Here is a 48,686-nt window from a genome sequence, read left to right on the forward strand (position 1 = left end):
CCCAACCCCTCCCCGCTTGCGGGGAGGGGAGACAAAGCATAGCTTTAGCGGGGTGGGGTTCTTTTCTTATGGGTAATTTGGCGGACTATTACACACAAGTTACGCAAAAACGAACTACAGAGGCGCAGAGAAGCCAGTGCGCCCTTGTGGTTCCCCGACTTGTTCGCGCAGCGTCTCCGACAGGAGAAGCAACTGGCGCGACACGGAGAAATCCGGGTTTGAGAGATATTTTGCGTAAGTCCTATCTAATTTTGTGTCAGTAAGCTTTCAAATACAAAGTCAGCCAATTTTGTGCCAGACGTATAAGCTGCATCTGCATCCCATTGAAAATGGACACCCAGATAAATACGACTGCGCCCATTCTCTAAAGCTGCGGAAGAGAAGCTATTAAATGTCCGTGTGATTCTAATGCCATTATTGCCTCTCGCACTTGGATCTTCAGATGTTGCAGTAAAAGTCACATTATCCGTGCCAAAGAAGTTCCGCAAAATGCCGGCATGGACTGCTCCGAAAGTGGCATGACCAGAGATATAGGCTGGAAATGAAGGAGAAAATCGGGTGCCATCAGCATTGGGTGATAGAGGTCTCCAAGTGGGATCGGCAATTGTTGCACGGTTGTTGTCTTCAAATGCCCTTTGAATTGCCGTTTCTGGTCTCCACAAATCCAAATCGGTGTCGTACTTTGCATCCCACGCTAAGATTGCCGCATCGCCTAAAGCTAAACCTACTAGAGCAAACAACCGTGCATTGTCGGAAAAGCTTAAATTTCTCAATTTAGAGACAATCTGAGTAATACTATATAGTTGTCCAGGTGGCTTATATGTTCCATCAAGATCGTTTGCCCAGAAAAGAGCAATATCGGTTTGTTCTTGAGTCCGTTCAGTAGAATTAGCAGCACCAAGCCGCTTGACTTCATTTACTTCGGCAGCGTATTCAACACTAGCGAGTAGATCCTGTTTACTGCTGAAGCCTGCTGGTCTAGTGGGGCGAAACTTTTTAATTAGGGTTGGCGAAAAAGGTTTTACTTTACCCCAATTTGGGGTAGTTGCAGGTGTGGAATCTGTCGGTCGCCAATCACCAGGTTGATCTCCAGAAGTATATTTGGTGTCATCGTTAAACCCGTCCCCTTCTCGATTTTTGAGGATTGCTTTAGCTGCGGCGATTCCAAGTTCTTTACCATCATTGATGCTCTGTTGCGACACACTACTACTTTTAATTTCGTCGATGGCTTTGTTTAGTTCATCGTCAAAAAAGCTCTGGTTTTTCTTTTTGGATTTGGGGAAATTGGCGTTAGGGTAAACATTGTCGCTGCTCAATACAGTATATGCAGCGTGAACTGCTGCTGCTTCTTTAGACGCTCCTACTTTTACCGAGAGAATTTCTAAATACGGTTTATAGTCTCGATCGATGGAATTGACGGCATCGTATATTGCAGCATGTAATATAGCACCAGTACGGGAGATTGGTCCAGGGGGGCCACCATTGAGACGAATTGCTTGTAAATATACATTGTTCCAATTAATAACTTGGTCTTTCATAAGATATTCCTTTTTTTTTTAACTATTGTGTTGACTCTGGTTACAGTTCTAATTTTCCAGACAGAAGTAGACTAATACCACTTCCATAATTAGTAATTAGTAATTTGTAGGGATTTTTAGATATTTCAAATAGGCGGCTTATTTACGCTAACCTGTACAAGGGCAGTGTGGCGGAAATAACTATCCAGCTTGGAAAGTCTCAAAAGTTTTTTACAAGCTTTTTATCTTCTACCTACTCTTTTCTCGACTCTATATAGCTTGATGTTTTCCGTCGGCATACGGATGATGCTCAATAGCTTAACTTTTGACTTTCTGTATTAGATTCCACCAGGGTTTATCTTCTAAATATAGAAAGATTGCTGAATGCTTGATAGTACCCCAGAGGGTACTATTTGCAATACTTGTATAAGCTGCCCTCACTTTTACTCCGATCGCCTCTATTTGCTTTCTTAGAAACTGAAGTGCTTTGGTAGCAAGGCAATGAAAGAGTGTGTGCTACAATTGGACAATCACGCAGGTTGTCGTGTTTTGTATGAAAAAAGTCGTCGTTGGTCTTTCTGGTGGCGTTGACAGTTCCACCGCCGCAGCTATCCTGCACCATCAGGGCTATGAAGTGATTGGTTTGACTCTTTGGCTAATGAAAGGCAAAGGTCAATGTTGCTCTGAAGGTATGATCGACGCGGCTGAACTCTGCGAACAACTGGGCGTTCCCCATCAGGTTGTAGATATTCGGGATCTGTTTCAGACGCATATTGTCGATTATCTGGTGACTGGTTATAGTGCTGGGATCACGCCTTTGCCTTGCTCGCAGTGTAATAAAACGGTGAAGTTTGGGCCAATGGTGCAGTATGCCCACGAACAATTGGGGTGCGATCGCATCGCCACCGGTCATTATGCCCGAATTAGCCATGACGAAGCAACTGGACGTTACCAATTATTAAGGGCTGTTGACCGCAACAAAGACCAGTCATACTTTCTCTATGATTTGTCTCAAGATTTACTTGCAGCAACGATATTTCCTTTAGGGGAATTAGAAAAAACTGATACGCGCCGCATTGCGACTGAATACGGACTGAAAACTGCTGATAAGCCAGAAAGTCAAGACTTATGCTTAGTGGAAAGTAACGGTTCCATGCGGGCATTTTTGGATAAATATTTAGCTCCCAAAACAGGCGATATTGTCGATGTTACAGGCAAAGTTTTGGGACAGCATGATGGTGTCCATCATTACACCATTGGCCAGCGCAAGGGCTTGGGGATTGCGGCTGCCGAACCGTTGTATGTGATTGAATTAGATGCGGAAAATAATAAAGTAGTAGTAGGCGATCGCACCAAGGTAACTCAGCCAGAATGCACTGTAAATCGGGTAAATTGGGTTTCTATTGCCGAACCATCTACCCCAATTCATGCCGAAGTGCAAATTCGTTATCGTTCAACGGCTACACCCGTGACGGTGATTCCGTTGGAAAACTCTCGTGTGCGTTTGGTGTTTGATGAACCCCAAATCAGCATCACTCCCGGACAAGCGGCGGTATGGTACGACGGCGAAAAAGTGTTAGGTGGCGGAATAATTGAACAGTTTAGTTGAATCTTACCCCGGTTTTGGCAGAAGCCAAAACCACCCCTCCTCATTGATGAGGAGGGGTATTTTATTGCTAATACTGCGTAGAATTGGCCTTCGACTTTGTGTATCTCTTACGATACTCATGCTATGATTTACGGCACATTCCATGCACAAATCCACCAAGGAATGTTACAACTTAGAGTTTCAAGGCTTTCTCTGCTATGTCTTTTGATCTTGCCTTGTTTAGCTCCAAACTCAGAAGATGCCGAGAGCAATTTGAAAAGTCTCTTGTAGAAGTCACAACAGCCACAGGCATCCCAGAAAACATTCTGGCTGCTCTGGAAAATGGGGAAAGGCAACCAACAGGTGATGAAGTTTTGATTTTTGCTGACTATTACCTATGTGATTACCAGTTTTTTATTTCTAACGAGCGCGTAGCTTCTTTTGATCAAACAGAAACTTTGTTCCGAAGATATGGAGAAGAATTTTCAAAAGAAGACCGATGGGCAGTACAAGAATTTTTATTCTTATGTGAGTGTGAAGATTTTCTATTAAAACTGGTTCAAACACATATTTATAAGCCTTTTAGCTTTATTAAGAGAGGTAACTATTACATAGGACATGGAAAAGAGGCGGCAAAGGCACTTAGAAAACATTTAGGGTATGCCTCTAATGCAGTTCGCATGGATGTTTATGAAGATTTTCGTTCTTTGGGGTTTCATATTTTTCGTCGCCAGTTGGGTAACTCAAACATCTCTGGTTTATTCATCAAACATCCCACAGCAGGCAAGTGCATATTAGTGAACTACAGCGAAGATATTTATAGGCAGAGATTTACTGCTGCTCATGAATCGGCTCATGGCATTTTGGATGATGATCAGGAATTTGTTATTTCTTTGAAAACAGACAAAAAGAATTTAGTTGAAGTCAGAGCTAACAACTTTGCATCCGATTATTTAATGCCACCAGAATTTTTACAGAAAATTCCAGATTCTCAAACTTGGACTCCTGAAAAAGCTATTGAATGGGCAAATAAGCTTAAGGTCAGTACAGAAGCATTAGCTAATGCCTTAAAAAGTGCCAATTTCATATCTGAAAATGTAGAAATACAAATAAAAGCCGTGAGAGTACCAAGAGATTTGAAAGTTGATCCAGAACTGCCTGAAAGCCTCTCATTCGGTTCTCGCCAACGTCGGGAGGAGCTACTAAAAAGAGGTTTGTCAAATTTCTATGTTGGACTTTGCTTTGACGTGTATGAGCAGGGTTTTATTTCAGCAGGTCGAGTAGCAGAAATGCTTCTAGTTAGCAAATATGAATTAACAGAAATAGCAAGTATCTACGGGAGAACTATTAGGTATGGGGATTGATCCATCAAACTTTCATAAATATAACGTTATAGATACTTGTGCTATTTGGAATATTCTTTCATCTCCACTTCTCTATACAACAGCTAATAATGCTGGATGCTTATTCTCTTGTACATATTTTGTTTATTATGAGTGCTTATACAAGCCACGTACAAATCCGAAACAGGCAGAAATAGAATTGCAAAATCGTTTTCGTCAGGAATACGAAAATGGAAAATTCAAATATTATCATTTAACTATTGAAGACCTTCAAGATGTAGAAGTTCTCCAGGGAAGAAAGAAAAAAGATAAAGGGGAACTTGCATCTATTGCTTTTGCAAAGAAAACCCGTCAAGCTTTTCTAACAGATGATACAGGAGCTAGAAAACAAGCTGCTAAGAACATGAATAGTAACATGGTACAGACCACACCTCATTTACTAGCTTGGTTGATATTTATAAACTATTTGAGTGATAGTGACTTGCAACCAATAATCTGTGAACATAAAAAATCTGATAGACCTCTTGAAAAACACTTCTTAGATGCATACAAAATAGTTTTGGAATATAGATTAATAGCTTTAAGCCCTAAAATAACGGAATAAAATCATCAAAAACTATTTTTATCTAATGCCTCTTCAAACTTTTTCAAAGCTTGTACGGTTCCTACTTGCCAAGCGCGTTCAACTGTAGCGGCAATAATTTGAGTTAGAGGGATATTTGGAAAGTTAGGACTGTTATCAGATTCAATATAATATCCATCCCTGAGTAAATAAATCCTCAGCTTTTTACTATCGTAAATCCACAGTTCTGGAACTGCGATCGCAACGTATGCATCAAGAGTTGTTTTTGATGTCACATCTGTTTCAATTGCCAAATCAGGAGGCGGATCGTTTGGTTCCAGTTTGCGACGGCCAATCATTTTTTGGTAATTCTGGATGTAGAAACAAGCATCTGGTTCTACCCCCGCTATATTTTCCCGCTTAAAGGTGGTTGAACCGAAGGGTTCATAACTTTTCCCGGCGAGCTTCAACAAGATTTTGACAATATCCGAAATTAAGTCCTTTGATTTTTCGTGTTCGGGTAGAGGAACCATAATTTCTAACGTAGACTTGCTGTAAGCAACTCGTAGCGATCGCTTTTCTCCCAGTTCTTGCAAAATAGACTCAAATTCTTCCCAGCTTATATCCTGGATATTTACTGTACTACCAGGCGTTATCCGCATTTGGCTAACAGGTTTAACAACGGGGGATACAGCAGTCATAAGCACTTTCCTTATAAAGGAACTATTCTGAAAATTGAGGCTGGATTAGCTTTAGCGTAACCTAATCAGATCGCTTACAGGCTAGTTGCAAAATTTTCCTCCATTCCCTAAACTCTTTATTTCTACGTACCAGCATTTGATAAGTTAGTACATAATCTGAAACAATAACAGTTAATACAAAGAGGGGATTACGTTGAGTCACAATCCAGATGCCATAGCCCCCCACGGCGGACAGTTGGTTAACCGTATCGCCACACCAGAAGAAAGAGCAGAGTTTCTCTCAAAAGCTGACTTTTTGCCACGAGTGGAACTAGACGATCGCGCCGTTTCGGATGTAGAAATGATTGCGATCGGTGCTTTTAGTCCGCTGACGGGTTTTATGAACCAGGAAGACTACGATCGCACTGTTACAGAAATGCGACTAGCTAACGGTCTTGTATGGTCAATCCCGATTACATTATCGGTCAGCGAAGAAGTAGCTTCACCGTTGCAAGAAGGTAGCTTAATCCGTCTGGATAACTCCAGAGGTGAATTTATTGCGGTTTTGCAACTCACCCAAAAATATAACTACGACAAAACCCGCGAAGCCATAAAAGTCTACCGCACTGATGATGTCAAACATCCAGGCGTACAGGTACTCTATAACCAAGGTATTGTACATCTGGCGGGTGATATTTGGCTGCTACAGCGCGAACCTCATCCCCAGTTTCCCACTTATCAAATCGATCCGGCTGCCTCGCGGCAACTATTTAAAGACAAGGGTTGGAAAACCATAGTTGGTTTTCAAACTCGCAACCCCATCCATCGCGCCCATGAATATATTCAAAAGTGCGCTTTAGAAATTGTTGATGGTCTATTTTTGCACCCATTAGTCGGGGCAACAAAAGAAGATGATATCGCCGCCGATGTGCGGATGCGTTGCTATGAAATTTTGCTGGAACACTACTACCCCTTAGACCGGGTAACTTTGGCAATCAATCCCGCCGCAATGCGTTATGCTGGGCCTCGTGAGGCTATATTCCATGCTTTAGTCCGCAAAAACTATGGCTGTACTCACTTTATCGTCGGCCGGGATCATGCTGGCGTTGGTGACTATTACGGCACTTACGATGCTCAGTATATCTTTGATGAATTTGCGCCGAGTGAATTGGGCATTGTGCCAATGAAATTTGAACACGCTTTCTACTGTATGCGTACTAAGCAGATGGCAACATCTAAAACCAGTCCCAGCAGGCCAGAAGAACGCATCCACCTGTCGGGAACAAAAGTCCGGGAAATGCTGCGGCGCGGTGAGTTACCTCCCCCAGAATTTTCCCGTCCAGAGGTGGCGGCTGAGTTGGCGCGGGCAATGCAGATAGAAGTACCCGCATAATTCGTAATTCGTAATTCGTAATTCGTAATTAAGATCCCACTAGCTACCAGAAATTATGAATTATGAATTAACAATTATTTGATCGACAAACAAACAGTATCTACTGTAACTTTACAATACAGAGTTCAGCCCTGTAAGCTGCTAGCTAATGGGCTTAGGGCTGATAGCTAACTATGAAAAGGCGCAGATTTTTACACAGAATTGGCTCAATACTCGCGGTATTGGGGGTAACTGAAACTGAGTGGTTGACTTTAGGAAATCGCTATTATCAAGCTTTGGCACAACCGAGTCCGCGCAAGTTGGCGTTATTGATAGGTATTAACCAATACCCAAAAATTCCAGCCCTCAGTGGTTGTCTAACGGATGTGGAACTACAAAAAGAGCTTTTGATTCACCGCTTTGGTTTTCAAGGGTCAGATATTTTAACCTTAACTGAGGAACAAGCTAGTAGGGAATTCATTGAGGCGGCTTTTTTAGAGCATCTGGGCAAACAAGCTAAATCTGGCGATCTAGTCGTTTTTCACTTTAGCGGTTATGGCAGTCGTGTTAAATTGGAAACATCGCCAGATATAATCCCAAATGCTCTGGTGACAGCTAATGTGAGTCAGGAATCACAAGACGAGAAAATAGTCAACTATATATTAGAAGAAACTCTACTGCTATTATTGCGATCGCTCTCCACAGACCAAGTAACAGCAGTATTGGATACTAGCTATGATGCTCCTAGCAAAGTAATAGGACTAAAAACTCGCACCCTTCAGGATTCGGGAGCAAAGCTAGCAGCAGGGGAACTCGACTTTCTCCAACAACTTAAAACTCAGAAGTTATCCAACACTCCGATTGTTTTAGCAGCTACCTCACAAGCAAAGCAGCCAGCAAGGGAAGGGCTATTTTCTGGATTTAGTGCGGGATTATTTACCTATGCCTTGACGCAGTATTTGTGGGAATTCACCCCAGCCACCAAAATTCAAGTTGCTCTCTCCCACGTAGAAAATTCTCTATCCAAATTGGGTAGTAAACAGCAGCCAGCATTATTAAGTAGTCAGAAAAATTTAGATGTAACGTCTCTACTGCCAGAGGAGACCATCGGTGCAGAAGGTGCGGTGAGTGATATTCAAGAAGACGGCAAAACAGTCAATCTGTGGTTAGCCGGATTACCTCCACAAGTGCTGCTATACTATGGAGTTAATTCTCGATTCACCCTAGAAACAACAGAGCAATTAATATTGCGATCGCGGAATGGGTTAACAGCAAAAGCGCAAATTTCCCAAATTAAAGGTGCAAATTCCCTACAAATCGGGCAACTCGTCCAAGAAGCAGTTCGAGTTTTACCCCGAAATATTAATTTAATAATTGCTTTAGATACTGGATTGGAAAGAATTGAGCGGGTAGATGCCACAAGTGCCTTTGCCGCGTTTCCCCGTGTTTCCATTGTAGTAGCAGGAGAAAAACCTGCTGATTATATATTTGGTAAGCTACAGGAAATTCCTAGTCGTTATGGTCTATTTTCTCTTGGTGGCGAACTAATTCCCAATACCACGGGAGAAGTTGGAGAAGCAGTAAAATTAACAGTGCAAAAGTTAGCGCCAAAATTATCAACCTTGCTAGCAGCCAAGTTATGGCGACTCACAGAAAATCAAGGCTCTTCCCGCTTGGCTCTCAAGGCAACTTTAGAAATAATTAGTGGTATATCGCCTCGCGTCGTCATGCAACGCGAAACAGTCCGAGGTTTAAAAACTGAAACTTCGATTAAAAAATCACTCTCCACTCCCATTGTGCCTATCGGTAGTCGAATGCAATATCGAGTGGAAAACCAGAGCGATCGCCCAGTATATTTAATCTTGCTGGGATTAAACAATAATCATACAGCAGTTACCTTCTACTCTTGGGAAACCCCCCAGGAATCAAACACTGCGGACACTAAGCCCATCTTGAAAGAAGTCGTCATCGCCCCAGGTGAAACCCTCACCCTACCCCAAGTTAATGCTGCTTCCCAATGGGTGATTTCAGAGCCAGTTTCTGAGTGCGAACAACAACTGATTTTTAGTCCTGTCTCCTTTAGCGGAACTCTCACCGCCTTGAACACCGCTAAGTATTCCGCATCTGAACAACGGCCGATTGGCCCATTGTTGAATTCCTTAGATGTTGCACAAGCCTTGCTGCAAGACTTGCATAACGCCAGCGCCCTCAAAACGGAGATGAACAGTACAGCGGCCGACTCATATATCTGGGATGTGAATCATTGGGCAAGTCTTAGCTTTAGTTTTCAAGTAGTGGAAACAACGAGATAATCCAAAATACCCTTAGTTTAGGGAGAATCAAGGCTTGTCCTAAATCATTTGTGACACTTTGCGGTATCTAAAACCCCAACTTCTTCGAGAAGTCGGGGTTCTAACTTTTCAGGAATGATTTAGGATTGCTATATATGCCAGAAATAAGGAATATCTATAACTTATGATTATTTACCTATTGCAATAATTCATTCGGCAGAAGGAGGTAAGCAAATAAATAAAATTTTATCCTGGTTGTTAGGAAGTGAAAATAATTTTTTTGAGGTTAAATAATTAATAATGGTACTCTACAAATTAGAAGATTTTGAGCCTAACTATCGTGATACCATTGAAGGTCAAGATATTAATGGGCTTGGAGTTTATACACAGGGGAATGACGAAAAGGTTGGTACTGTTAGCGATATTTTAGTTGATGAAGAAGGTCATTTTCGCTATCTAGTTGTTGACTTAGGCTTCTGGATTTTTGGTAAAAAAGTATTACTTCCAATTGGTCGTGCCCGTATCGACTACAATACCGATCGCGTTTACACAATTGGCTTGACTAGAGAGCAAGCAGAACAATTACCTGAGTTCAACGAACGCCAAACCCTTGATTATGACTATGAAGAACGGGTGCGTGGGGTATATCGCCAACCAACAGACTACACCCTTCCTCTAGATACTTCAGCGCCAGCACCATTAGATCCTTTAGCAACACCGATAGCAGCCCCGTTGGATGCAACACCTGCTTACGCTCGTGATAATTATAATTACGAAGGTGAGCCTTCTTTATTTGGGTTAAATGAGCAAGATCATCAAACCCTGAAATTGTATGAAGAACGGCTGATTGCTAGCAAACGCCGCCAAAAAACTGGAGAAGTATCCATTGGCAAGCGTGTTGAAACTGATACCGCACGAGTTGCAGTCCCAGTAGAAAGAGAGCGCGTTGTGATTGAGCGTGTCACTCCAGCAGATGCAGGTACTGCCGTTTCTGGACGCGAAGCAGATTTCCGTGAAGGCGAAGTTGCTCGGATAGAAATTCACGAAGAAACTGCTGATGTTCGTAAAGAAGCATTTTTGCGTGAAGAAGTCAGAGTTAGAAAAGTGGTGGATCAAGAAACAGTTGAAACTCAAGAAACTGTGCGTCGTGAAGAGTTAGATGTGAATTCTGCTAATCTTCCGATTGAAGAACGCTAACTAAAGATAGTCATTAGGTAGTAGAGTAACTAATGACTAATAATTAATTCGACACAGTACAGGTGAGGCTGTTGAATGAGCTTTACCTGTGCTTGTAATAGCTGAGAATGAGCAATACATTTAATTTAGTTAATACAAATTACTTGTGAGGTTGTATAAAACAAGGAGATTTTTACTTCTTATTTTATCAAGCCTGATATTTGTGCAGCCTCTCAGACACTTAGTATAAGTACATAACAGTTGATAAACTTTGCATATTATGACTAGCCAACCGATGACAAAAAACATTGGACAGGCAAACGCTAATGGTACTAACACCTCAATAGCGGATTTGAAGAAGAAGGTTAATAACTTTGCTGTATTTGATCGGCAAGGTAAGCTTGTAGGAGTAGTTCATGATTTAATTGTGGATGCTAATCGCCGACTAAACCTAGTTATATCGAACCGAGCGAATCAGCAAACTCTAGAATATGACCGGCAGTTAACTGATAAAAATCCTTCTTTATTTCGATTGCAGAGCCAGAGAATAAAAAAAATCGACAAGCCGACTAAATCTGTTTTCATAGACTTCAATAAATCAGAAATCGAATATATGCCTGAATATTCAGAAACAGAAAAACCAGGCGATGTCTCCGACGGGCTACGCCTAAGCAACTCAACTGAGCAATTGGCCAATAATCAACCGATAAATAGCCCAGTTGAGCCAGTAAATTTAGCAGAGGTCAGCGAAGAACAGATTATTCGTCTACTAGAAGAACGACTAGTTGTTGAAAGTAGCAAGCGGAAAGTTGGTGAGGTAATTGTTCGGAAAGTAATCGAAACCCGGACGATCGAAGTTCCTGTCCGGCGTGAAAAGTTGATTGTGGAACAAATTAGCCCAGAATACAAACAACTAGCAGAAATCGATTTGGGTCAAGGGGAAATTACTGGCGTTGACTTGACCGGAGTAGAAAGACTTGAAGTTACACATTTTGATAGTGGTTTAACAGTGAGTGGCGAATTTAGCTCACCGAAAACGGCTAGTTTGTTGTTGAATGCGATCGCACTAGAGCGAAATCACGGCTGCAATCAGGTGCGAGTCACTATTGCAGTTGAAAATGAATCACACCAGAAAAAATACCAGGATTGGTTTGACCGTTGTTCTCAAGGTCAATCGCCAAAGTCTGAAAAATAAGTTTCTAGCAGATAAATTAGTAGGGTAGGCATTGCCTACCCTATTTTTTTGCTGATTTAATAACTTCAGCCCGGAGAATGTCAAAATACTAAGCAGTTGCCGTTCTTTTGGCTGCTTGCAATGAAATTTCGACTGAAGAGACTTTCACCGAAGAAACGACAGCGCCCGATCCCACCTATTCAGATTAAAGTTCGAGATGGAAAATTTGAGATTATGGGTATGGGTGTATGGCATTCCTACTGGCGCGATCCCTACCATTTGCTGTTAACGATTCCCTGGATTGGCTTTCTGCTCCTGATTTGTACTTTCTATCTAACTATTAATGCTCTATTTGCCCTAGCTTACTTGATCGGAGGAGATTGTATTGCCAACGCCCGACCTGGCTCTTTTTTAGATGTCTTTTTCTTTAGCGTGCAAACCCTAGCATCCATCGGCTATGGGGCAATGTATCCTAAAACAACTTACGCCAACATTATTGTCACCATTGAAGCAATGATCGGTTTGATGGGAATTGCTGTGATGACAGGACTAGCGTTTGCTCGATTCTCCCGACCCACAGCCCGTGTGGTTTTTAGCCGTGTTGCAGTAATTACACCTCATGATGGGATGCCGACTCTCATATTTCGCAGCGCTAATAAGCGTCGCAATATAATTCTGGAGGCGCAGATGCGAGTCTACTTAATGCGCGACGAAATAACCCTAGAAGGGCAGTTCATGCGTCGGTTCCACGATCTCAAACTGCTAACGAACCAAACACCTAGCTTCACGTTAAGCTGGTCAGTGATGCATGTCATTGATGAGTTTAGTCCTCTATATGGGATGACACCAGAATCTTTAACCCAGACAAATACTATTCTGATCGTCTCTTTGAGTGGCCTTGATGAAACGGTTGCACAGCTCGTCCATGCCCGTCATACTTATGGTGCTAATGATATTTTATGGAACAATCAATTTGCCGATATCTTCCACCACACACCCGATGGACATCGATACATTGATTACAACCGCTTCCACGATGTTTTACCTTTAGATGAAAAGAGTTGAAATGCCTGAAAGTTACTCGGAAGTCTGATTGAGTGGTGATTGTAAGGGTTTAACCACAACCCGACCATTTTCAACTACAGTGCAACTTTTAACCATCGTCTTACAGTGATTAACTGGGACATCCTGGCAATGGTTTTGGTAGCAGATATTTTGATTTTGCTCTTGTTGTTGGTTGAGGACGACAACACAACAGGCAGAGGAGGCTAAGGACATATAACATATATTGATCTCTATATCTATTATCGCGCTACTGATGCTATTTGGCTGAAAAATTTGCTACCGATATGTTTTGATAACTTAGGACAATAGGCAAAGTAGAGGATCGCGTCTGTGTGCCCCTAGCATCCCGAAATTTAGTTCAGTGCCGGTTATTGGACAGTAGGTTTTTCTAATGAAAAAATTTTTGAGATACCTGGGTTTAGGTTTGCTATCTACGTTTTTGACTGCTACTCCCGGATTGGGAGCTGAACGCATTAGTTTTTATTACCCTCCCTTCGGCGAATTCTCCTTGTCTGTGGACTCGCTGGAAACTTTTGCCAAAGTTGGCAAAATCGATCGAGATTTTTCATTTTATGCTAGCCGTGCTACCCCCGAACAACTCGCTCAACTGCGGGATCTACTCCAGCAACGGTTTAATGTCTCTCCGACTTTGGTGTCTCAGGTGACTTACTCACCTACAGGCGAGCAGCTGGTGCAACAACTAGGAAAATTACTCCTCACTGAGTCTCGAAAAAATGGCTTCTATGCCATCCGTGCCTCTTTGATTTTGGCTGCTGCTGATGATAAAGAGGGTTTAACGGTTGTGAATTTGCTGCGTAAATTTCCCAGCAATACTATCCGAGTGAATTTTACAGAGGGGTTAAGGATAGTTGATGACTTGTCACAATTGATCAAGAAAAAGGATGAAGTTTTTGCCTCTCTTCAAAAAGAAGCGATCGCCGAAGCGGCCAATTCAACCGTTGACTTCTCAAAACAAGCAGATTTGCGATCGCCAGGAAAATTCCGTTGGCAGAAAAAAAGCCTGGATCTAAATGACATTTCTCGCAATCGCCGTCTACCGGTGGATATCTATTTACCTACAACTCAAAACTCAGAACCAACAGATAAAAATTCTCTGTCTCCTCCCTTTCCTCTGATTGTCATTTCTCATGGCCTCGCCTCAGACCGCTCTACCTTTGTCTACCTGGCTGAACATCTAGCATCCTATGGTTTTGCTGTTGCTGTACTAGAACATCCTGGTAGTAATGCCCAACGCATTCAACAATATTTTGCGGGTTTGGCAGGGCCACCAGATGGAACAGAATTTATCAACCGACCAATAGATGTCAAGTATCTCCTCAATGAACTCGAACGTCGAGATAAAACCGATCCCACCCTCCAAGGAAAACTCAATTTTCAGCAAATTGGGGCGATCGGTCAGTCCTTTGGTGGTTATACTGTTTTGGCTCTCGCAGGGGCAAAGATTAACTTTGAGCAACTGCGCCAAGATTGTAATCCCAATAATTCATCTTTTAATTTGTCGCTTGTTTTGCAGTGTCAAGCAACTGAGTTATCCGCAACGAATTATGAACTCCAAGACGATCGCATTAAGGTAATCATGGCGATTAACCCGATTGATAGCTCTATTTTGGGTGAGGCCGGTGTGAGTCAAATTAAAATACCTATAATGCTGGTAGCAGGTAGTCAAGATATTTTCGCCCCGCCTGTATTCGAGCAAATTCGCCCCTTCACCTGGCTTTCCGATCCCAATAAGTACCTGGCTTTGATTGAAAACGCCACCCACTTTTCAGCGATCGCCGAACCTACTTCTGAAAATGATGTTTTACCTGTGCCACCTGCTTTGCTAGGCCCCGATCGCGCTCCTGTTTATTCCTATCTCAACGCCCTCAGCGTCGCTTTTATGGAAGCCCATCTCCTCAACCGCTCGGAATACCGTTCCTATTTGCAGCCATCTTATGCGAAATTTATCAGCAAGGAGCCGCTTAATCTCAGTCTTTTACAGTCGTTATCGGTAGCTCAATTCAATCAAATCTGGAGTGAATCAATTCCCCAGTCAGTCAAACTACCAAATCCTCAACTTACCCCTACTCCACGTTAGTTATCAGCCCAGCATCAAAAGACCTCTCCCTGGCTTTACTACACAAAACCTTCCCTTTTCGAGTCCGAGAGAAATTTGAACTTTAGTTCAAATCGTAGAGAGGTTCATCCAACTCATGTTAACTGTGGAGCGATCGTTACAAATTGCGTAAATATACGCAGTGCGGCAGAAGGCAGAATATTAGAAATTACTAGAACTTACAACAAGATCCCCAACTTCTCTAAGAAGTTGGGGATCTTGCTATTCAGGAATGATTTAATTTTGCGATGGACAAGTCTCAAACATTTCTTTGATAAACTCAAAGCTAAACCCAAACAAATTACTATTTACACTAAAGTTTAAGCAGATTAAGCGCTGTTGTAATTTGCATTAAAGATGAGCCGATAGCCCTCTTTTATGATTTAAAAAAATAATAAGTCAGAAACCTCTATTTTAAAGAAATCAGTAAATATGCTGATAGAAATCTGTCAGTTATTTAGTAACTCTAGCTATTGCAACCATAAACTAAAAGGCTATATGTCTTTTTTGTTCCTAATAGATGAATTAGATATAACAATTGCCCAAAACATGGCTATTTGTCAGGAAAGTGAGATATTTGTACTGAGGGATTTATAAAAACTTATTTAATAAAATCTTTTATATATATATGCTTGTCGTTAAGAAGTATTAAGAAATTCTTATTAAAGAATATTGCAATACCTTGATTTAATTGCTAACGTGTGTATGACAACGATGCTGATGAACGCTCTGATCTAGGAGAAATAAAATCTATGAGCTATACCGATTCAGCCAAGTGTGTTAGGCTTTGACGGGTTAAAAACGAGAAATTTCTGCCTCGTATAGACAATTATGAGGGATTGCAGATTAACCAAGAATATATCTCGTTGCTATTAGTTTCAGTTTGATTTTAATTGCAATTGATTATTTGTCTTACTTTGTGCCGACAAGCGAGTAGCTCTCAATTGTGTGTATCGGCAATAACGAAGAGGTTGGTAAGGCTTAGATTTTGGAGAATAAAACCAATGAAGATTCAAGGTAAAGTTGCCCTAATTACAGGGGCTTCGCGTGGGATTGGACGAGCGATCGCTCTAGAACTAGCGCAACAAGGCATCAAGCGACTGATATTAATAGCACGCGATCGCCGCAAGTTATTGGAAGTAGCCAACGAAATCGAGGCTATGGGTACAGAAACTGCGATCGTAGCTTTAGATTTGACGCAGACAATAGAAGTGAATATCGCTGTTGCCCAACTGTGGCGCAATTACGGACAGATTCACCTGCTAGTTAATTGTGCGGGAGTCGCATACCAAAGCTCATTTTTGCAATCTAAAATGCCCCAAGTTCAAGAAGAAATCTCTGTGAACTTGTTAGGAATGTACAACCTCACTAGTCTGATCGCTCGACGCATGGCCAGCCAAAGACAAGGGACAATTGTCAATGTATCAAGCCTGATGGGGAAAGTTGCAGCACCAACAATGGCGACATATTCAGCAACCAAGTTTGCCATCTTAGGATTTACCCAAGCCTTGCGCCAGGAACTAGCTGAACACAATATCCGAGTCATTGCATTACTGCCTTCCCTCACAGACACAGACATGGTGCGCGACTTAAAATTATTTCGCTGGGTAATCCCCATGACTCCCCAGCAAGTGGCTAAAGCACTCGTGACTGGAATGCAAAATGATTCGCCAGAAATTTTAGTCGGATGGCAAAGTCATCTAGCAGTGTTGTGTCAACGCCTCGCCCCTTGGTTATTAGAGCTAATTTTGCGAATAGCAACACCGCCAGCACCAAGCAGACAGCGGCTGATTGAAAAACTTATCCCTTCGCGTAGCGTCTCGTAGAGAAGGGGAAACGTAAAGAGCGATCGCAGTTTGCATCAATACATAAAGTTGCAGATCAGAAATTGCTGTGCGATCGCATAATTAGACATACCTTGTTTCGGAGCAATCAGAAATGCTTTCCTTCCCCACAACCTTGGCTCCTTTGCCCGAAATCATTGATGGCTTGCCGAATATTTCTGGTTGGGAAACAGAGGTTCTCTCTGTAGTTAACCACGATCGAGCAGTATTTTTACCAAGAACGAATATTCGCTTAGAAGACGTAAATGCTGTATTTGCGATCGCCTTACACATGCACCAGCCAACTATACCTGCTGGAAATGGCGGAACACTCATCAGCAATTTGCAATACATGTTTGAACATCCCAACGAGGGGGATAACCACAATGCAAATCCGTTTGCATATTGTTACAGCCGGATGGGAGACTTGATCCCCGAACTTGTAAATCAAGGTTGCAATCCCCGTGTAATGTTGGATTACTCAGGTAATCTATTGTGGGGACTGCGACAAATGGGACGCGGTGATGTTCTCGATAGTCTCAAACGAATTACTTGCGACTCAACTTATCAACCTTATGTAGAATGGCTGGGCACAATGTGGGGTCATGCAGTTATTCCTTCTACACCCATAGCAGATATTAAATTGCATATCGTTGCATGGCAACATCACTTTGCGGCAATTTTTGGCTGGGAAGCATTAGCGCGAGTCAAAGGATTTTCACCTCCAGAAATGCACCTCCCCAATCACCCCGACGCTCTCTTTGAATTTGTAAAAGCGCTGAAAGAATGTGGATATCGTTGGTTACTCGTTCAAGAACATTCTGTAGAAACAATTAATGGTCAATCTCTTACCCACAAACATTTACCACATCGTCTAATTGCCCGTAATTCTCAAGGCGAAACAATTAGTATTACAGCCTTAATTAAAACCCAAGGTTCGGATACTAAATTAGTTGCACAAATGCAGCCTTATTATGAAGCCAAAACCTTATCTAAACAACAAATTGGCAGTGTATTTGTACCCCCAATAGTTAGCCAAATTGGAGATGGTGAAAATGGCGGGGTGATGATGAATGAATTCCCAAGTGCTTTTAAACAAGCTTGGTGGGATATGGTAAATAACGGTGGAGGAAAATCTGGTGTTGTTGGGATGTGTGGTACAGAATATTTAGAATTCATCGAAGCTGCGGGATGTAAACCTGAAGATTATCCAACTTGTCAACCAGTGGGACAACATCAGATTTGGGAGAGAGTTTCACCAGACAATAATCAACCGGAAGCTGTAGAGAATGCGATTCAAGAATTGAAGCAAATAAACTCTAATTTTCATCTGGATGGAGCCTCATGGACAAATCATATCAGTTGGGTAAAAGGATATGAAAATGTTTTATCTCCTATGTATCAATTAAGCAGTTTATTCCATCAAAAATTCGATCCATTACAGCAAACTGATTCAGCAGAACCTATCACCAGACAATCTCACTACCGCAACGTTCTTCTACATAATCTTTTGCTGCAAACCAGTTGTTTTCGTTATTGGGGACAAGGTTCTTGGACTGATTACGCACGGGAAATTTACCAACGTGGCGAAAGTTTATTGCAGATGAATTGAACTGAATATTGGGGGCTGGGGAGTTAATTTTTGAGAAAATGCTCCCCAAGTTTTTTATGTAGTTTTTGTATCGTCAGATGAATCGGAAAATAAAAACTTATACCAATTTAATATGAAGCTGCATAGAAAAGAGCTTCTAAAATAAAGTTATAAAAAGAGACAGATATTACCTGCTCAAGTGTAAGTTGGTCAAATATTTCTTGGATGCGATCGCGTAATACCAATTTAATCTGAAGCTGCATATATGAGAAAACAAACTCGATAAATTCAAATAACCATGAGCCGCCCTTTTAAGATTGAAATCGCAGAGAGCGAATGTTAAGGAAGTGTTTGAAGGTTTGGGGTTAATGACCTGGGAATCATTCGCCAACAACCGCCTGCCACTGCTAAACCTCCCAGAAGATATCCTTGATGCATTAAGGGAAGGAACACTAGAGTACACCAAAGCTAGAGCGATCGCCCAGATTCCCAAGTTGAATGAGCGTGTTGAGTTTTTAGAACAAGCTATTGCCCTAAACTGGTCTTTAAGCGAAATCAGGCAGCGCATTAGTGAGAAGAAAAGCCCAGCCTCTACCTCAAACACCGAGTCGAACAATTACAAAGAGCGCTTTACTGCTGCGACTACCAAACTAAGGAAGTCGCGCATTTGGTCAGACCCGAAGAAGCGCAAGCAAATAGAAAAACTACTTGCACAACTGGAGACGTTGACAAAAGTTGAGTAAAGGCAAGAGTTTATTACTCTCTGGGTAACAACCGCCTCACGGTGTCTGGTAATAAACGTTCTAAAAAAAGCTCAATATTCCTACTATTGCGTTGATATAAAGTTCCCAAATAGATCATAGATATTCCCAAAACTGTTAGCGCAAACGGAAATAAGACTGCATTCTGAAAGACGCTGTAAGCGAGGTGTCCTAGATAACTAAAGACACCCATTCCCCCAAAAACAATAAAAACTTTTCGTTTTAACAATACCGACAGCAACATTAACCCTAAATTAATCAAACAATAGAGAAATTTTTGAAATTCATTACTGTCTCCCATTAAAGTAAGACCAAACCAAAAGGCAAGTAATCCAAACAAATATAGCCAAAAAGAATAATCTCCATCGCGTCTACGAGTGCGGATATCTACTAGATAAGCGACAACAATACAAGCAATACCAAACCACAGGGAAACTAATAGTCGTAGCTGCCAATTGTACGTTTTTTCACCAAACAATAATGGTGTGATATCCATAGACATGAAATATAGCGAAAAGGCGATGGGAGCAGTTAAAAAAGGAAAACGTACAAAGTTGATGGCAACTAAACCTGCGATGATAGTTCCTAACTCCATCAAAAACCAACTGCCTTTAATCCAGAGATAAAAATCTTGATATGTACCAGGGTCGCCTTGAGTCCAAAAACCTGTTGTACGTTGCAGTCCGTAAATTGCTAAAGGAGTCAAGGAAACTGCAATGGTAAATAGCAAACCTCCAGGAATTTTCATCTCTTGTCGCCACCAGAGGTTGCTTCCTGCAAGTACAAAGCACAAAGCATAAATGCTGGCTAACAAAAAAATCCCACTGCCCCCAAATGATTCCCATGCTAATGTCATGAACCAAGTCATGGCTGAGATAACAATTAATGCCCCAAAGTAAAAAGTGACATTGGCAAAATTGAATTGCGGACGTTCGCTGTTACGCACAGAAAGTGCATTCCATAACGCATTGGCTTGTTCTGCTGTAATTAAGCCTTGGGAAACCGCCCAATCTAAATCTTCCTGATAAATTTTCATAGTTATTTATCTCGACTAACTCGACTCAATCATGGCTTTTTTTTAAGAAATAGTCGAGATTTTGTGCCGATTTTTGTTTGCTCCCGTTTGTCTTCTAGAATCGATTCAAAAACAGATTTTCAATGCCTTCTTTACAACAAAACCTATCGGTAAAGGGACAGGAATGGGAATGGCTATCAGCTATCAAATTATTACAGAAAAACATGGCGGCAAGTTAGAATTTTTTTCGACATCGGCAAAAGGAACGGAGTTTGTGGTTCAAATTCCTATCCACCACCAAGGTTGGGAAGTCATCTAATAATTTGGGCATTGGCAATTGGGCATTGGGCATAATTCTGCATCAATTAAACTAAAGGTAATAAAATTTCAAATTTTGTACCTATACCAATCTGTGAATGGAAATTTAATTTACCACCATGTTTCACGGTGATAATTCGATAACTTACTGCTAAACTAGTATTTTTACTATTCTTTGTTTCCAGAGAAAAAGACTCCATAATTTGCTGTTGTAATTCTTGAGACATTCCAGGGCCATTGTCAGCAATGCGAATTAAGACCCAACGAGAATCTGGTGCATTTGGGTTGCTTGTTTCTTGTGAAATAACTTCTGTAGTAATCTCAATTCGAGGTTTTTGAACAGTTTTTGTATCTTCTAGATGCAACTGCTGTCGCACTGCTTCATTGAGTAAAGTATCTACAACTTCACTGAAAATATTCATCAATACCTGGTTTAACTGCCCCATAAAGCAATACACTGGAGGCAATTGACCATAGTATTTGACAATTTCAATTTCTCCTTGAAGACGACTATTAATTAATAAAATAATACTATCTATACAAGCGTGTAAATCTACTGGTTTAGGATAAAGCTCATCGATATGACAGAAGTTTTGTAAACTAGTGACAAGCTTTTTTAATCTTTCCGCCCCAGTGCGGATACTAGCAAGCGATCGCGACAAATCTTGTTCTAAAAAATCAAATTCAATATCTTCTTTAACCTGATTAATTACCTGGGAAGTTGATGGTAACTCTTTTTCATAAGCTGCTATTAGCTTGAGTAAATCTTGACTGTAGTTTGAAACATAAGTTATGTTACCCCAAATAAAACCCACTGGGTCTAAAATTTCGTGCGCTACGCCGTCTACCAAACGTCCCAAATTTGCCATTTTATCATTTTGGATCATTTGGGCTTGGCTGCGTTCATACCGCACCAGATTGTCCATTCCTCGAATTTGCCAAGAAATAATATTCAATTCTTGGACATCTAACAATCTATAAGCACCAGATTCTGTTTCTACTACAATTGGTTCGGCTAATAATTCAGGCGATCGCTTTAAACTAAGTTGCATCGCAGTTGAAATCGCTGTTGTATCAGCAAGCAGCAACATCGGTATCCGCGCATAGCTGTAGAGAACGCCTAATGGTTGCTGGACAAATAACTCTTGTCCGAATGGGCGAATCAAAAATTCCAGCAGTCGCCGCCGCGAAATCATCCCAATGAACTTTCCCTGTTCTACCAAAATTATTCCTGGTAGTAGGGGGTATTTTTCTAAAAAACTAGCCACTTCCATGCCAGTGTGATTGATTTCCACTGGGAAGTTATACATTGGTAGTTCTTGGAGGGTTGAATCTAAATCGAGTTCGCGATCGCTACCAAGAGACAAAAATGGCGGTGAGATTTGGCTACTGAATTCTTCTGACACTAGACACCCTGATTTTTACAAAGAATTGGGTAAACAATAAGTTAATATTTTACATTCTGCCACCCTGGAAATCTGGTTTCGGTTTAAGTATCTAATAAAACTAGTGGTCTGTCAGGGTGAAAATCGTTTGCAAGTAATTGGCGTGCGATTTATAAACTGGCGCAAGCTAAACTTAAAAATAACCTTTACTAAAGAGTGCAAAGGTAGCGTTATGACCTCTGTAAGCAATCCACCCAGCGCCCTCACTCCTTTCCCCGATCATACCCAGCTTCCTGACTCTGACGGCACATTTGTGAAAAATTGGCAAGAGCATCCCCAAAGTCTTCTACTAACTGACTCTATTACACCCCTCCTCAAGCAATTAAATCCTGAAGATCAATATTGTATTGGCCAGGATTTAGGCATTTACTGGCGGTTGACCGATCCCCCTGAAAAAGGCGCAGAAGCACCAGATTGGTTTTATGCACCAAACGTACCGTTTTTGCTGAATGGGCAAACGCGACGTTCTTATGTATTGTGGCAAGAGTCTATTGCCCCGTTGATTGTCTTAGAATTTGTCTCTGGGGACGGTAGTGAAGAACGAGATAAAACTCCTTGGAAGGGTAAATTTTGGGTTTATGAGCAGGTGATTCGTCCTCCCTTCTACGGCATTTATGAAGTGAATAAAGCCAGTATAGAAGTTTATCATCTGATTGAAGGACAGTATCAGATTTTACTAGCAAATGAACGAGGACATTATCCCATCGTTCCTTTGGGTGTCGAATTAGGCTTATGGCAGGGAGTTTATCAGCATGTGGAATTACCCTGGCTGCGTTGGTGGGATTTACAAGGTAATTTGTTGTTGAGTGGCGATGAAAGAGCCGAACAAGAATCCCAAAGGGCTGAACAGGAACGCCAAAGGGCTGAACAAGAACGCCAAAGAGCCGATCGCTTAACTGCCCAACTGCGATCGCTCGGCATTGAACCAGAAGTCTGATATCTGACTACGAATTACGAATTAAAAAGGGCTGGTGTAAAAGAGTCATCTATGGCTTAATTTGTTTAGATACAAATTTTACAGCTATCAGGGTAATCGCGATGACAAATAGACCTCCTTCCGAACCGGAGTCATCCCAAAGAACTACTCTTGGCTTTGATGAGTTTATAGCCATTCTGGTTGCCTTCACCGCTATCGGAGCGATTCTTTTTTGGTCATTGTCCCGTAGAGATTCTAGCTGGAACTTCAACGGGCTGCTGTCGGCTTCTTCCACTCCATCGCCTAGCGTTCAACCAAATCCACTATTGCCTTCTCCTGCTACCAAGGTAAAACCTTATGTAGTCCCCAATAACATTTTGCCCTATTCTGCACCGGAGGCTGTTGTTGAACCCACTACACCTTCATTACCAACGAACAGCCCCGCCCCTTACCGCGCAGTGTTACCATCTGTTCTGGTAATCCCGACTCAACCTCCACAACTACAGACACCTGTATCCCCTTCAGCAGGACTTGAGCCATCAATTACATCATCAGCATTGCCTTTAGTAACTCCGGCAAAACAAAAATCTATTATTCCACCGCCAATTGCATTTAACGATGTGCCGACTAACTTTTGGGGTCGGCGTTTTATAGACGTTCTTTCTTCTCGTAGTATTCTCAAGGGGTTTCCTGATTATTCTTTTAGACCAAATCAGCCTGTAAACCGTGCTGAATTTGCTGCTATAGTGCAAAAAGCTTTTGACCAAGAACCATCTAAGACTGCGATCGCATTTCAAGATGTACCAGCAAAATTCTGGGCAACTCCAGCAATTGACAGAGCCATCAGTGGCGGATTTCTCACAGGCTACCCGAAAAAAACCTTCAAACCACAAGAAAATATTTCACGAGTGCAAGTTTTGGTTGCCCTTGTTAGTGGGTTAAATTTGAAAGCGCCCACTTCCCCAAATCAGATTTTAAGTGTCTATAAAGATGCTAAAGATATTCCACCTTATGCTGTTAGCAAAATAGCTGCTGCTACAACCAATGGTTTGGTAGTTAATTATCCAAATCCACAAATTCTTGCTCCCAACAAAGTAGCTAGTAGGGCTGAAGTAGCCGCGATGATTCATCAAGCTTTAGTAAAACGGGGCAAACTAGAGGCAATTTCATCTCCAAGTATAGTGCGATTGCCCAGCGAGCGTCCTCCAGAAATTTCGCGCACTCCAAAGGTTAAATTATCTCCAGGAGGCTCACCTCAACGATAATTTGTAATTTGTAATGACGCTCTCTACGAGACGCTCTTGCTAGCTTGCTTCTTTGTAGGAGTATGCCGACTCTCTTTCTCGTGTCGCTAACGTAATTCGTAATTCGTAATTCAACTAAGAATCACAGTAAGCTACCTCTAGGGATAGTAGGTTATGGGTCAGGCTAAAATCCCCATCTATAAATTGCGAATTACGAATTGTTAATCAACTTTGTACGGAATTTTAACAGAAAGATGAACGCCGATTTCCGGCGTTCATCCTTCTATGATTTGGAATTAGAGCGTACTCTTACACAGGAGTATGTCTCATAGAGAAGCGATAATTAGATATTAAGCTTCTGGAATTTGTTTACCAACCACTTGTGATTTAAGAGTGGTGATTTCACTAGTTAACTCTTTCCTGGTTGAGGCTTTGAGTAAATAACGGTAAACAAACCAGGCAGAGTAACCAATACCAATCAACTCAAAAGTAGGCGCTACTAAGGGAATATCATTCAAAGCATCTAATATTGCCAAGAGGACTTTAACTCCAACAATTGATCCCACAATTAAACCAACTGTTACCAGCGGTTGCTTATATTGATTAAAGAAGCTTCCGAGATAGTCTGGCAATGTTGCTAAAAAGGTAGAAATTTGCTCCCCGTATTTTAGCCATTCATCTTGAGACTGTGCGGGAGGCTGAAGTTTGGTGATGGTTCCCGTTTGGGTGTTGATCTCTGCCACTGTAGTCTCTTTGGATGCGGTTTCGGTAAATTCTGGTTCTGGCATTTTCACTCCCATTAATTTGACAGTTGAGTTTTTCTAATCTGGATAATTACAACCAAAAGGCTGTTGATTAGGTAATGCACAAGTGCATCAGTACAATTGGGTAAAGGGCACAAAAGGGTTTTAGTGTCCTATAACTATAATTGCCGCCTAATATCTACTGCATCAACTACAAGGTAGACAGTCAGTAGGAGAATAGAATTCAGAAGGCAGCAGGATGTATTATAATCGGACTTCTGAGTTCTTTTCTGAATCAACTGGAATCCTCTGGTTGTGATTATCCCATTCCGTGTCATTTACTCATAATCGTACTAAATCTAAGTACAAATCAGGCAAAAATCAGCCCACCTCTCATTTATATAAGCCTAAAAGCCGATTTTAGCCAATATTAAAGCTATCTTAAGCCGGGTTCGTCAATTAACGCATTCGGATTGATATTAATCTGTAATAAAAATTTTTGTGTGTTTGCATATACTAGACTTTAAACCTATTTTGTGATAAGCATACCTGGGGATTAGAGATGAGGGAGAAATAACCAATGCCCCATGCCCCATTATCAAAGCTTTTGTTTTTTTCCTGATTGTATTAATTTTATTAGGAAGCAGTAAGGTAGACTAGTGGCGTAGCTGATGGTAAAAACTTCTTGCCATCAACTGTATATCAAGGAAAGTATTGTGGTAAATAGAAGACAGTCTGAGGCAGGTCTTTAGTGTAGGAAATTATTCGTTGCTTCTGAAACAAGTGAATTCTGCTGGCAGACAGTAATTATACTTAGCACTAATGCTATCAAAACAACTCATAGTATATGAGGTTATGCTAATTATCTAATAAGCAATAATTTTCTATTGCTCAAAAGAAAGATAATGTAAATGTTAATCACCAATTAAACTGATTTGGTAATTTTTGCGGGAAGGCAAGGAGGTTTGGGAAATGCCAACTCAAAAGCCAACCCCTATCGACAGCAGTTCAGAAAGCAAAAAAGTGTCAGCCGAAGAGCCATCGACAGACGAACTACCGACTATAGAATTTCCCTCACGAGGGAAGCTAAAAGCCAGTTCTTGGCGTATCCATCAAAAAATTGGTTATGGGTACTTTGTAGCTATTGGAATTGGCTTTTTTGGTTCACTAACTGGGTTAGTGATTGCCAACTACTACCGGGGAAGGGAAGTGAGGCAATTCAATCAAGCTTACGAACAAGGACAACTACTGAGTAATTATAAAGATGCAGTAGTCGGGGCACAATTACATAGCTCTAATCTAGTTGCTGTACTAGAAAATTCACAACAACTACAAAGCAAAAAAGCCGATTTTCTGAAGAATGTCGAAAAAGCCCAACAATTAGAGTCAAAAATTTCTGGATTTATCGACAGTAAACCTAAAAGACTAGCAGCAACAAGTTCGACTTTACAGACGCTATTGCTGGATTACAAGAATAATTTAAAAGCTTACGTTGACCAAATTGATGTCGTTTTAAAGAAAATTGACTCTCAAAAAGTGCAGTCTCAGCAGATTTCTTCTGCCCGATCGCAGTTATTGATAATTATGCGTGGTGAAACAGCCATGCGGCTAGATCAGCTTTCTGAAAGCTTGGCTAACATCCTGCAAACTGCCGAAATTCAAGAGCAAGAAAGGCAAAAAGCAGTTGAGGAGGCAAAAGTAGTTGAGCGGTTCATCGTGATTTTGAGTATGCTGGTTTCGGTGGCGATCGCAGCTATTGTAGCTTGGCGTACCAGTCGAGCGATCGCAGAACCAGTGATCATCGTCACCCAAGTAGCTGAACAAGTTGCAAGGAAACATAATTTTGATTTGCGAGCGCCCGTCACCACTGAAGATGAAATTGGGCTACTCGCCAAATCTCTAAATCGTCTAATTGAGCGAGTATCTGAGCGAACCAAAGAACTACAACAAGCTAAAGAACTAGCCGAAGCTGCTAGCAAGGCAAAAAGCGTATTTTTGGCCAATGTCAGCCACGAATTACGCACACCACTAAATGCTGTTATTGGCTTAAGCCAACTACTAGAAGACGACGCTACCGATCTTGGTTTATCGGCAGACTTTATTACAGATTTAGAAACAATTAACGCTGCTGGTAAGCATTTACTGCACTTGATTAACGAAATTCTCGACTTGTCAAAAATTGAAGCCGGGAAAATGACCCTCTATCCAGAGACATTCGAGATTGCAAATCTGATTCATAACGTAGTCCTCACAGTCAAACCAGCTATAGAAAAAAATGCCAATGTTTTAGAAGTGCATTTTGATGAGCAACTTGGCACCATGTATGCCGATCAAACTAGGATGCGCCAAGTGTTGTTAAACTTGTTGAGCAACGCCAGTAAGTTCACTACAAACGGCAAGGTAATGCTGACAATCAACAGAGAAAAGGATGAAGTCCGCCTGGATGCTCCTTTGGGGATGATTACTTTTACCGTTACCGATACAGGTATAGGGATGTCTAACCATCAACAGCAGCAATTATTTCAACCTTTTACACAAGGGGATACTTCGACTACGAAAAAGTATGGAGGTACGGGACTGGGGTTAGCAATTAGCCGCCACTTTTGCCAGATGATGGGTGGTGAGATTATTGTCAAAAGTCAGCCGGGAATTGGCTCTACTTTCACTATTCGTCTGCCAATGACTGTGCAGGATTAAATATAATTCGTAATTCGTAATGACGCTTGCGGACTTGCTAATGCTACGCTAAGGTAATTCCTAGCGTCATTACGAATTGTTTAATGGGCATTTGGTAGAACAGTTCCGTTAGCGGATAGCTAAGGTTTAGACCGTTCTAAGTTAAAGAGGTGAGATTCCTCACTCAGAACTCAAATATCAAATCAAGCAATTATACTTATTTCTCCTGTATCTAAATCGTAACGACCCCCGACAATTTTTAATTTGCCCGATCGCACCTGCTCAGTTAAAAGCTTTGATTTCTGCAACCGTTCAATTTGATATTTCACATTTGCCACCACAGCATTCTCAACTGCATCACCTGGCTGATCCTTGACCTTTTTCAGGGCTGGCTTAATTGCCTTTACAAAAGTACTAATATCACCAAGTAACGATTCCTTTTGGACAGCTGCGGTTACAGCCCCACAACGCTCATGTCCCATCACCATCAGCAGTGGAGAACCTAACAAGACAACGGCATATTCAATACTGCCGATCGCTTCATGTGTAGCAATATTTCCGGCAATCCGAACATCAAAGATGTCTCCGATGCCTTGATCGAAAACAATTTCTGCGGGGACTCGTGAATCCGCACAACTAAGAATAGTTGCAAATGGATGTTGAGCTTGAGAAACTTCCTGCAACCGCAGCGCAGATTGATCGGGGTATTGGGGGTGATGCTGAATAAATCGCTGATTTCCCTCCATCAGCTTTTGCAGTGCGGCATCGGGAGTAAGCGATTCAGGGGAAGTTGAGGGTATTTCGGCAGCTTTGGCCTGTTTAACCTGCCAGAGGAAATCGCTGGTAGTTACTGCCATTCCAAATGCCCCGGTGATTCCCAATTTCAAAAAGTCACGACGTTCCATGAAATGCTTCATCTGATTTATAATTTTTTACATTGAGGCAACACATCTGACAGAGCGAATTTCCATCACATCCGAAACGTAGCAAGTACCTCCGAACTTGTTGAGAAGTGGTTTGATATTTTCTACAACACGTTTGAGTTCTTCTGGCATACAAAACGCGAGAATGTAAACATTATCAAGCATGGTCATGTCTAAATCTTCTGTCGTTCCTCGTAATCCTTTGCCAGCAACATTTCGGATTACGGCATGGTTATGTACACCCGACTTGTCTAAACGATCTAAAATTTTAGCAAGCTCAAAGGAGTTGGCAATAATTTCTATCTTTTTAACTACGTGCATATTATTAGCTCCAAAATAGGTTAATTCCGTAGAGATATAACGGAATTCCCACAATAATATTGAACGGAAATGTCACCGCTAGAGCGGTAGAAACATACAGGCTGGGATTTGCTTCTGGAACAGTCATCCGCATAGCTGCGGGGACAGCAATGTAAGAAGCGCTGGCACACAATACAGCGAACAACAGCGAATCTCCGCGAGGCATACCGATCAATTTGGCGATCGCTAACCCAATACCTGCATTGAGTATTGGAATTAGTATGGCAAATAAAATCAGGAAAACTCCGGTTTTTTGCAAGTCTTTAATTCTTCTCGCAGCGACCAATCCCATGTCCAGTAAAAAGAAGGTGAGAACACCATAAAATAGCCCTTGAGTAAAGGGTTCTAATACTTTCCCACCGCGTTCTCCTGTCAAAACACCTATTAATAGACTACCGACTAATAGAAAAACTGAACTATTAAGAAATGCTTCTTGCAAAACTTCCGGCCACGAAAACTCTCGCTTTCCATCGGCGGTGAATATATTCACCAAAATTAGACCAACTATAATCGCTGGAGATTCCATCAGGGCAAGGGCTGCCACCATGTAACCATCAAAAGGAATGGCAAGCTCAGTCAAAAAAGCGCTAGCTGTAATGAAGGTGACGGCACTGATAGAGCCGTAGGTTGCTGCGATCGCCGCCGCATCGTAAGTATCCAATTTCCACTTCAGGATAAAAAAGGTATAAATTGGCACGACACAAGCCATCATCATTGCTGCCGCGAGTGTTAAAATTACTTCCTGAGTTACACCGCTTTTGATTAGTTCTACCCCTCCTTTAAAACCAATGGCAAACAGCAGATACAACGAAAAGAGTTTGGGTATTGGTGCAGGAATTTCTAGATCGGACTTGACAAAAACAGCAGTCATGCCTAAAAAGAAAAACAGGATTGGCGGATTCAAAATATTGGATACAACTAAGCTCAGATCCATATCCACCTCTCCTTGTATTGGTTAAACCTGAAATTAAAGAAATTTTTCATCTTTAAAATTTAACGTGTTGAATCGTCATGTATTGTGTATCGCTACCCCATATCAATTGGGTACTCAAGGAGTGAATCGTCCTATTGGTGACAATACTTATTGTTTAGGTATTAAGTTGGGCTAAGAACAGAAAAAGTGAGGGCTTGCCCAACATTTTTTGATGTTAGATTCCCCGTCGCTGATCTTACGACAGAAAGTGTCAGAAGAACTGGCTATCGACCTATTTAGCGGAGAAAAAATTAACGTATTTTAGGGGCAATTCATGAATTGCCCCTAAAATGTGGTCTATTTACCTAAAAATTAAAAAAGGCGTTTCTCAGCGCAGAAGTCTATCCATTACCTCATTTGCCTGATAATAAAGATTATCTCTAACATTAAGAAGGGCAATCCAGGCAGTTGTGTCTACAAAAACTTTCGTCTTCGTCAAAATTATGATTCTCGCTTTGGCATTCCATAGAGATGACGATCGTGCTGGTGCGCCAAGTCGCCAATGTCTGGATCGACTGCACAATTTTTAATCAACTGCCTCAGCTTATGCCAATCTGAGTCTTCTGGGATTGCTGGTTGAGATGTCTAGTTTTCTTCGACAAACACGATTATAACTGACTGCCCCTCATGCCATTCAATTGGTTCATTGGGACAAACCACACCGTTTTGGAATTGACAGCATAGCTTTTTCTTGCTTCTACATAAATCATGGTAAAGTACCATTCTGGTTAAGAATATTGCCACACAATCTTTATTGACCAAGTTTCGTTAGGATATTGTAACCTGGGCAATAGCGACTCTCTGTTGATGTGACACCAGGCGACGCCGAATAGCCCGTCGTAGACATCGCTTTTTCACATCCATGACAACAACCATCGACTTTCTCAGTCACCTTAACCCTAGTCAACGTCAAGCCGTCGAACACTACTGCGGCCCGTTGTTAGTCGTTGCTGGCGCAGGTTCCGGTAAAACACGAGCGCTGACTTATCGCATTGCCAATCTGATTCTCAAACACCGTGTCGATCCAGAAAATATCCTGGCGGTTACTTTTACCAACAAAGCCGCGCGGGAAATGAAAGAACGGGTTCAACGGCTGTTTGCGGAACAACTGGCCATGAAACAACACGGTCAGCGTTTTGATTTGTTGACAGAATACCAACAAACGCAACTGCGATCGCAAGTTTACAAAAATACGATCAAAGATTTGTGGTGTGGCACTTTCCACAGTCTGTTTTCTCGCATTCTCCGCTTTGATATTGAAAAATATGTAGATGAAAAAGGACGTAAGTGGAATCGCAATTTCTCTATCTTTGATGAATCAGATGTGATGACTCTGATTAAAGAAATCGTCAATAAACAATTAAATTTAGACGATAAGAAGTTTGACGCTCGTTCTGTCCGCTACGCTATTAGTAACGCTAAAAACCAAGGTTTATCACCTCAAGAATTTGAGCAAGATCAGCCAAATTATCGCGGACGGGTGATTGCCCAAGTTTACAATTTATATCAAGATAAGTTAGCAGAAAATAACGCTCTCGATTTTGACGATTTAATTCTTGTGCCAACTAGATTATTTCAGCAAAACGAGCAAGTATTGGGTTATTGGCATCGCAAATTTTGCCATATCCTCGTAGATGAATATCAAGATACTAATCGGACTCAATATCAACTGATTAATTTATTAGTTACTAATGGCGAAACCAAAAAGAGCGAATGGGAATGGCAAAATCGCTCAGTTTTCGTTGTCGGCGATGCAGATCAGTCAATTTACAGCTTTCGGATGGCAGATTTCACCATCTTGCTGGGATTTCAAGAAGACTTTGGTGATGGTTTGGTAGATGATGACACTCAGACGATGGTTAAGCTAGAAGAAAACTATCGTTCTTGTGAAAATATTTTGCAAGCGGCTAATGAACTAATTGAAAATAACACCCAACGGATTGATAAAATCCTGAAGCCGACGCGGGGGCCGGGTGAGCAGATTACTTGTCACAAAGCCGATGAAGAACTTGCAGAAGCGGCATTTGTAATCAATCAAATTCAGACTCTAGAACAGCAAAATCCAGAGTTAAGCTGGGGTAGTTTTGCCATACTTTATCGGACAAACGCCCAATCTCGACCTTTTGAAGAATTGTTGGTGAAATATCAAATTCCTTACACAGTTGTGGGGGGAATGAGGTTTTACGATCGCAAAGAAATCAAAGATGTCATTGCATATTTAAGAGCGATCGCTAACCCATCTGATACAGTCAGTTTATTACGAGTTATTAATACTCCCCGCCGAGGAGTTGGCAAAACCACTATTGATGCTTTGATGAATGCCTCCCAGCAACTAGGGACAACCCTATGGGAAATACTCAGCGACGAAACATCAGTTAATACATTAGCTGGACGGGCGACAAAAGCTGTAAATAACTTTGCCGCAATGATTAGCCGTTGGCAAGCACAAATTGGTACGCTTCCCGTGACAGAGGTTTTGCAAGGAATACTAGAAGATTCTGGTTACGTTCAAGACTTGATGAGTCAAGGCACAGATGAAGCCACAGATCGGGTACAAAACGTTCAAGAACTTTACAACGCCGCACTGCAATTTCAAGAAGAAAACGAAGAGGTTTCACTACAGGACTTTTTAAGTAGTGCCGCCCTAAGTTCCGATTTGGATAACTTAAAAGAAGGGCAGACAGCCGTTTCTTTGATGACTTTGCACGCTTCCAAAGGTTTGGAATTTCCCGTAGTATTTTTAGTGGGATTGGAACAAGGGCTATTTCCTGGCTACCGTTCGCTGGGCGATCCCGCATCTTTAGAAGAAGAACGCCGCCTGTGTTATGTGGGAATTACTCGCGCCCAAGAAAGGTTATTTTTATCACACGCGCGGGAACGGCGTTTGTATGGTTCTCGCGAACCTGCAATGCGATCGCAATTCCTCGACGAATTACCAGAAGAATTATTATCTACCAAACGCGCGAGTCGTCAAAGTTATACCAAAAGTGCCTCTACTCCTAACGGTAAACAAGACACAACACAGAATTGGCAAGTAGGCGATAGAGTATTACACAAAACCTTTGGGCTTGGTGAAATCACTCATGTTTTCGGAACGGGTAGTAAGATGTCTGTGGCAATTAAATTTGCTAGCTTAGGACAAAAAATTGTTGACCCAAGAGTAGCACAGTTGCAAAAAGTTTGAAAATAAGATTCCCAACTTTTCAAATATAGCAAGCGCCAAGGCAGTTAGGACATAGACTAGAAGTATTATCATGACCTACTCTCATTTGATTTGCTATGGCTAAACCCTATAGTTATGACTTCCGCCAGAAGGTGATCCAATCCATCGAGTTAGATGGATTGAAGAAAAGCGAAGCCAGTAAACTCTTTAACATCAGCCGCAATACCATCAACCTGTGGTTACAGCGCAAAGCCGAAACCGGAGATGTTCAGCCTAAGCCTAACCACCCGCCTGGAAATAACCACAAAATCACAGACTGGGATCAATTTCGGGCTTTTGCTAAATCTCATGGTGATAAAACCCAGGTGGAGATGGCTCAACTGTGGGAGGGTAACATTAGCGATCGCACAATCTCACGAGGCTTGAAGAAAATTGGGTTCACGCGAAAAAAAAGACCTACGGCTACCAAGAACGAGATGAGGTGAAACGGCAGATATTCCGAGAGCAATTGGCAACCCATGAGGAAGAAGTGATTGTTTATGTGGATGAAGCGGGCATGGACAATCGAGAAGACTATGCTTATGGCTGGAATGAAAGAGGACAACGGTTTCATGCCTTGAAGTCAGGACGACGGCAGGGGCGAGTCAATATGATTGCAGCTCTTTGTAATGGACAACTGATGGCTCCCTTTACTGTCGTTGGCTCCTGCAATCGAACTGTTTTTGAGATTTGGCTAGAAACCTGCTTAATTCCTTTACTCAAACCGGGGCAAGTAGTGGTCATAGATAATGCCACATTTCATAAAGGGGGTCGCATTGAACAACTAATTCAGGAAGCCGCCTGTAAGTTGTTATACTTACCTGCTTATTCACCGGACTTCAATAGGATTGAGCAATGTTGGTCTTGGCTCAAAAGCCGGATTCGTAAGCAACTTGACCAGTTTGAGTGTCTACGCGATGCGATGGAGTATGTCTTACGTCTAGCGTCCTAACTGCCTTGGCGCTTGCTATAAGTCGGGGATCTTGTTTTCATATTTCAATTTCTTCAAAGTGTTCGACAGTGGGAAATGGTTCATAAAAATGATGCAAAAGTTTTTTCCACTCTTGATACTCAACAGAATTTCTAAATCCCAGAGTATGAGATTCTAAACTTTCCCATCTGACAAGTAATAAGTATTTACCTTGGACTTCTATACATTTATGCAATTCATGAGATAAATATCCATCCATTGAAGAAATAATTTTAGAAGCTTTCTTGAAAGCAGCTTCAAAATCGGATTCTAGACCAGGTTTAACAGGAAGTATCACTGCCTCAAGAATCATAAAGTTTTGCGGTGATAATTAAGTTCATGTTATTTAGTATAAATTGGATGCGATCTTTACGACGGGCTACGCCTACGCAGACACTTTATTGAATCAAAAATAATTATTGAAAAAATAGCTAATAGCAGCACAAAATGGAGTATGTTGACCATTAGCATCCAGCTTTTCATAACCTTGAGCAAGTAGCTGTATTTCTGCTTCAGTTAAACCATCGTAGCAAGTAATCCAGCATCAATTGCTAGCCTACGCATATTTTGCAACTTACTGATATTGAGTGCAAGCTTCTCAATCGTTGTTTCGGCAGCAGCTTTTTTAGCTGGCTCATCTGTTGATTGAATTTCGCCAGAAGGAAGATATTTAAAAAAATCAGCACAGGTTATTTGTAGAGGTGAGACCATCAGATGATCGTCATACCAGTTATCTTTTCTATGACCACAATGAACTGGTACTCGAAGTTGCTTATCATCTTCACCTTGACATGACACCATGAGATTTGTGTATTCATAAGTCAATTGTGTATAAATACTTTTGGGTTTCAAGTGTTCAATATGGCATTCATTCCTCGCGATCGAAGCACCACAGTAGCAGCAGATATAACCTTGTTCGCAGAGCAATGCCTCGAACACATCATTTTTCACTGATTGTTTGAATTTCATCCAAGGAAGTATCTTACCGCCAAGCTTATTATTCCATTTAGTTAAGCTAATCGGTTTTGCACCCTTTTTTATGTACTTCATCTATTGAGAATTTCCTTTCGCCGAATGAGTACATCCGCTTTAACAAACTCTGGCTCATCTGCTCCAATTTCAATAGCCAATTGTTGACGTAATTGCCTAGCACCTTCAATATTTCCAGCATCAATTAGTCGAAAAAGCTCTAAAAGACTTTCCTTAATTTCCTGCGGACGTTCTGGAACACCCATGAGGTCTTCTAAAATGCGATTGCTGTCTCTCCCAAAGGAACTTTCTGGTCTTTTAGCAACAACACCTTCGTCTGTTTTTTCTAGAATATAAATTCCTTCCGGCTTGACTTGGCTAATTACTTGAGGCGAATGGGTGGTGACGATAAATTGGCAATTGGGGAATGTTCTTGTCAAAGCTGGAATAATTTCTCGTTGCCATTTGGGATGTAGATGTAGTTCAATTTCATCAATTAAAACAACACCCTCACCTTGAAGCGGTTCTGGTAAACTAGGGTTAGCGATCGCCAATCGTCTTGCTAAATCTCCCACCATTGCCAGCAAGCATTTCTCGCCATCAGATAGCTGATTAACTGTAAGTTCTTCACCTTGTTTTCGCACAGTCATTCGCAGGGGTGAACGCCGTACCCGTAAGTTAGAAAACCCTGGAATTAATGAATAAATAGATTGTCTTACTACTTCTAGCTGCTGGGTTTTAAAATCAGGATTATCCCGCCTTTCTTCATTTTCTAAATCTTCCAATGATCTAAACCATTGAAAGAATCTATGGAAACTAATTTGTACTCCGTTTAGTGCTTGATCGTAAGCATCTATCTGTTTCAATGAATGCGTTTCTGTAATCTCCATGTCAATCCCAAGAACCGAACGTTTCACTGGGTAATAAACTGCTAAAGGCAAGTTAAACTTAGAGTTTGATTTCCACTGACGGTAAATATCTTGAGCAACTGTGTTTAACCCCTCATTTTCTTTCTTTATATCTTCGCTGCGTTCTTTACTAGAGTTTGTAAGAAACCAGCTTACTTCCGTTGATTGCAGAAAAACTTCAATCCTATTATGTGTCTCATTGTGTCCGTTTGTAATATCGTCTTCCCTGAAGGAACGTTCTTCGATATTCGGTTTTCCCGGAATAGATTTCTCGTACTCATCACGATTACTAGAACGATAAGATAAATTATTTATAAATAGCATATTTGTCTTTATTGACTCTGCATATGCAATCTTCCTTATCAACTGTGACAAAAGAATAGCAAGACAATCAAGAATACTAGATTTGCCCACACCGTTAATACCAATCAGCGCCGTTGGACTCTTTTCATCGAACTCAAGGGTCAAATCACCGATTCCACGGAAAGATTGCATTTTCAAGCGCTTGACTTTCATCATAATTACGCTGATTTTAATTGAATAATACCTTTATCGAAAACCCGATTATCAGTAGCGATCGCACTTATTTCTATTCTATCTTTATACACCTCATAAGAGGCAAAGCTTAAATCACTGGTAGAATACCCTGTCCATTCAGAACGCCCTACAGGACGATTACCAGCACCTGCGCCACAAATTAAGTAAGTCGTACCATCAATAGCACGAGTGCGTTCATAATTGTGTTCGTGACCATTGATGTAAAGTTGAACGCCGTATTTTTTAAACAGGGGAGTAAAAGTTTTAATAAAATCTGGATTATTACCATACTGACCAGATGAATAAATCGGATGATGACCAAACACTACTTTCCAAGGAGCATTACTAAGACTTAATTCTTTTTCTAACCAAGATAGTTGGTTTTTCCAATCAGCATTCCCGTTAGTATCTAAAGCGAAAAATTGTATTTGATTATGTTTAAATGTATAGTAACGCCCCTTCATGTTAAAGCCAGCATACTTGACTTGTAGATCGCCGTTGGCGGTACGAATATCGTGATTACCTAAACAAGCCTGAAATTTCACACCTTGCTTCAGCAAAGGTTGATAAGGACGCTCAAAAACTTCGCCAATTTTTTCAATTTCGCCGTTATTGTAAATGTTATCTCCAGCTAAAACGACTAAATCATAAGGATTTTGTTTGTGATATGCATTCATCGCTCTAGCCACGGCATACTGTCCCTTAGCTCCAGTCCCTGTATCCGCTACAGACACAAAACGTAATAATAAGTCTTTTTTGGCTGGGTTGGCGGCTATAGCTGTTGTTGAATCACTAATATCAGCACTTTGATGATTTTGATGAGCAAACATCCAGCTTAAAAAGCCTGTACCAATGGCGCTGACACTACTTAAAAATAAAAATTGACGGCGTTTGAGTTTCATAAGTCACCAAATTTAATAAATAGTCAGTTTACCGGAAACAATGAGCAATGAAGTGATACATTAAGGCAAAAGAAGGCAGCACCAGTAATAATGTACGTTGTTTGTCTTTGATTCGCTGCTTTTGGTGAAAGTTCCATGTCACAAGACAATCAGTCAAAACCGACGGATGAGCCAGTAACTCAACCTCCCCAAAAACCTTACCAGAGAGTTCAGCCAATTTGGAAGGCTAAAATTATCCAACTTCTCCGAGGGACGATTGGGGTTTTAGAAACAACAGTGGACAAACTGGAGACAGCACCCCCACCGGGTACTGAGGAAAAACCCAGTTTTTTGCAGCAGCTTCAGTTGCGATGGGGTGGACTTTTAAGGACAATCCGCTTGTTTTTACCATCAAATTTGTCAACAAAGTTATCAGATACAGCTTTAACGGGAATTGTTACTGCAATTACTGTAATTTTTGTTTGGACAACTGCGACTGTCTTAACTGGTAAACCTACTGAAGTAGCCACAGTTCCACCGATTGAAGAGGTTCCTACACCAAAACCAACGATCGCAACTCCACCGCAGTCAGTCGTACCAGAACCGCCACAGCCACAGCCACCAGAGGAAATTACGCCGTCGCCAGAACCGGAAATCAAACCGGAAATCAAACCGGAAATAGAACCAATTCCCACGCCAACACCAACACCGACACCAGTCATAGAATTGACACCAGAACAAGCCTTGATTGCGGCTATTGAGAATCAGGTAGCTGAAACTAGCGATCGCATTGCCTCTGGTCTGATAAAGTCAATTCAAGCCAACTTCCGCACGAGTAACTTGACTGTAAAAATTAGTAACGATTGGTACACTCTCAAAGAATCTCAGCAAGACAACTTAGCTGCGGAGATATTACAACGCTCTCAAGAACTTGATTTTACCCATTTAGAAATTATTGACTCTCAAGATAAGCTGATAGCGCGGAACCCAGTTGTTGGTACTCAAATGGTGATTTTTAAACGGCAAAGAACTTCGTAATGGGCTACGCCCCGCTACGCTCTAAGCGAAGCTATGCCGCAGGCTTTACGTAATTCGTAGTGACGCTTGAATACTCGCTATCGTTACGCTAACGTAATTCGTAATTATTTGGATTATTTCAAGTAAAGTTTGTGTTCTGTAATCATTAATATCAACACTTAATTCGGACTTTTAACTTAAAGTATTTATGTTAGATAACCTTTCGCTATTACTCAAAGCTTGTGAAAAGTTAAACATCAACTATGAAATTATTCATCCGGCTGAAAACTTAGTAAAAATAAAACTGAATAATAAACAACATTATTTTTGTAATTATAGTACTCCGATAATAAATCAAGCAGTAGCACAAATTATCAAAGACAAGGAATATACTTACCATATTTTAAAGAACAAAGTTAAACTTCCTCGGACAGTAGGTTTTCTTTCCCCTTTTTGTGACCTGCAATATAAGATTTACTTAAAGTTTCCAAGTTTTGAAGATATTATATTAGAAATAAAAGAAAACTTTGAAACACCCGTAATTGTTAAACGTAATTCTGGTTCAAGTGGACATAACGTTTTTTTATGTCAGAATACGGATGAAGTTGAAACTGCTTTAAAAGAGATTTTTAATGTTAATAATAAAAAGTATGATTACGTTGCGATCGCTCAAGAGTTCATTAACATAAAATCTGAATATAGAGCCATTTTCTTAAATAAAGAGTTGGTTCTGCTCTATGAAAAAGATATAACTGATGCAAAATTTGTCGGTAATCTCAGTCCTTTACATTGGGATGGTGCGAAAGCCAAGTATATCAGCGATCCACAAATATTGTCTGAGATTGCTAATTTTGCTAGACCAGTTTTTGAAGAATTAGACATTGATTATGGTGGTTTAGATATTGTATTAGATCGAGATGACCAATATTGGTTAATTGAAATCAATTCTCACCCAAATTATACTATTTTCACTAGAGATAACGGAGAAGAACCGGTGTTAAGAGTTTTTGAAAAAATGCTCATTAGCCTTAACAAAAAGGAAGCCAAGGAATTTTAAACCAAAAACTTTAAACCAAAAACAACGTACAGAGATAATCGAATTATTTGCGCGATAAATTGGCAGTTGAAAGCATTGAAAAACTATTCCGCATTAAACAAACTCATCCCGTGATTCAGCAACGTCGAAATCTGCAAGCGATCGCAAACGCTACTCTAGAAATCAGCATCACTCAAACTTTGAAGTTTCAACATGATAGCCTCACCCCAACAAAACTACCTCACCGCCCAAGAGTACCTTCAAATCGAGGAACAGAGCAATATCAAGCATGAATATATAGACGGTTACATCTACGCAATGGCTGGAGCGCTTGAAGCACATGTTACCATCGCTCTTAACCTTGCCGCTCTCCTCCGTAATCATGTGCGCGGTTCGGGTTGTCGTGTTTACATCGCTGACATGAAAGCCCGAATTGAATCTCTGAATCGCTTTTATTATCCCGATGTGATGATAACTTGCGATGAACGAGAACGAGAAACGCCAGGTTATAAAAGATTTCCCTGTTTAATTGTCGAAGTTTTATCTAATTCTACAGAAGCATTTGACCGGGGCGACAAATTCGCTGATTATCAAACACTGGAAAGTCTGCAAGAGTATATATTAATTAATACCAAACGTCAGCGAGTCGAGTGTTTTCGACGCAACGATCAAGGAATGTGGGTTTTGCAATCCTACACAGCAGAACATCAATCATTTCGACTCAACAGCGTGGATTTTGAGGAAACAATGGCAGCACTTTACGAAGATGTAGTTTTTGAATAATCAACTGATGATTGGGTACATACACAATTTTTAGTACACTAAATATCTATTGATATGTTCAAAGCTCCCTAACCCGGCGGAGGCATTGAGCAAAACAGACACAATTGATTGCATAAAAGTTATGGCGCTCATAGTTCAAAAATACGGTGGTACATCTGTCGGTTCAGTGGAACGCATTCAAGCTGTTGCAGGGCGTGTTTATAAAACTGTCCAAGCTGGAAACTCTCTGGTAGTAGTTGTTTCGGCGATGGGCAAAACCACCGATGGACTCGTCAAACTCGCTAATGAAATTTCTCCCAATCCTAACCGCCGGGAAATGGATATGCTGCTTTCTACTGGCGAACAAGTAACCATCGCCTTACTCAGCATGGCTTTGCAGGAACTCGGACAACCAGCAATTTCCATGACTGGCGCTCAGGTAGGAATTGTTACCGAAGCCGAACACAGCCGCGCTCGGATTTTGCATATTGAAACTACTCGCCTAACTCGCCACATCAATGCAGGTAAAGTTGTTGTAGTAGCAGGGTTCCAAGGTACATCCAACGCCGGGGAAATGGAAATTACAACTTTGGGGCGCGGTGGTTCTGACACCTCGGCGGTGGCGATCGCAGCCGCATTAGGAGCAAGCTTTTGTGAAATTTATACAGACGTTCCAGGGATTTTAACTACAGACCCCCGCTTAGTTGCCGAAGCCCAATTGATCGATGCCATCACCTGCAATGAAATGTTGGAACTAGCTAGCTTGGGTGCAAAAGTGTTGCATCCCCGCGCTGTGGAAATCGCTCGTAACTATGGTGTTCCCCTTGTAGTAAGGTCTAGCTGGACAGATGCCCCCGGTACTTGGGTAACATCAGCCCAACCCCAAGGGCGATCGCTAATCAATCTCGAAATTGCCCGTCCGGTAGATGCTGTAGAATTTGACACTAACCAAGCAAAGGTGGCTTTGTTGCGCGTACCCGACAAACCAGGCGTAGCAGCAAGGTTATTCGGTGAAATTTCTCGGCAAAAAGTAGACGTAGATTTGATTATTCAATCAATTCATGAAGGTAACAGTAATGACATTGCCTTTACTGTCACCACACCAATTTTAAAACGGGCAGAAGCCGTAGCAGCAGCGATCGCCCCGGCACTGAGAAATCCATCTAACCCCAAATCTGACGAAGCCGAGGTAATGCTAGAACATAACATTGCCAAAGTCAGCATCGCTGGTGCAGGAATGATTGGCCGTCCTGGTGTAGCTGCAAAGATGTTTGCCACCCTAGCCGAAGCTGGCGTGAATATTCAGATGATTTCCACCAGCGAAGTGAAAGTAAGTTGCGTAGTCAATGCCGCAGAATGCGATCGCGCCGTCTTAGCACTCCGCACTGCCTTTGAAATAGAAGCAGGGGAGCAGGGGAGCAGGGGAGCAGGGGAGAGTGTGTGCATAGATTCCCCTCTGCCCCTCTGCCCCTCTGCCCCTGTGCCCAATTCTCCTCCCGTTCGCGGCGTTGCTTTAGATTTGAATCAAGCGCGTCTTGCTATTCGCCAATTACCAGATCGGCCAGGGATGGCGGCGAAGCTGTTTGGATTATTAGCACAGCATAATATCAGCGTTGACATGATTATTCAATCTCAGCGCTGTCGAGTGATTGATGGTGTTCCCCGGCGAGATATTGCCTTTACAGTCTCGCGGATAGACGGGGAAAACGCCAAAGAAATGCTTACTCAAGTAGCGGCAGAGTTAGGATGGGGTGAAGTTGTTTTAGATAGCGCGATCGCTAAGGTGAGTATTGTCGGCGCGGGTATGGTGGGACAACCAGGTGTTGCCGCAAAAATGTTTGAAGCGCTAGCCCAACACCAAATTAATATTCAAATGATTGCCACCTCAGAAATTAAAATTAGTTGTGTAGTAGCACAAGAGGAAGGTGTTAAAGCTTTGCAAGCCATTCATGCCGCTTTTGGACTAGCTGGTAGTGAGAAAGTTGTTGTGCCAGCGTAGCAACTGAATTTTAAAATCGCTGACTTGCTAATGATACGCTAACGTAATTCGTAATTACGTTAGCGTAGCGGGGCGTTAGCCCATTACGAATTATTTTGATGCCATTTTTCCATCATGGCAACCATTTCTGAAAGCCGACGTTCACCACACCAAACTAAATCAAGTTTTTTGAGTTGATTGAGGCTGATACCGCCCTCTTCCTCAGCAATCCGGTGATATTCTTTATCTCCCATTGCTGCTAATAAATGCCCAAAAATAATCATTTCATCGAACTGGGGATTTGTCTCTGGATCGTTCAAAATTGCCATTGCTCGTTCTTGCGATAGTTCTTGCAGAGCATTGGCAATAAATCGTGTAGGAAAGTCAACATCCTGAAGTTGAGGATGACGCGATACTAATCCAGCCAACAGCACTCCTAGATAGGCAGCTGCTTGAGAATTACTCAGTAACTCCATTTGTTGGATGGCAATCTCGGTTAAATTGGTAAAAAATGCACACCCTAACAGCTGTTCAATGGCGGTAACTGGATCTAAAACTAGCGAAGACTCTAACTGTGACTCAAATGCTGTCTGATGCTCCTGTGGCACTTGGCTAAGTAACACTTGCTTGGCGCGATCGCTTATTATAATGCTGCGATCGGGCCCAGAGCTAAAATCTTTGCCCGGTTCCAAATAATTACTCACTAAAATTTGAAAGATGTTACTTTGAGCTTTTTCTTCCATCTGTTCGTATTGAACTTGTCCAAGAAAAATCTGACAAAACCAACTGTGACTGTCAGAGTCGCATTCGACCATTACCTCATTAACAATCAAATCAGTTAACTTTTCTACTCCCAAAATCCTTTGCCAATCTCCAATTAAGCTATTAATAGCAGCAATATCACGGTAATTGAGCGCCTTGAGCAATTGACGCTTCGCAGTAGCTACCAAGGCTTTTTTTCGCCCAAATACGTTGATTTTCAATTTTTTATCTGGGGTTTTAGATAATTCAAACTGCTATTTTTTTACCTTATTTGAGGATTAGGTGTCATGGGTGAGATTGCTGAATAGCCCCGATCAAAATATGCTTCCATATATGTTCACCTCTTTTCTTAAGCCTCGTTTAACTGAAAAATTTTACTTAAGCCTGGTAATATGTAGGCGAATTAAGTCTACAAAATTCTTTTAAAAAATAAAAATATTACTAGCAATATATGGCATTAGCTAATAATTAGTATTTTTATCTCCCAGAAGGGCATTGACTTTTTTTGAATAAATGTTTTTTTACAAAAAAAACTAGTTACCAGTAATAACACGTAAGCTATAATCAAAAGATTTATATATCTATATTGATTGATGCCTATTCATTTACGAGATGGACGCTACCGAATACTAAAAGTTCTCAATGATGGGGAAAAGCCAGAAACCTATCTAGTGGAGGATGCTAATTTTCCTGAGAGCCAATTTATAGTAAAACAGTTACGTAATCCTAGTAGCAATCCTCAAACTCTAACCAGCCTACGCCGCTTGTTTGCTAGTAAAGCAGCAACTTTAGAAAAACTAGGGCAGGAACACGATCGAATTCAGAAGCTAATTGCTTACTTTGAAGAAAACGAAGAATTTTATATAGTTCAAGAATTTATCCCTGGTAATCCTTTAACTGACGAAATTATCCAGGGACAACCTCTGAGGGAAGACCAAGTAATTAATTTTTTATCAGAGATATTAGAAATTTTGGTGATTGTACATAGCTATGGCGTAATTCATCGGGACATTAAACCAGCAAATATTACTCGTCGGGAATCAGATAAAAAGTTAGTTTTGGTTAATTTTGGGACTTTGAATGAAGCCATCACTAGTACCGTTGATAATCTCGAATATATGCCTATAGAACAAGTTAACGGTAACGTTAAGTATAACAGCGATCTATATGCTTTAGGTATAGTTGCGATCGCAGCACTTCTAGGTTTACCTACAAACGAAATATCTAATTTGCGAACTCAGAAAAATCGGCTGACAGGTGAAATAGTTTGGCAGAACAAAAATATAAAAATTAGCAGAAAATTAGCAAAAATTATTAATAGAATGGTGCGCTTTGACTATCGTAAGCGTTACCAGTATGCAACTGAAGTTTTAGACGATCTGAAAAAGTTAACAAATGTTGAAGTTGAGCCAAAACAGCACGATAAAAAATTATTAATAGTTTTGACCGGGATAGTTGGCTCGATCGCACTTGGGGTAGGAGTATGGTTTTTGCATTCGCCAAAACCTGTAAGTAATGCTCAAAAACAATTATATCAAGAAGGAGTAAATAAATATGAGGCAGGAAACTATGAAGGGGCAGTTGAAGATTTCAATCACGTTATTGAACTAGATCCACAAAACGCTTTGGCTTATAATAGGCGAGGCGATGCTTATTATCGATTAGGAGACTACGAGCAAGCAGAAGCAGACGCGAGTCAAGCCCTTTTACTTAATCCTCAAGATGCTAATGCCTATTTTGACCGAGGATTTGCTTTTTCAGAATTAGGCAAATATAAAGAAGCGATCGCAGACTATACCCAAGCGATTAAGTTAAATTCTGAGGATGCTTATGCTTACTATGGCCGGGGGTTAACCCGCGTTCAACTGAAGGATAATAAAGGGGCGATTGGAGATTTTAGCAAAGCGATCGCTCTCAAACCCCAGTATACTGAAGCCTACTTACAGCGAGGTATTCTCCACCGTCGCCTCCGACAAAGACTTGAAGCAATCCAAGATTTTGATAAAGTAATTAAGATTAATCCTAGTGATGCCAAAGCTTATTATCAAAGGGCTTTAACTCAATCTCTCAATAAACAAAAATATGCAGCACTTAAAGATTATACCGATGCACTTAACATCAATCCCAAATATATAGAAGCCTATCTTAATCGCGGTGATGTTTATAGCGATCTAGGAAATAAAGTCGAAGCGACTGAAGATTACAATACTATTTTACGGATCGATCCTAAATTTATTGCCGCTTATATCCATAGAGGTATACATCGCTTTTCTTTCGGAGATTATAAGGGTGCTATTGAAGATTATACCGAAGCTCTGAAACTAGATCCTAATAATATAGCAGCTTACAATAACCGTGGTAACGCCTATCTCGAACTAGGAAATAAAAAATCTGCCAATCAGGATTATTCACAAGCGATCGCAATTAATGCTAACAACGCTTTAGCCTACTATAACCGGGGTGTGATTCGCACCAAGCAGAAAAATAAACAGGGTGCGATCGCAGATTTCAAAAAAGCTGCCAAACTGTTCCAACAGCAAGGCGAAAAAGATAGTTATCAAGATGCACAGAGAGAAATTGCAATTTTGCAAAATAATTCAGAACCACTGAAAACTACTCGCCCTAAATCGGGGAAAATAGAAAAAAATTGAGCTATAGGACTAGTATTTGATTTTTGAAATCCATGTAGGGTGCGTTAGCAGGGAATTAAACGCCGGATTCAGACCCCCTTTTTAAGGAGAGTTTGGGGTATCTTCCGAGGTAAAATATCACTAACACCAAGCCAGCGTATTGCAATATGTCTATTTACGACAGTAAATCATAGGCTTTGACATTTTATATGTCTTTGTAGTCAAATAAATTATCGCTCAACATGAGTCAACAGATTTTCTCAAGACTCAATTAGGATGGCTATATGTTAATTCTCCTCACTTTTTATCCAGATCATCTGGAAATATTCACCCATCGAGATGTCGATATAGTACTGAAAAGAATTGATGGTTCTCACAATATTTGGTTGCGCTGTATTCACTTCCGCGATCGCACTGGAACAGCTAAAATTATCAAGCACTTTCAACTCAATCCATCTCGGGTTAACATGATTTTTAACCATTCACCTTTAGGAATTGATGAAGATATAGAAGATTGTTTATTTGACAGCTATGAAATTCTAACTGCTCAAATAAAAAATCATGAATTTGAGGTTGCACGTGGTAACATTGTAGTCGGGAAAAATTTTATTCTCACATTTGAAATTACTGAACTCAAAGTTTTAAGTATTCTAGTTAATAATCTGCAAAAACGCCCTCTTGATGTTAATGAGTTGGGAATTGACTATATTTTTTATCTCATTTTTAAAGAAGTTTTGAATAATTATCATACTGTATTTGAATATATTTCTAGAAAACTTGATGATTTAGAAGATGAAGTTTTAGATGATTCTGGTGATGAATCAACGTACCAAAGAATTGCCACAATGAGACAATCTACTCGTTCAGGACGGCGTAATTTTCAAAGCATTAAGTCACTTATGGCTATTATGGATTACGAAGATTTCCGATGGATTGCCCAGCCAGTCAAAGAACTATTCAAAGAAGAATTGGTTTATCAAGTTGATAAATTATGGCAAGAATATCAAGCTTTGAGAGCCTGGATGTCAGAATTAATGGAAATTCAACGCGATAATATTGCTAGCAAAACTGGCGAACGAATTAATCGTCTGACTATCCTCTCTACCATATTCTTACCAATTACCTTCATGTCTGGTTTCTATGGTATGAACTTCAAATATATGCCGGAATTAGAGCAACCTTGGTCTTATCCTGTTGTAATCTGTGTGATGGCATCAATTGTGATTGGTAGTATTCTCTATGCTAAAAGACAACGTTGGTTATAGCATCTATTAAGTTATAGAGGATTGCTGGAATAGTAAAATTTACATCTCCTTTGGTATTGCTATATGCTTTCTGTAAGTAGACTGCATCAACCCTAAAACGGTAAATAAACGTGAATCTACCATTGATTATTCGTGCTGAAGAACACAGCGAGAAAATAGCCATTACTACAACGGATGGATCGTTTACCTATCGGGATTTGCTCCACACTTCCAGTCAAATAGCAACAAATATTCTTCAAAATGCAGAAGATTTACAAGAGGAGCGAGTTGCCTTTCTCATCCCGCCTGGATTTGAGTATGTAGCCACTCAATGGGGAATTTGGCGTGCTGGTGGCATAGCTGTACCTCTGTGTGTTTCCCACCCGCGCCCAGAATTGGAGTATGTAATTACCAATTCTGAAGCATCGATTATTGTTGCTCATCCCAATTTTGAAAGTATACTGCGATCGCTAGCCCAAGAACACAATTTACGATTTATCCTCACCTCAGAAACGCTCCCATCTAATATTGCTCCCCTCCCAGAGATTAATATAACTAGACGCGCCTTAATTCTCTACACTAGCGGTACAACAGGTAAACCCAAGGGTGTGGTTACAACCCATCAAAATATTCAAGCGCAAGTGACTAGTTTGATCGCTGCTTGGGAATGGACATCTAGCGATTCTCCTGCGGAGACGCTGCGCGATCGCATTTTACATATATTGCCACTACATCATATTCATGGAATTATTAACGTACTGACTTGTGCTTTATGGGCTGGGGCGGAGTGTCATCTGTTGAGCAAGTTTGATACCGAAACCGTTTGGAGGCGAATTTGTGACGGTGACTTAACCCTATTTATGGCAGTACCAACGATTTATGTAAAGCTCATTGCTGCTTGGGAAAATGCCTCTAAAGAACGTCAAAAAACCATGTCAGAAGGCTGTGCTAAGATGCGTCTGATGGTTTCTGGTTCAGCAGCCTTACCAGTTCAAGTTTTAGAACAATGGCAGAGTATTAGCAGCCATTTTCTGCTTGAGCGATATGGGATGACGGAAATTGGCATGGCACTATCGAACCCTTTACACGGTGAACGATTGGCTGGATATGTAGGAAAGCCTCTACCTGAAGTTGAAGTCAGATTAGTAGATGAGAATGGGCACTTAGTCCCAGGCGGAACGCCAGGAGAAATCCAAGTTAGAGGGCCTGGAGTGTTTCTCGAATATTGGCAAAACCCTGAAGCAACCGCCAAAGCCTTCCAAGATGGCTGGTTCTGTACTGGAGATACCGCCGTAGTTGAGGATGAGAATTACCGTATTCTGGGACGAATGAGTGTGGATATCATCAAAACCGGAGGGTATAAAGTTTCAGCTTTAGAAATTGAAGAAGTATTGCGATCGCATCCAGATATTCAAGAATGTGCAGTGGTTGGGGTTGCAGATATAGAGTGGGGCGAACGGGTTTGCGCTGCATTAGTATTGCAAGGGTTACAACCTTTGACATTAGAATCTTTCAGGAGTTGGGCAAAAGAGCGATTGGCTGTTTATAAAGTGCCAACCCAAATTTTGATAGTTGAAGAATTACCGCGCAACGCTATGGGGAAAGTGACTAAGCCGACAGTGGTTGAATTATTTTGCTGATAGCGATCGTTAACATCTAAATTAGACCTAGAGTGTATGAATGAGGCTGCAAGAATGCTAGATGAATGCTAAAGGTTGTGGAAGGATTGTTACCAGTCTATTTCTATTGGTTCGTCCCGTTCTTGAAATACCGTGAGCGATCGCAAATTTGGGTCAGGTTGATCTACTAACTCGTTTTTAAGTAGTAGCTGTACATGTTCAGGTGGGTTATCTATTAACTGAATGTCATCATAAATCCTTCGATAATGTTTTAGCTTACCATCCAACTCATGATAAATAGTTTCATCAAGTCCATCAAGAATGTCTATCTCTATTGGACGGATAAATTTTTTCCAATTCTCAAGAACTTTATGTGGTAAATCAGAGGCTCTATCTCCATAACAACATACTAAGCCATCCCAAGGAGTCATGTATAGCGTTTCCTAATCACATGAGGTACATCATAGTCCCCTCATCGCTTGCGGGGAGGGGGTTGGGG

Annotated in this window: 44 protein-coding genes; 28 read left to right on the forward strand and 16 right to left on the reverse strand. The window is 41.1% G+C overall.

Annotated elements, in window-relative coordinates; genetic code table 11:
- A partial coding sequence (locus tag CDG77_RS37625) for a hypothetical protein (protein ID WP_223269820.1) occupies window positions 1–263 on the forward strand: 263 nt, incomplete at its 5' end.
- Here CDG77_RS37625 and CDG77_RS15170 read toward each other — a convergent pair.
- Window positions 246–1,538 carry a vanadium-dependent haloperoxidase gene (locus tag CDG77_RS15170; RefSeq protein WP_094330189.1) on the reverse strand — a complete coding sequence of 431 codons (1,293 nt, stop codon included), beginning with the start codon at window positions 1,536–1,538 and terminating at the stop codon, window positions 246–248. The genes CDG77_RS37625 and CDG77_RS15170 overlap by 18 nt on opposite strands.
- 532 nt (window positions 1,539–2,070) lie before the next feature.
- Between CDG77_RS15170 and mnmA the strand changes: the two genes are divergently transcribed.
- The 3 genes from mnmA (at window position 2,071) to CDG77_RS15185 (ending at window position 5,052) form a co-directional block, all read left to right on the forward strand.
- Window positions 2,071–3,126, forward strand: coding sequence for a tRNA 2-thiouridine(34) synthase MnmA (gene mnmA, locus CDG77_RS15175; protein ID WP_094330190.1), 1,056 nt, complete (start codon window positions 2,071–2,073; stop codon window positions 3,124–3,126).
- A gap of 197 nt (window positions 3,127–3,323) precedes the next feature.
- The gene (locus CDG77_RS15180; protein ID WP_094330191.1) at window positions 3,324–4,469 is read left to right on the forward strand and encodes a helix-turn-helix domain-containing protein; all 1,146 of its coding nucleotides are present in this window, start codon (window positions 3,324–3,326) and stop codon (window positions 4,467–4,469) included.
- On the forward strand, window positions 4,459–5,052 hold the full coding sequence (locus CDG77_RS15185) for a hypothetical protein (protein WP_094330192.1): 594 nt from the start codon (window positions 4,459–4,461) through the stop codon (window positions 5,050–5,052). Before CDG77_RS15180 ends, CDG77_RS15185 begins: the two co-directional genes overlap by 11 nt.
- A 5-nt stretch (window positions 5,053–5,057) precedes the next feature.
- On the opposite strand, the gene CDG77_RS15190 is transcribed toward CDG77_RS15185, so the two are convergent.
- Window positions 5,058–5,711: a Uma2 family endonuclease gene (locus tag CDG77_RS15190; RefSeq protein ID WP_094330193.1), complete on the reverse strand. Its 654-nt coding sequence runs from the start codon at window positions 5,709–5,711 to the stop codon at window positions 5,058–5,060.
- A gap of 193 nt (window positions 5,712–5,904) precedes the next feature.
- Between CDG77_RS15190 and sat the strand changes: the two genes are divergently transcribed.
- The 5 genes from sat (at window position 5,905) to CDG77_RS15215 (ending at window position 12,768) form a co-directional block, all read left to right on the forward strand.
- A complete protein-coding gene (sat, locus tag CDG77_RS15195; protein ID WP_094330194.1) occupies window positions 5,905–7,083 on the forward strand; it encodes a sulfate adenylyltransferase in 1,179 nt (392 codons plus the stop codon).
- 173 nt (window positions 7,084–7,256) lie between these two features.
- Entirely contained in the window at window positions 7,257–9,374 is a 2,118-nt protein-coding gene (locus tag CDG77_RS15200) for a caspase family protein (protein WP_094330195.1), read from the forward strand.
- 279 nt (window positions 9,375–9,653) lie between these two features.
- On the forward strand, window positions 9,654–10,550 hold the full coding sequence (locus CDG77_RS15205) for a DUF2382 domain-containing protein (protein ID WP_094330196.1): 897 nt from the start codon (window positions 9,654–9,656) through the stop codon (window positions 10,548–10,550).
- A gap of 259 nt (window positions 10,551–10,809) precedes the next feature.
- Window positions 10,810–11,724, forward strand: coding sequence for a YsnF/AvaK domain-containing protein (locus CDG77_RS15210; protein WP_094330197.1), 915 nt, complete (start codon window positions 10,810–10,812; stop codon window positions 11,722–11,724).
- Between the two features lie 120 nt (window positions 11,725–11,844).
- Window positions 11,845–12,768, forward strand: a complete 924-nt coding sequence (locus CDG77_RS15215; protein WP_094330198.1) for an ion channel — start codon at window positions 11,845–11,847, stop codon at window positions 12,766–12,768.
- Window positions 12,769–12,780: 12 nt separating this feature from the next.
- Here the strand turns inward: CDG77_RS15215 and CDG77_RS15220 are convergent, their stop codons facing one another.
- Window positions 12,781–12,981 carry a hypothetical protein gene (locus CDG77_RS15220; RefSeq protein ID WP_094330199.1) on the reverse strand — a complete coding sequence of 67 codons (201 nt, stop codon included), beginning with the start codon at window positions 12,979–12,981 and terminating at the stop codon, window positions 12,781–12,783.
- A 178-nt stretch (window positions 12,982–13,159) separates the two neighbouring features.
- Between CDG77_RS15220 and CDG77_RS15225 the strand changes: the two genes are divergently transcribed.
- The 4 genes from CDG77_RS15225 (at window position 13,160) to CDG77_RS15235 (ending at window position 18,319) form a co-directional block, all read left to right on the forward strand.
- Window positions 13,160–14,866, forward strand: coding sequence for an alpha/beta hydrolase (locus tag CDG77_RS15225; RefSeq protein ID WP_094330200.1), 1,707 nt, complete (start codon window positions 13,160–13,162; stop codon window positions 14,864–14,866).
- 75 nt (window positions 14,867–14,941) lie between these two features.
- Window positions 14,942–15,208, forward strand: coding sequence for a hypothetical protein (locus tag CDG77_RS35480; RefSeq protein ID WP_143857032.1), 267 nt, complete (start codon window positions 14,942–14,944; stop codon window positions 15,206–15,208).
- A gap of 680 nt (window positions 15,209–15,888) precedes the next feature.
- Window positions 15,889–16,710, forward strand: coding sequence for an SDR family NAD(P)-dependent oxidoreductase (locus CDG77_RS15230; RefSeq protein WP_094330201.1), 822 nt, complete (start codon window positions 15,889–15,891; stop codon window positions 16,708–16,710).
- 112 nt (window positions 16,711–16,822) lie between these two features.
- Window positions 16,823–18,319 (forward strand): glycosyl hydrolase family 57, encoded by a 1,497-nt coding sequence (locus CDG77_RS15235; protein ID WP_094330202.1) that lies wholly within the window; start codon window positions 16,823–16,825, stop codon window positions 18,317–18,319.
- A 107-nt stretch (window positions 18,320–18,426) separates the two neighbouring features.
- Here the strand turns inward: CDG77_RS15235 and CDG77_RS38535 are convergent, their stop codons facing one another.
- A complete protein-coding gene (locus CDG77_RS38535) occupies window positions 18,427–18,561 on the reverse strand; it encodes a hypothetical protein (RefSeq protein ID WP_262985157.1) in 135 nt (44 codons plus the stop codon).
- Between the two features lie 54 nt (window positions 18,562–18,615).
- On the opposite strand from CDG77_RS38535, the gene CDG77_RS15240 reads away from it, so the two are divergent.
- Entirely contained in the window at window positions 18,616–19,041 is a 426-nt protein-coding gene (locus CDG77_RS15240) for a hypothetical protein (protein ID WP_223269821.1), read from the forward strand.
- A gap of 13 nt (window positions 19,042–19,054) precedes the next feature.
- Here CDG77_RS15240 and CDG77_RS15245 read toward each other — a convergent pair whose 3' ends face one another.
- The gene (locus CDG77_RS15245) at window positions 19,055–20,095 is read right to left on the reverse strand and encodes a DUF2157 domain-containing protein (protein WP_094330203.1); all 1,041 of its coding nucleotides are present in this window, start codon (window positions 20,093–20,095) and stop codon (window positions 19,055–19,057) included.
- 73 nt (window positions 20,096–20,168) lie between these two features.
- On the opposite strand from CDG77_RS15245, the gene CDG77_RS15250 reads away from it, so the two are divergent.
- Entirely contained in the window at window positions 20,169–20,393 is a 225-nt protein-coding gene (locus CDG77_RS15250) for an ATP-binding protein (protein ID WP_223269822.1), read from the forward strand.
- Between the two features lie 46 nt (window positions 20,394–20,439).
- Here CDG77_RS15250 and CDG77_RS15255 read toward each other — a convergent pair whose 3' ends face one another.
- Window positions 20,440–21,798 carry a sensor histidine kinase gene (locus CDG77_RS15255; RefSeq protein ID WP_094330204.1) on the reverse strand — a complete coding sequence of 453 codons (1,359 nt, stop codon included), beginning with the start codon at window positions 21,796–21,798 and terminating at the stop codon, window positions 20,440–20,442.
- A 211-nt stretch (window positions 21,799–22,009) separates the two neighbouring features.
- On the opposite strand from CDG77_RS15255, the gene CDG77_RS15260 reads away from it, so the two are divergent.
- Both CDG77_RS15260 and CDG77_RS15265 read left to right on the forward strand, forming a co-directional pair.
- A complete protein-coding gene (locus CDG77_RS15260) occupies window positions 22,010–22,774 on the forward strand; it encodes a Uma2 family endonuclease (protein ID WP_094330222.1) in 765 nt (254 codons plus the stop codon).
- Between the two features lie 101 nt (window positions 22,775–22,875).
- Entirely contained in the window at window positions 22,876–24,018 is a 1,143-nt protein-coding gene (locus CDG77_RS15265) for an S-layer homology domain-containing protein (RefSeq protein ID WP_094330205.1), read from the forward strand.
- 329 nt (window positions 24,019–24,347) lie between these two features.
- On the opposite strand, the gene CDG77_RS15270 is transcribed toward CDG77_RS15265, so the two are convergent.
- A complete protein-coding gene (locus CDG77_RS15270; protein ID WP_094330223.1) occupies window positions 24,348–24,785 on the reverse strand; it encodes a CAAD domain-containing protein in 438 nt (145 codons plus the stop codon).
- A 927-nt stretch (window positions 24,786–25,712) separates the two neighbouring features.
- Between CDG77_RS15270 and CDG77_RS15275 the strand changes: the two genes are divergently transcribed.
- The gene (locus CDG77_RS15275; RefSeq protein WP_094330206.1) at window positions 25,713–27,437 is read left to right on the forward strand and encodes a sensor histidine kinase; all 1,725 of its coding nucleotides are present in this window, start codon (window positions 25,713–25,715) and stop codon (window positions 27,435–27,437) included.
- A 182-nt stretch (window positions 27,438–27,619) separates the two neighbouring features.
- Here the strand turns inward: CDG77_RS15275 and CDG77_RS15280 are convergent, their stop codons facing one another.
- The 3 genes from CDG77_RS15280 to CDG77_RS15290 are packed head-to-tail and all read right to left on the reverse strand — an operon-like array spanning window position 27,620 to window position 29,633.
- Window positions 27,620–28,321 (reverse strand): carbonic anhydrase, encoded by a 702-nt coding sequence (locus CDG77_RS15280; RefSeq protein WP_094330207.1) that lies wholly within the window; start codon window positions 28,319–28,321, stop codon window positions 27,620–27,622.
- Between the two features lie 27 nt (window positions 28,322–28,348).
- The gene (locus CDG77_RS15285; RefSeq protein WP_094330208.1) at window positions 28,349–28,660 is read right to left on the reverse strand and encodes a P-II family nitrogen regulator; all 312 of its coding nucleotides are present in this window, start codon (window positions 28,658–28,660) and stop codon (window positions 28,349–28,351) included.
- Window positions 28,661–28,664: 4 nt separating this feature from the next.
- The gene (locus tag CDG77_RS15290) at window positions 28,665–29,633 is read right to left on the reverse strand and encodes a sodium-dependent bicarbonate transport family permease (RefSeq protein ID WP_094330209.1); all 969 of its coding nucleotides are present in this window, start codon (window positions 29,631–29,633) and stop codon (window positions 28,665–28,667) included.
- Between the two features lie 901 nt (window positions 29,634–30,534).
- Here CDG77_RS15290 and pcrA point away from each other — a divergent pair.
- Both pcrA and CDG77_RS15305 read left to right on the forward strand, forming a co-directional pair.
- Entirely contained in the window at window positions 30,535–32,856 is a 2,322-nt protein-coding gene (pcrA, locus tag CDG77_RS15300) for a DNA helicase PcrA (RefSeq protein WP_094330210.1), read from the forward strand.
- 95 nt (window positions 32,857–32,951) lie between these two features.
- A protein-coding gene (locus CDG77_RS15305) for an IS630 family transposase (protein WP_143857033.1) occupies window positions 32,952–33,826 on the forward strand; the annotation gives its coding sequence in 2 pieces (ribosomal slippage) (window positions 32,952–33,281 and window positions 33,284–33,826; 873 coding nt in all).
- A gap of 37 nt (window positions 33,827–33,863) precedes the next feature.
- Here CDG77_RS15305 and CDG77_RS15310 read toward each other — a convergent pair.
- From CDG77_RS15310 to CDG77_RS15325, 4 genes are all read right to left on the reverse strand, one after another.
- Window positions 33,864–34,157: an antibiotic biosynthesis monooxygenase family protein gene (locus tag CDG77_RS15310; RefSeq protein WP_094330211.1), complete on the reverse strand. Its 294-nt coding sequence runs from the start codon at window positions 34,155–34,157 to the stop codon at window positions 33,864–33,866.
- Window positions 34,158–34,360: 203 nt separating this feature from the next.
- Window positions 34,361–34,894, reverse strand: coding sequence for a retron system putative HNH endonuclease (locus CDG77_RS15315; RefSeq protein WP_223269823.1), 534 nt, complete (start codon window positions 34,892–34,894; stop codon window positions 34,361–34,363).
- Window positions 34,891–36,240 (reverse strand): AAA family ATPase, encoded by a 1,350-nt coding sequence (locus tag CDG77_RS15320; RefSeq protein WP_442946425.1) that lies wholly within the window; start codon window positions 36,238–36,240, stop codon window positions 34,891–34,893. Before CDG77_RS15320 ends, CDG77_RS15315 begins: the two co-directional genes overlap by 4 nt.
- A 2-nt stretch (window positions 36,241–36,242) precedes the next feature.
- Window positions 36,243–37,160 carry a metallophosphoesterase family protein gene (locus CDG77_RS15325; protein ID WP_094330212.1) on the reverse strand — a complete coding sequence of 306 codons (918 nt, stop codon included), beginning with the start codon at window positions 37,158–37,160 and terminating at the stop codon, window positions 36,243–36,245.
- Between the two features lie 135 nt (window positions 37,161–37,295).
- Here CDG77_RS15325 and CDG77_RS15330 point away from each other — a divergent pair, with 135 nt between their 5' ends.
- The 5 genes from CDG77_RS15330 to CDG77_RS15345 all read left to right on the forward strand — a co-directional run bounded on the left by CDG77_RS15330 (window position 37,296) and on the right by CDG77_RS15345 (window position 41,953).
- Window positions 37,296–38,177 carry a hypothetical protein gene (locus CDG77_RS15330; RefSeq protein WP_094330213.1) on the forward strand — a complete coding sequence of 294 codons (882 nt, stop codon included), beginning with the start codon at window positions 37,296–37,298 and terminating at the stop codon, window positions 38,175–38,177.
- 187 nt (window positions 38,178–38,364) lie between these two features.
- Complete coding sequence (locus CDG77_RS15335; protein WP_094330214.1) at window positions 38,365–39,213, forward strand: ATP-grasp domain-containing protein; 849 nt, start codon at window positions 38,365–38,367, stop codon at window positions 39,211–39,213.
- 47 nt (window positions 39,214–39,260) lie between these two features.
- Window positions 39,261–39,485, forward strand: coding sequence for a hypothetical protein (locus CDG77_RS35485; protein ID WP_143857034.1), 225 nt, complete (start codon window positions 39,261–39,263; stop codon window positions 39,483–39,485).
- Window positions 39,406–39,975 carry a Uma2 family endonuclease gene (locus CDG77_RS15340; protein ID WP_094330215.1) on the forward strand — a complete coding sequence of 190 codons (570 nt, stop codon included), beginning with the start codon at window positions 39,406–39,408 and terminating at the stop codon, window positions 39,973–39,975. The genes CDG77_RS35485 and CDG77_RS15340 overlap by 80 nt, the downstream gene beginning before the upstream one ends.
- Window positions 39,976–40,096: 121 nt before the next feature.
- Window positions 40,097–41,953 (forward strand): aspartate kinase, encoded by a 1,857-nt coding sequence (locus tag CDG77_RS15345; RefSeq protein WP_094330216.1) that lies wholly within the window; start codon window positions 40,097–40,099, stop codon window positions 41,951–41,953.
- 83 nt (window positions 41,954–42,036) lie between these two features.
- Here CDG77_RS15345 and CDG77_RS15350 read toward each other — a convergent pair whose 3' ends face one another.
- Window positions 42,037–42,915, reverse strand: a complete 879-nt coding sequence (locus CDG77_RS15350; RefSeq protein WP_094330217.1) for a hypothetical protein — start codon at window positions 42,913–42,915, stop codon at window positions 42,037–42,039.
- Window positions 42,916–43,287: 372 nt separating this feature from the next.
- Between CDG77_RS15350 and CDG77_RS15355 the strand changes: the two genes are divergently transcribed.
- The 3 genes from CDG77_RS15355 (at window position 43,288) to CDG77_RS15365 (ending at window position 48,208) form a co-directional block, all read left to right on the forward strand.
- Window positions 43,288–45,345: a serine/threonine-protein kinase gene (locus CDG77_RS15355; protein WP_094330218.1), complete on the forward strand. Its 2,058-nt coding sequence runs from the start codon at window positions 43,288–43,290 to the stop codon at window positions 45,343–45,345.
- 263 nt (window positions 45,346–45,608) lie between these two features.
- Window positions 45,609–46,589 (forward strand): magnesium transporter CorA family protein, encoded by a 981-nt coding sequence (locus CDG77_RS15360; protein ID WP_094330219.1) that lies wholly within the window; start codon window positions 45,609–45,611, stop codon window positions 46,587–46,589.
- Between the two features lie 110 nt (window positions 46,590–46,699).
- Window positions 46,700–48,208, forward strand: coding sequence for an acyl-CoA synthetase (locus CDG77_RS15365; protein WP_094330220.1), 1,509 nt, complete (start codon window positions 46,700–46,702; stop codon window positions 48,206–48,208).
- Window positions 48,209–48,297: 89 nt separating this feature from the next.
- Here the strand turns inward: CDG77_RS15365 and CDG77_RS15370 are convergent, their stop codons facing one another.
- Window positions 48,298–48,618: a hypothetical protein gene (locus CDG77_RS15370; RefSeq protein ID WP_094330221.1), complete on the reverse strand. Its 321-nt coding sequence runs from the start codon at window positions 48,616–48,618 to the stop codon at window positions 48,298–48,300.
- Between the last annotated feature and the right edge of the window lie 68 nt (window positions 48,619–48,686).

This window comes from Nostoc sp. 'Peltigera membranacea cyanobiont' 213 (assembly GCF_002245975.1).
Taxonomy (GTDB): Bacteria; Cyanobacteriota; Cyanobacteriia; order Cyanobacteriales; family Nostocaceae; genus Nostoc.

Bases quoted from the DNA above. Each gene is read 5' to 3' on its own strand.
- CDG77_RS15170 (WP_094330189.1), bottom strand. From the start codon at position 1,538: ATGAAAGACCAAGTTATTAATTGGAACAATGTATATTTACAAGCAATT.
- mnmA (WP_094330190.1), top strand. From the start codon at position 2,071: ATGAAAAAAGTCGTCGTTGGTCTTTCTGGTGGCGTTGACAGTTCCACC.
- CDG77_RS15180 (WP_094330191.1), top strand. From the start codon at position 3,324: ATGTCTTTTGATCTTGCCTTGTTTAGCTCCAAACTCAGAAGATGCCGA.
- CDG77_RS15185 (WP_094330192.1), top strand. From the start codon at position 4,459: ATGGGGATTGATCCATCAAACTTTCATAAATATAACGTTATAGATACT.
- CDG77_RS15190 (WP_094330193.1), bottom strand. From the start codon at position 5,711: ATGACTGCTGTATCCCCCGTTGTTAAACCTGTTAGCCAAATGCGGATA.
- CDG77_RS15200 (WP_094330195.1), top strand. From the start codon at position 7,257: ATGAAAAGGCGCAGATTTTTACACAGAATTGGCTCAATACTCGCGGTA.
- CDG77_RS15205 (WP_094330196.1), top strand. From the start codon at position 9,654: ATGGTACTCTACAAATTAGAAGATTTTGAGCCTAACTATCGTGATACC.
- CDG77_RS15210 (WP_094330197.1), top strand. From the start codon at position 10,810: ATGACTAGCCAACCGATGACAAAAAACATTGGACAGGCAAACGCTAAT.
- CDG77_RS15215 (WP_094330198.1), top strand. From the start codon at position 11,845: ATGAAATTTCGACTGAAGAGACTTTCACCGAAGAAACGACAGCGCCCG.
- CDG77_RS15220 (WP_094330199.1), bottom strand. From the start codon at position 12,981: ATGTCCTTAGCCTCCTCTGCCTGTTGTGTTGTCGTCCTCAACCAACAA.
- CDG77_RS15225 (WP_094330200.1), top strand. From the start codon at position 13,160: ATGAAAAAATTTTTGAGATACCTGGGTTTAGGTTTGCTATCTACGTTT.
- CDG77_RS15230 (WP_094330201.1), top strand. From the start codon at position 15,889: ATGAAGATTCAAGGTAAAGTTGCCCTAATTACAGGGGCTTCGCGTGGG.
- CDG77_RS15235 (WP_094330202.1), top strand. From the start codon at position 16,823: ATGCTTTCCTTCCCCACAACCTTGGCTCCTTTGCCCGAAATCATTGAT.
- CDG77_RS38535 (WP_262985157.1), bottom strand. From the start codon at position 18,561: ATGCAGCTTCAGATTAAATTGGTATTACGCGATCGCATCCAAGAAATA.
- CDG77_RS15245 (WP_094330203.1), bottom strand. From the start codon at position 20,095: ATGAAAATTTATCAGGAAGATTTAGATTGGGCGGTTTCCCAAGGCTTA.
- CDG77_RS15260 (WP_094330222.1), top strand. From the start codon at position 22,010: ATGACCTCTGTAAGCAATCCACCCAGCGCCCTCACTCCTTTCCCCGAT.
- CDG77_RS15265 (WP_094330205.1), top strand. From the start codon at position 22,876: ATGACAAATAGACCTCCTTCCGAACCGGAGTCATCCCAAAGAACTACT.
- CDG77_RS15270 (WP_094330223.1), bottom strand. From the start codon at position 24,785: ATGCCAGAACCAGAATTTACCGAAACCGCATCCAAAGAGACTACAGTG.
- CDG77_RS15275 (WP_094330206.1), top strand. From the start codon at position 25,713: ATGCCAACTCAAAAGCCAACCCCTATCGACAGCAGTTCAGAAAGCAAA.
- CDG77_RS15280 (WP_094330207.1), bottom strand. From the start codon at position 28,321: ATGGAACGTCGTGACTTTTTGAAATTGGGAATCACCGGGGCATTTGGA.
- CDG77_RS15285 (WP_094330208.1), bottom strand. From the start codon at position 28,660: ATGCACGTAGTTAAAAAGATAGAAATTATTGCCAACTCCTTTGAGCTT.
- CDG77_RS15290 (WP_094330209.1), bottom strand. From the start codon at position 29,633: ATGGATCTGAGCTTAGTTGTATCCAATATTTTGAATCCGCCAATCCTG.
- pcrA (WP_094330210.1), top strand. From the start codon at position 30,535: ATGACAACAACCATCGACTTTCTCAGTCACCTTAACCCTAGTCAACGT.
- CDG77_RS15310 (WP_094330211.1), bottom strand. From the start codon at position 34,157: ATGATTCTTGAGGCAGTGATACTTCCTGTTAAACCTGGTCTAGAATCC.
- CDG77_RS15315 (WP_223269823.1), bottom strand. From the start codon at position 34,894: ATGAAGTACATAAAAAAGGGTGCAAAACCGATTAGCTTAACTAAATGG.
- CDG77_RS15320 (WP_442946425.1), bottom strand. From the start codon at position 36,240: ATGATGAAAGTCAAGCGCTTGAAAATGCAATCTTTCCGTGGAATCGGT.
- CDG77_RS15325 (WP_094330212.1), bottom strand. From the start codon at position 37,160: ATGAAACTCAAACGCCGTCAATTTTTATTTTTAAGTAGTGTCAGCGCC.
- CDG77_RS15330 (WP_094330213.1), top strand. From the start codon at position 37,296: ATGTCACAAGACAATCAGTCAAAACCGACGGATGAGCCAGTAACTCAA.
- CDG77_RS15335 (WP_094330214.1), top strand. From the start codon at position 38,365: ATGTTAGATAACCTTTCGCTATTACTCAAAGCTTGTGAAAAGTTAAAC.
- CDG77_RS15340 (WP_094330215.1), top strand. From the start codon at position 39,406: ATGATAGCCTCACCCCAACAAAACTACCTCACCGCCCAAGAGTACCTT.
- CDG77_RS15345 (WP_094330216.1), top strand. From the start codon at position 40,097: ATGGCGCTCATAGTTCAAAAATACGGTGGTACATCTGTCGGTTCAGTG.
- CDG77_RS15355 (WP_094330218.1), top strand. From the start codon at position 43,288: ATGCCTATTCATTTACGAGATGGACGCTACCGAATACTAAAAGTTCTC.
- CDG77_RS15360 (WP_094330219.1), top strand. From the start codon at position 45,609: ATGTTAATTCTCCTCACTTTTTATCCAGATCATCTGGAAATATTCACC.
- CDG77_RS15370 (WP_094330221.1), bottom strand. From the start codon at position 48,618: ATGACTCCTTGGGATGGCTTAGTATGTTGTTATGGAGATAGAGCCTCT.